Source organism: Methylobacterium sp. NPDC080182, from assembly GCF_050281105.1.
Taxonomy (GTDB): Bacteria; Pseudomonadota; Alphaproteobacteria; order Rhizobiales; family Beijerinckiaceae; genus Methylobacterium.
In genome coordinates, this window is the sequence record NZ_JBNNWO010000016.1 from 113,067 (window position 1) to 166,333 (window position 53,267).

At 71.5% G+C, this 53,267-nt stretch carries 58 protein-coding genes and 1 pseudogene (2 of these 59 cut by a window edge); 21 read left to right on the forward strand and 38 right to left on the reverse strand.

Annotated elements, in window-relative coordinates:
• A protein-coding gene (gene cysG, locus ACQKQD_RS25585) for a siroheme synthase CysG (RefSeq protein WP_427509919.1) crosses the window boundary here: on the forward strand, window positions 1-117 show its 3' portion. Its footprint begins 1,356 nt before the window's first position; only the last 117 of its 1,473 coding nucleotides appear in the window; the start codon falls outside the window, past its left edge; it ends in the stop codon at window positions 115-117.
• Between the two features lie 67 nt (window positions 118-184).
• Here cysG and nudC read toward each other — a convergent pair whose 3' ends face one another.
• From nudC to ACQKQD_RS25610, 5 genes are all read right to left on the reverse strand, one after another.
• Window positions 185-1,087, reverse strand: coding sequence for an NAD(+) diphosphatase (nudC, locus tag ACQKQD_RS25590; protein ID WP_100252422.1), 903 nt, complete (start codon window positions 1,085-1,087; stop codon window positions 185-187).
• Between the two features lie 7 nt (window positions 1,088-1,094).
• The gene (locus tag ACQKQD_RS25595; protein ID WP_020094188.1) at window positions 1,095-1,514 is read right to left on the reverse strand and encodes an HIT domain-containing protein; all 420 of its coding nucleotides are present in this window, start codon (window positions 1,512-1,514) and stop codon (window positions 1,095-1,097) included.
• Window positions 1,515-1,591: 77 nt separating this feature from the next.
• Window positions 1,592-2,197, reverse strand: coding sequence for a hypothetical protein (locus ACQKQD_RS25600; RefSeq protein ID WP_020094189.1), 606 nt, complete (start codon window positions 2,195-2,197; stop codon window positions 1,592-1,594).
• 133 nt (window positions 2,198-2,330) lie between these two features.
• Window positions 2,331-3,194, reverse strand: coding sequence for a universal stress protein (locus ACQKQD_RS25605; RefSeq protein ID WP_020094190.1), 864 nt, complete (start codon window positions 3,192-3,194; stop codon window positions 2,331-2,333).
• Between the two features lie 27 nt (window positions 3,195-3,221).
• Window positions 3,222-4,370, reverse strand: a complete 1,149-nt coding sequence (locus tag ACQKQD_RS25610) for an acyltransferase family protein (RefSeq protein WP_100252456.1) — start codon at window positions 4,368-4,370, stop codon at window positions 3,222-3,224.
• 322 nt (window positions 4,371-4,692) lie between these two features.
• Between ACQKQD_RS25610 and ACQKQD_RS25615 the strand changes: the two genes are divergently transcribed.
• Window positions 4,693-5,394 carry a DUF4142 domain-containing protein gene (locus ACQKQD_RS25615; protein WP_020094192.1) on the forward strand — a complete coding sequence of 234 codons (702 nt, stop codon included), beginning with the start codon at window positions 4,693-4,695 and terminating at the stop codon, window positions 5,392-5,394.
• 219 nt (window positions 5,395-5,613) lie between these two features.
• On the opposite strand, the gene ACQKQD_RS25620 is transcribed toward ACQKQD_RS25615, so the two are convergent.
• The 3 genes from ACQKQD_RS25620 to ACQKQD_RS25630 all read right to left on the reverse strand — a co-directional run bounded on the left by ACQKQD_RS25620 (window position 5,614) and on the right by ACQKQD_RS25630 (window position 7,695).
• Window positions 5,614-6,279 (reverse strand): carbonic anhydrase, encoded by a 666-nt coding sequence (locus tag ACQKQD_RS25620; RefSeq protein ID WP_020094193.1) that lies wholly within the window; start codon window positions 6,277-6,279, stop codon window positions 5,614-5,616.
• Window positions 6,280-6,323: 44 nt separating this feature from the next.
• Entirely contained in the window at window positions 6,324-6,839 is a 516-nt protein-coding gene (locus ACQKQD_RS25625; protein ID WP_427509920.1) for an NUDIX hydrolase, read from the reverse strand.
• Window positions 6,840-6,951: 112 nt separating this feature from the next.
• Window positions 6,952-7,695, reverse strand: coding sequence for a DUF429 domain-containing protein (locus ACQKQD_RS25630; protein WP_427509921.1), 744 nt, complete (start codon window positions 7,693-7,695; stop codon window positions 6,952-6,954).
• Between the two features lie 113 nt (window positions 7,696-7,808).
• Between ACQKQD_RS25630 and ACQKQD_RS25635 the strand changes: the two genes are divergently transcribed.
• Both ACQKQD_RS25635 and dut read left to right on the forward strand, forming a co-directional pair.
• Complete coding sequence (locus ACQKQD_RS25635) at window positions 7,809-8,690, forward strand: HpcH/HpaI aldolase/citrate lyase family protein (RefSeq protein WP_427509922.1); 882 nt, start codon at window positions 7,809-7,811, stop codon at window positions 8,688-8,690.
• Window positions 8,687-9,157 (forward strand): dUTP diphosphatase, encoded by a 471-nt coding sequence (gene dut / locus ACQKQD_RS25640; RefSeq protein ID WP_132367485.1) that lies wholly within the window; start codon window positions 8,687-8,689, stop codon window positions 9,155-9,157. The genes ACQKQD_RS25635 and dut overlap by 4 nt, the downstream gene beginning before the upstream one ends.
• 157 nt (window positions 9,158-9,314) lie before the next feature.
• On the opposite strand, the gene ACQKQD_RS25645 is transcribed toward dut, so the two are convergent.
• Window positions 9,315-10,190, reverse strand: coding sequence for an ATP-binding protein (locus tag ACQKQD_RS25645; RefSeq protein ID WP_020094198.1), 876 nt, complete (start codon window positions 10,188-10,190; stop codon window positions 9,315-9,317).
• Window positions 10,191-10,357: 167 nt separating this feature from the next.
• Here ACQKQD_RS25645 and ACQKQD_RS25650 point away from each other — a divergent pair, with 167 nt between their 5' ends.
• The 5 genes from ACQKQD_RS25650 (at window position 10,358) to ACQKQD_RS25670 (ending at window position 14,143) form a co-directional block, all read left to right on the forward strand.
• A complete protein-coding gene (locus ACQKQD_RS25650; RefSeq protein WP_427509923.1) occupies window positions 10,358-10,801 on the forward strand; it encodes an OsmC family protein in 444 nt (147 codons plus the stop codon).
• A 106-nt stretch (window positions 10,802-10,907) separates the two neighbouring features.
• Window positions 10,908-11,273: a YybH family protein gene (locus tag ACQKQD_RS25655; RefSeq protein WP_100252426.1), complete on the forward strand. Its 366-nt coding sequence runs from the start codon at window positions 10,908-10,910 to the stop codon at window positions 11,271-11,273.
• Between the two features lie 100 nt (window positions 11,274-11,373).
• Window positions 11,374-12,720 carry a serine--tRNA ligase gene (gene serS, locus ACQKQD_RS25660; protein ID WP_427509924.1) on the forward strand — a complete coding sequence of 449 codons (1,347 nt, stop codon included), beginning with the start codon at window positions 11,374-11,376 and terminating at the stop codon, window positions 12,718-12,720.
• Window positions 12,720-13,484, forward strand: coding sequence for a 5'/3'-nucleotidase SurE (gene surE / locus ACQKQD_RS25665; RefSeq protein WP_427509925.1), 765 nt, complete (start codon window positions 12,720-12,722; stop codon window positions 13,482-13,484). The genes serS and surE overlap by 1 nt, the downstream gene beginning before the upstream one ends.
• Before the next feature lie 62 nt (window positions 13,485-13,546).
• Window positions 13,547-14,143 carry a protein-L-isoaspartate O-methyltransferase family protein gene (locus ACQKQD_RS25670; protein WP_427509951.1) on the forward strand — a complete coding sequence of 199 codons (597 nt, stop codon included), beginning with the start codon at window positions 13,547-13,549 and terminating at the stop codon, window positions 14,141-14,143.
• Window positions 14,144-14,247: 104 nt separating this feature from the next.
• On the opposite strand, the gene ACQKQD_RS25675 is transcribed toward ACQKQD_RS25670, so the two are convergent.
• From ACQKQD_RS25675 to ACQKQD_RS25700, 6 genes are all read right to left on the reverse strand, one after another.
• Window positions 14,248-15,126, reverse strand: coding sequence for a phytoene/squalene synthase family protein (locus ACQKQD_RS25675; RefSeq protein ID WP_427509926.1), 879 nt, complete (start codon window positions 15,124-15,126; stop codon window positions 14,248-14,250).
• Window positions 15,126-15,524 (reverse strand): Mth938-like domain-containing protein, encoded by a 399-nt coding sequence (locus ACQKQD_RS25680; protein WP_427509927.1) that lies wholly within the window; start codon window positions 15,522-15,524, stop codon window positions 15,126-15,128. Before ACQKQD_RS25680 ends, ACQKQD_RS25675 begins: the two co-directional genes overlap by 1 nt.
• Window positions 15,525-15,537: 13 nt before the next feature.
• Complete coding sequence (gene secF / locus ACQKQD_RS25685) at window positions 15,538-16,479, reverse strand: protein translocase subunit SecF (protein WP_012319245.1); 942 nt, start codon at window positions 16,477-16,479, stop codon at window positions 15,538-15,540.
• A gap of 122 nt (window positions 16,480-16,601) precedes the next feature.
• Window positions 16,602-18,206 (reverse strand): protein translocase subunit SecD, encoded by a 1,605-nt coding sequence (secD, locus tag ACQKQD_RS25690; RefSeq protein ID WP_091927054.1) that lies wholly within the window; start codon window positions 18,204-18,206, stop codon window positions 16,602-16,604.
• A gap of 56 nt (window positions 18,207-18,262) precedes the next feature.
• The gene (gene yajC / locus ACQKQD_RS25695) at window positions 18,263-18,595 is read right to left on the reverse strand and encodes a preprotein translocase subunit YajC (RefSeq protein WP_020094208.1); all 333 of its coding nucleotides are present in this window, start codon (window positions 18,593-18,595) and stop codon (window positions 18,263-18,265) included.
• Between the two features lie 131 nt (window positions 18,596-18,726).
• A complete protein-coding gene (locus tag ACQKQD_RS25700; RefSeq protein ID WP_427509928.1) occupies window positions 18,727-19,608 on the reverse strand; it encodes an alpha/beta fold hydrolase in 882 nt (293 codons plus the stop codon).
• A 126-nt stretch (window positions 19,609-19,734) separates the two neighbouring features.
• On the opposite strand from ACQKQD_RS25700, the gene ACQKQD_RS25705 reads away from it, so the two are divergent.
• Entirely contained in the window at window positions 19,735-20,127 is a 393-nt protein-coding gene (locus ACQKQD_RS25705) for a YidB family protein (RefSeq protein ID WP_427509929.1), read from the forward strand.
• Window positions 20,128-20,136: 9 nt separating this feature from the next.
• Here the strand turns inward: ACQKQD_RS25705 and ACQKQD_RS25710 are convergent, their stop codons facing one another.
• Window positions 20,137-20,394 carry a hypothetical protein gene (locus ACQKQD_RS25710; RefSeq protein ID WP_427509930.1) on the reverse strand — a complete coding sequence of 86 codons (258 nt, stop codon included), beginning with the start codon at window positions 20,392-20,394 and terminating at the stop codon, window positions 20,137-20,139.
• Between the two features lie 151 nt (window positions 20,395-20,545).
• On the opposite strand from ACQKQD_RS25710, the pseudogene ACQKQD_RS25715 reads away from it, so the two are divergent.
• Window positions 20,546-20,899, forward strand: a pseudogene (locus ACQKQD_RS25715) (YidB family protein); the annotation flags it as partial.
• Between the two features lie 140 nt (window positions 20,900-21,039).
• Here ACQKQD_RS25715 and ACQKQD_RS25720 read toward each other — a convergent pair.
• Window positions 21,040-22,533 carry a peptidoglycan DD-metalloendopeptidase family protein gene (locus ACQKQD_RS25720; RefSeq protein ID WP_427509931.1) on the reverse strand — a complete coding sequence of 498 codons (1,494 nt, stop codon included), beginning with the start codon at window positions 22,531-22,533 and terminating at the stop codon, window positions 21,040-21,042.
• A 191-nt stretch (window positions 22,534-22,724) separates the two neighbouring features.
• Here ACQKQD_RS25720 and ACQKQD_RS25725 point away from each other — a divergent pair, with 191 nt between their 5' ends.
• On the forward strand, window positions 22,725-23,327 hold the full coding sequence (locus tag ACQKQD_RS25725; protein WP_427509932.1) for a GNAT family N-acetyltransferase: 603 nt from the start codon (window positions 22,725-22,727) through the stop codon (window positions 23,325-23,327).
• 51 nt (window positions 23,328-23,378) lie between these two features.
• Here ACQKQD_RS25725 and ACQKQD_RS25730 read toward each other — a convergent pair whose 3' ends face one another.
• The 5 genes from ACQKQD_RS25730 to ACQKQD_RS25750 form a co-directional block, all read right to left on the reverse strand.
• Window positions 23,379-24,656, reverse strand: a complete 1,278-nt coding sequence (locus ACQKQD_RS25730) for a porin (RefSeq protein WP_020094215.1) — start codon at window positions 24,654-24,656, stop codon at window positions 23,379-23,381.
• A gap of 223 nt (window positions 24,657-24,879) precedes the next feature.
• The gene (locus tag ACQKQD_RS25735; protein WP_427509933.1) at window positions 24,880-25,728 is read right to left on the reverse strand and encodes a 23S rRNA (adenine(2030)-N(6))-methyltransferase RlmJ; all 849 of its coding nucleotides are present in this window, start codon (window positions 25,726-25,728) and stop codon (window positions 24,880-24,882) included.
• 66 nt (window positions 25,729-25,794) lie between these two features.
• Window positions 25,795-26,469: a ribonuclease T2 family protein gene (locus tag ACQKQD_RS25740; protein WP_100252435.1), complete on the reverse strand. Its 675-nt coding sequence runs from the start codon at window positions 26,467-26,469 to the stop codon at window positions 25,795-25,797.
• Window positions 26,470-26,471: 2 nt separating this feature from the next.
• Entirely contained in the window at window positions 26,472-26,933 is a 462-nt protein-coding gene (locus ACQKQD_RS25745) for a hypothetical protein (RefSeq protein WP_020094218.1), read from the reverse strand.
• A 203-nt stretch (window positions 26,934-27,136) separates the two neighbouring features.
• Window positions 27,137-28,132, reverse strand: a complete 996-nt coding sequence (locus tag ACQKQD_RS25750) for an extensin family protein (RefSeq protein WP_427509934.1) — start codon at window positions 28,130-28,132, stop codon at window positions 27,137-27,139.
• Between the two features lie 111 nt (window positions 28,133-28,243).
• Between ACQKQD_RS25750 and ACQKQD_RS25755 the strand changes: the two genes are divergently transcribed.
• On the forward strand, window positions 28,244-29,476 hold the full coding sequence (locus ACQKQD_RS25755) for an amidase (RefSeq protein ID WP_091979102.1): 1,233 nt from the start codon (window positions 28,244-28,246) through the stop codon (window positions 29,474-29,476).
• Window positions 29,477-29,518: 42 nt separating this feature from the next.
• On the opposite strand, the gene ACQKQD_RS25760 is transcribed toward ACQKQD_RS25755, so the two are convergent.
• Both ACQKQD_RS25760 and ACQKQD_RS25765 read right to left on the reverse strand, forming a co-directional pair.
• Window positions 29,519-30,664, reverse strand: coding sequence for an AI-2E family transporter (locus tag ACQKQD_RS25760; protein WP_020094221.1), 1,146 nt, complete (start codon window positions 30,662-30,664; stop codon window positions 29,519-29,521).
• Window positions 30,665-31,000: 336 nt separating this feature from the next.
• A complete protein-coding gene (locus ACQKQD_RS25765; RefSeq protein ID WP_331298884.1) occupies window positions 31,001-31,468 on the reverse strand; it encodes a molybdenum cofactor biosynthesis protein MoaE in 468 nt (155 codons plus the stop codon).
• Window positions 31,469-31,635: 167 nt separating this feature from the next.
• Between ACQKQD_RS25765 and ACQKQD_RS25770 the strand changes: the two genes are divergently transcribed.
• Window positions 31,636-32,655, forward strand: a complete 1,020-nt coding sequence (locus ACQKQD_RS25770) for a DapH/DapD/GlmU-related protein (protein WP_020094224.1) — start codon at window positions 31,636-31,638, stop codon at window positions 32,653-32,655.
• Window positions 32,656-32,665: 10 nt separating this feature from the next.
• On the opposite strand, the gene ACQKQD_RS25775 is transcribed toward ACQKQD_RS25770, so the two are convergent.
• From ACQKQD_RS25775 to ACQKQD_RS25820, 10 genes are all read right to left on the reverse strand, one after another.
• Window positions 32,666-33,394, reverse strand: a complete 729-nt coding sequence (locus tag ACQKQD_RS25775) for an amino acid ABC transporter ATP-binding protein (RefSeq protein ID WP_056534124.1) — start codon at window positions 33,392-33,394, stop codon at window positions 32,666-32,668.
• 152 nt (window positions 33,395-33,546) lie between these two features.
• Window positions 33,547-34,239: an amino acid ABC transporter permease gene (locus ACQKQD_RS25780; RefSeq protein WP_091681187.1), complete on the reverse strand. Its 693-nt coding sequence runs from the start codon at window positions 34,237-34,239 to the stop codon at window positions 33,547-33,549.
• A gap of 56 nt (window positions 34,240-34,295) precedes the next feature.
• Entirely contained in the window at window positions 34,296-35,018 is a 723-nt protein-coding gene (locus ACQKQD_RS25785; protein ID WP_059409257.1) for an amino acid ABC transporter permease, read from the reverse strand.
• A gap of 89 nt (window positions 35,019-35,107) precedes the next feature.
• Entirely contained in the window at window positions 35,108-36,031 is a 924-nt protein-coding gene (locus ACQKQD_RS25790) for an amino acid ABC transporter substrate-binding protein (RefSeq protein WP_427509935.1), read from the reverse strand.
• Between the two features lie 391 nt (window positions 36,032-36,422).
• Entirely contained in the window at window positions 36,423-37,544 is a 1,122-nt protein-coding gene (locus ACQKQD_RS25795; RefSeq protein ID WP_020094229.1) for a branched-chain amino acid ABC transporter substrate-binding protein, read from the reverse strand.
• A gap of 49 nt (window positions 37,545-37,593) precedes the next feature.
• On the reverse strand, window positions 37,594-37,962 hold the full coding sequence (locus tag ACQKQD_RS25800) for a DUF6867 family protein (RefSeq protein WP_427509952.1): 369 nt from the start codon (window positions 37,960-37,962) through the stop codon (window positions 37,594-37,596).
• Window positions 37,963-38,134: 172 nt separating this feature from the next.
• Window positions 38,135-38,932 (reverse strand): ABC transporter ATP-binding protein, encoded by a 798-nt coding sequence (locus ACQKQD_RS25805; protein WP_020094231.1) that lies wholly within the window; start codon window positions 38,930-38,932, stop codon window positions 38,135-38,137.
• On the reverse strand, window positions 38,929-39,819 hold the full coding sequence (locus tag ACQKQD_RS25810) for an ABC transporter ATP-binding protein (RefSeq protein ID WP_427509936.1): 891 nt from the start codon (window positions 39,817-39,819) through the stop codon (window positions 38,929-38,931). The genes ACQKQD_RS25805 and ACQKQD_RS25810 overlap by 4 nt, the downstream gene beginning before the upstream one ends.
• Window positions 39,819-41,213, reverse strand: coding sequence for a high-affinity branched-chain amino acid ABC transporter permease LivM (gene livM, locus ACQKQD_RS25815; RefSeq protein WP_427509937.1), 1,395 nt, complete (start codon window positions 41,211-41,213; stop codon window positions 39,819-39,821). Before livM ends, ACQKQD_RS25810 begins: the two co-directional genes overlap by 1 nt.
• Entirely contained in the window at window positions 41,213-42,130 is a 918-nt protein-coding gene (locus ACQKQD_RS25820) for a branched-chain amino acid ABC transporter permease (RefSeq protein WP_020094234.1), read from the reverse strand. The genes livM and ACQKQD_RS25820 overlap by 1 nt, the downstream gene beginning before the upstream one ends.
• 242 nt (window positions 42,131-42,372) lie before the next feature.
• On the opposite strand from ACQKQD_RS25820, the gene ACQKQD_RS25825 reads away from it, so the two are divergent.
• From ACQKQD_RS25825 to ACQKQD_RS25845, 5 genes are all read left to right on the forward strand, one after another.
• Window positions 42,373-43,653, forward strand: coding sequence for a dicarboxylate/amino acid:cation symporter (locus tag ACQKQD_RS25825; RefSeq protein WP_427509938.1), 1,281 nt, complete (start codon window positions 42,373-42,375; stop codon window positions 43,651-43,653).
• A gap of 124 nt (window positions 43,654-43,777) precedes the next feature.
• Complete coding sequence (locus tag ACQKQD_RS25830; protein ID WP_020094236.1) at window positions 43,778-44,683, forward strand: amino acid ABC transporter substrate-binding protein; 906 nt, start codon at window positions 43,778-43,780, stop codon at window positions 44,681-44,683.
• Window positions 44,684-44,794: 111 nt separating this feature from the next.
• The gene (locus ACQKQD_RS25835) at window positions 44,795-45,469 is read left to right on the forward strand and encodes a DUF1007 family protein (protein ID WP_091927041.1); all 675 of its coding nucleotides are present in this window, start codon (window positions 44,795-44,797) and stop codon (window positions 45,467-45,469) included.
• Complete coding sequence (locus ACQKQD_RS25840) at window positions 45,460-46,452, forward strand: nickel/cobalt transporter (protein ID WP_100252447.1); 993 nt, start codon at window positions 45,460-45,462, stop codon at window positions 46,450-46,452. Before ACQKQD_RS25835 ends, ACQKQD_RS25840 begins: the two co-directional genes overlap by 10 nt.
• A 61-nt stretch (window positions 46,453-46,513) precedes the next feature.
• Window positions 46,514-47,230, forward strand: coding sequence for a hypothetical protein (locus ACQKQD_RS25845; protein ID WP_427509939.1), 717 nt, complete (start codon window positions 46,514-46,516; stop codon window positions 47,228-47,230).
• Here ACQKQD_RS25845 and ACQKQD_RS25850 read toward each other — a convergent pair whose 3' ends face one another.
• Both ACQKQD_RS25850 and ACQKQD_RS25855 read right to left on the reverse strand, forming a co-directional pair.
• Window positions 47,231-47,818 (reverse strand): histidine phosphatase family protein, encoded by a 588-nt coding sequence (locus ACQKQD_RS25850; protein WP_020094240.1) that lies wholly within the window; start codon window positions 47,816-47,818, stop codon window positions 47,231-47,233.
• Window positions 47,819-47,862: 44 nt separating this feature from the next.
• Window positions 47,863-48,258 carry a VOC family protein gene (locus ACQKQD_RS25855; RefSeq protein WP_020094241.1) on the reverse strand — a complete coding sequence of 132 codons (396 nt, stop codon included), beginning with the start codon at window positions 48,256-48,258 and terminating at the stop codon, window positions 47,863-47,865.
• Window positions 48,259-48,759: 501 nt separating this feature from the next.
• On the opposite strand from ACQKQD_RS25855, the gene ACQKQD_RS25860 reads away from it, so the two are divergent.
• Window positions 48,760-50,349 carry a methyl-accepting chemotaxis protein gene (locus ACQKQD_RS25860; protein ID WP_427509940.1) on the forward strand — a complete coding sequence of 530 codons (1,590 nt, stop codon included), beginning with the start codon at window positions 48,760-48,762 and terminating at the stop codon, window positions 50,347-50,349.
• Between the two features lie 6 nt (window positions 50,350-50,355).
• Here the strand turns inward: ACQKQD_RS25860 and recF are convergent, their stop codons facing one another.
• Both recF and dnaN read right to left on the reverse strand, forming a co-directional pair.
• The gene (recF, locus tag ACQKQD_RS25865) at window positions 50,356-51,510 is read right to left on the reverse strand and encodes a DNA replication/repair protein RecF (protein ID WP_091681201.1); all 1,155 of its coding nucleotides are present in this window, start codon (window positions 51,508-51,510) and stop codon (window positions 50,356-50,358) included.
• Window positions 51,511-51,730: 220 nt separating this feature from the next.
• Window positions 51,731-52,852 (reverse strand): DNA polymerase III subunit beta, encoded by a 1,122-nt coding sequence (dnaN, locus tag ACQKQD_RS25870; protein ID WP_012319207.1) that lies wholly within the window; start codon window positions 52,850-52,852, stop codon window positions 51,731-51,733.
• Window positions 52,853-53,070: 218 nt separating this feature from the next.
• On the opposite strand from dnaN, the gene ACQKQD_RS25875 reads away from it, so the two are divergent.
• Window positions 53,071-53,267 carry the start of an MFS transporter gene (locus ACQKQD_RS25875; protein WP_020094244.1) on the forward strand. It continues 1,132 nt past the right edge of the window, so 197 of the gene's 1,329 nt are visible here — the first part of the coding sequence; it begins with the start codon at window positions 53,071-53,073; the stop codon falls past the right edge of the window.

The following is a 53,267-nucleotide window of genomic DNA, read 5'->3' on the forward strand; positions in this document are numbered from 1 at the left end:
GACAGGGTCGAGGCGGCGGGCCTCGACGGGCCGGCGCTGCTGATGGTGGGCGAGGCCTTCTCCGAGATGCGTGGCGCGCTCCCGGCCCAGGCGGAGCAGGCCCGCGTGGCGGTCTGAGGCCGATGACGCGGGCGCGGCGGGGGAGCTGAAGATCAGCGGCTCCGGCGCGTCCGGCTGATCCGGATCAGGTCTCGCCGGCCACGAAGGCGCGCATCAGGTAGTTGGCGATCGCCATAGGCGGCGGCGCCAGGATCCCCTCGGGATGCGTTCCCGCCAGCATGGCCGCGACGTCGGCCCGGCTGAACCAGCGCGCATCCTCCAGCTCGCTGGGATCGGTCACGATAACCTCGTCGAGCGCCTCGGCGGCGCAGCCCATCATCAGCGACGACGGGAACGGCCAGGGCTGCGACGTCCGGTAGGTGACAGCGCCGACGCGGATCTGCGTCTCCTCGAACACCTCGCGGCGCACCGCGTCCTCGATCGTCTCGCCGGGCTCCAGGAAGCCCGCGAGGCAGGAATACATGTGCGGGCGGAAATGCGGACCCCGGCCGAGCAGGCAGGTGTCTCCCCGGCGCACCAGCATGATCACCACCGGATCGACCCGGGGGAAATGGTGGGCGCTGCAACTCGGGCATTCCCGGCGGAAGCCGCCGGCCTTCGAGACTGTGGCGGTGCCGCAATTGGCGCAGAAGCCGTGGCGGGCGTGCCAGTCGAGCATGGACTTGGCCACGGCGAGCAGGCCGAGCTCCTCGGCCTCCACGGCGGAGTCGGTGGCGATCGACCTCAGGTCGAGGGTACGGGTCGGCCCCTCGGAGAAGCGCTCCGCGGCCTCGGCCGGCGCGGCGGCGGCGAAGACGGGCTGCCCGTCCCGGTGCCCGAGGAAGATGCGCATCTCGCCGGCGAGGTCCGCCGCCTCCGCGACCGCGATCAGCGCGGTCTCCCCGCGCAGCACGATCCGGTCGCCGCAGATCAGCACGAGGCGGGCTTCGGGCGTGTCGAAGGCGGGCACCGCCTCCTCGGGCTGCTCGGCCGAGTGCCGGTCGAGGCGGTTTCGGACGAAGCCGAGGGTGTCGCGGGGATCGGTCATGCGAGGGTCAGGCCGCGGAGAAGAGGGCGCCGGCGCGCTCGAGGAGCTGGGCGCGGGCGTGGGGCGGGTAGGGCTTGCGGGTCTCGAACCCCCAGACCGGCCCCGGCCAGGCGGGATCCGACCGGAAGCGGCCGACCACGTGGACGTGGAGCTGCGACACCACGTTGCCCAGGGCGCCGACATTCACCTTGTCGGGCTTGGACAGGGCCTGCATCACCCCCGTGGTGAGGCGGATCTCCTTCCAGAGCGCCGCGGCATCGGTCTCGGAGAGGTCGGTGATCTCGGTGAGGTTCGGCCGGCGCGGCACTAGGATCAGCCACGGGAACCGGGCATCGTCCATCAGCAGCACGCGGCACAGGGCGAGGTCGCCCACTTCTGCGGTGTCAGCCGACAGGCGCGGGTCGAGGGTGAAGGCGGGCTCGGTCATCGCCGACCGGTGTAGCGCAGCTTCCGCGTCGGCGCGCGGGTTTGCTGCGCCGTTGGTGACGCAGCGGCCCGATCGGCTCAGAGACCCGGCACGACGCCCTGGCGGCCCACCGCGATCGTCCCCGCCATCAGCCCGCCGTCCTCGTCCGGGCGCGCGAAGATCGTCACGGCGGCGCCCCGCTGGAGCATCGCCTTCTCACCAGGCGAGAACTGCGTCACCGGCGTGTCGTCGGGGATCGCGAAGGACGATTGGCCGCCGTTATAGGCGAGGGTCAGACGCATTGGCGCGCCCCGCTGCACGTCGGCCACCCAGCCGGCGGTGAGGCGCGCGCCCTGCGCGGTGTCCCAGGTCTGGCTGCCGGCCTCGAACCCGCGCTCGGACGGAGAGTACAGGGTCACGGCGGTCGCCTGCCGCGGCTCGGAATCGGACGCACCGAGGACGCTGACGTAGCTCTCCGGCTTGATCGCCCGCAGGCTGGCGCCGTTCACCGCGTAGATGCGGGTCCGGGGGCCCATCCGCACGGCCAGGGTGCTGCCGCTGGTGCGGCGGATCTCCACGCGCTCCGAATCGGCCTGGACCACGGTGCCGCGGAACCGGACGGTCGCCGGCTCAGCGCGTGCGGCGGGGATGGTCGCGATCGCCAGAAGGCCGGCGAGGAAGAGACGTCTGACGGGGCTCTTCACGGGGCTCCTTTCCGAGCGTGTGGACAATGGGCGTGCCGTCCGGCCGCGGGACCCGAACGCCGGTCACCGGGCAGGGTTCCCGGCGCCGAAGGACATGCGGTGCCGCAATCCGTCGGCCGGGCTCGCGGAGCGCTCAATGCGCCATCAGCACCGGCATGTCGGCGTGGGCGAGAACGTGGCTGGTGACGCCGCCGAAGATCATCTGGCGCAGGCGGCTCTGGGTATATGCGCCCTTGATGAGAAGATCGCAGCCGAACGCCTTCGCCTCCGCCAGAAAGGTCTCGCCGGGCACGCGCCGGCCGGCCGGCAGGGCCCGGTGCGACGCGTCCACACCCTCGCAGGCCAGGGCCTGGGCGAGGTCCTGCGCGGTCGGGCCCGGCACCATGCCACCCTCGACGCTGAGCACGAGCACCCGCTCGGCCCGCCGCAGGAACGGCATCGCGAAAGCCACCGCCCGGGCGGTTTCGGTCGACCCGTTCCAGGCGATGACCACGGCGTCACCGAGGCTGGCCGGTGCCGTAGGCGGCGCCAGCAGGATCGGGCGGCCGCTCTCGAACAGGGCCGTCTCGAACGTGGTCATGCGCGGGGCGTTGTCGGTGGTGCCGGGACGCCCGACCACCGTTGCCGAGAACAGCCGCGCGTACTGCCCGAGGAACGCGTCGCCGGTGGGGACGTCCTGTCGCCAGCGGTAGCGCGGTCCGGCATCCGGCACCCGGTCCGGTATGCAGAGCCCGTCGCGGGCGTGCCGCGGGATGCCGGCGCCGTCCATGAAGGCCACGAAGCGGCCGCCCGCCTCCTCGGCCTCGGCCCGGTCGGCCTCCTCGTCGCGCAGCCACGTCATGCCGCCGACCATGTCGACCGGCACGTACTCGGCCAGCGCCGGGCGCAGGGACACGCCCTCGATCAGACTGCCGAAGCGCGTGGCCGCCAGCCGGGTCGTCTCGAAGACGGAGGGCAGGGCGTCGTGCATCGCGACGGGAACGAGCAGGGTCTTCATGCTGGCCTTCTCCTCGGGCAGGCGAGGCTAATCCTCCCGGCCGCGCGGTGGAACCGGGGCCGGCACGGCGCGCACACGGTTTTGCGGCGCGCCCGGATCGAGCCGCCTCCGGAGGGCCCGGGTCAGGGGCCGCTCGACGAGGCGGTGGACCACGAGCGCGGCCGCGGCGCTGCCCGCGAGCATCAGCGCCATGCTGGCCAAGGGATGCAGGGCGGGGGCAAGGCCGAGCCGGAGCAGCGCCTCGCGCACGAGGCGCAGCGCGAACGGGTGCACGAGGTAGAGGGCGTAGGATGCGTCGCCGAGCGCGACGAGCCCGCGCACGGGGGACGGCAGCCGCGCGACCGCGGCCGCGTCGCGGGGTGGCCCGAGGGCGGCCGCCACCAGCAGGACGGCCGGCCCGCCGACGAGGAGCGGGCGCAGGAACCCGTCGGCCTCGCCGAGACCCGCGAGCACCCGCGCGGCCAGGATCAGCCCCAGCACGCCCAGCACCGCGAGCCCGACCCGCAGGGGGAGGGCCGGCCGGAACCCCGCGCCCCAGGCGAAGGCGAGACCGGCGCCGGCGGCGAATTCGAGTACGATCGGATCCGACCAGAAGCGCAGCGGCACCGGCAGGCCCGGCACGAGGGCGCCGACCGCCACGAGGACGGCCAAGCTCCCGCACAGCCACGCGACGGCGCCGCGCCGCCCGAAGCCGAGACCCGCGGCGAAGAGTGCGTAGAAGGCCGCCTCGTAGTTCAGGGTCCAGCCGAGGCCGTAGAGCGGCTGGACGGTGCCGTCGGGGCGGGCCGCCGGCCAGAACAGGAAGCTCGCCGCGAGGGCGACCGGGTCGCGCACCAGCGCGGCGGCCTCGCCCAGAAGGTCCGGCCGCGCGAGCGCCAGGACGAGGTAGAGCAGGCTCACCAGCCAGTAGAGGGGCACCACCCGGGCGACCCGGTGGGCGAGGAAGCGGGCGCGGCCGCCCGACCGGCCCGCGAGCCGGCCGCCGGCATGGACGATGACGAAGCCGGAGATCACGAAGAACAGGTCGACCCCGCCCCACCAGGGCAGCAGCGTCGCGGGATCGAGCGCCGGGCCGGCGCCCCGGTCAGCGAGGAGGCCCGCCTCGTGCCGCGCGTGGTGCCATGCCACCATGAGGGCGGCGGCGGCGCGGAGGATCTGGACGGCGACGACGATCACGGGCTGCCCGCGCGCGTCGCGCTTCGAGCCCTGCCCGGAGGTGCGGCCGGAAGGACCCACCCGCCGAGGCCACCGTCCCGGACGAGCGCGATCGGCATCCTGCGGGGTTCACCGAGAGGGCACGCGCGCCGGATTAGATCCGCTCGGGAACCGTATTGTCCGATGCGAAAACGGCAGGAACCATAAGCCGATAGCCTCGTTGACGGACCAATTCGCGAACCCGCCGGCTCCGAGTTGCCTGCGACGTCGTCTGCCGAGGCGTCCGTGCTGCACATGCGGCGTCCTTCCGCGGTTCGCGTGCCCATCTCGAACAGAGGTCCCGATGCTGAAGAACTACGCTGCCGCGTCCGCGCTCGTCCTGGCGCTGTCGACCCCGGCCATGGCCCAGAGCGCCAACGACTTCCGCATGCAGTCGATGCAGGCGAACGCCTTCGAGATCCAGTCCTCGCAGATCGCCCTGTCCAAGTCGCGCAACCCGCGCATCCGCTCCTACGCCCAGGAGGTGCTCCGTGACCACCGCGCCGCCAACGTCGCCCTGGCCGGCGGCCAGATGAACGGCGTCGCCGGCGATCCGGGCCTCGGTGGCCTGGTCACCGCCCCGATCGCGGTGGCGGGCAGCGCCGTGGGCGCCGGCGTCGGCGCGGCGACCGGCGTGGTCGGCGGCACCCTGGCGGGCGGCCCGGTCGGCGGCCTCGAGGGCGCGGGTGCTGGCGCGGCGCGCGGCGCCGCCGCGGGTGGCCAGATCGGCCGCGGCGACGTGATGGCGACCGGCGCCTCGACGATCGTCCCGCCGAACCCGGAGCAGCAGGCGATGCTGGCCCAGCTCTCGGCCGCCCCGGCCGGCGCCCGCTTCGACCGCCTGTACGCGTCGCAGCAGATCCAGGCCCATCAGATGACCATCGCGATGACCCAGGCCTACGCTCAGGGCGGCCCGAACCCGGCCCTGCGCAACTACGCCCAGCAGGCCCTGCCGGCCCTGCAGATGCACCTGCAGCAGGCCGAGCGTCTCCCGGGCGCCATGTAAGCGGCACAGACTTCGGCGGCCCGGCCTCGGCCGGGCCGAACGAGAAGGCGGCGGGCGCGAGCCCGCCGCCTTTCTCATGTCGATGGCTGTTCGAGCCAGGATGATCGCCGGCCGACCGCGGCGAACGACCTTCGCGGACGCGCCGCGCCGGCGCGTCCCAGCATCATCGGATCCGGGACCGGCCGACCGGTCCCGAATCTCAGCGCCCGCGCCGTGCGCTCACTCGCACGCGATGGCGGCGACGGAACGGACCGACTGGCCGGTCGTGTCGATCGGCGGCTTGAACTCGCCGGACTGCGGATCGCGCACCAGCAGGGAGCCGCTGGCCACGCCGAAATGCGCGCCGTGGATCTCGAGGCGGCCGTCGTCGACCCGCTCCTTCACGAACGGGAAGGTCAGCAGGTTCTCCATGCTCTGGACGACCACGGCATGTTCCAGCTTGGTCAGGTAGTTCGGCGCGGCGGGATCGCCGGCCTTGTCCTCGGCCTGACCCACGAGCGAGACCCACTTGCCGATGAAGTCGCCGGGCGAGAGCGGCTTCGCCTTGTTGGCCCAGGCCTTGATGCCGCCGCAGGTGGCATGCCCGAGGACGACGATGTGCTTCACCTCCAGGGCTTGGACGGCGAATTCCAGGGCCGCCGAGGTGCCGTGATACTGGCCGTCCGGCTGGTAGACCGGCACGAGGTTGGCGACGTTGCGGATCGTGAACAGCTCGCCCGGGCCGGCATTGAAGATCGCGCTGGGCGAGACCCGGCTGTCGCAGCAGCTGATGACCAGGATCTCCGGATTCTGCGTCGAGGCGAGCTGCGCGAAGCGCCGACGCTCGGTCGGGAAGCGGTCGAGGAGGAAGGACCGGTAGCCTTCGGTCAGGTAGACGGGGAACATAAAGTCGTCTCCAGTTAGACAAATCCGCGACAGCGGGAGTGAAATCAAAGTCCTCGCCAAGCAAGAACGCGCGGCTGAGCCGGAATAGTCCCGCACGCGAGGTCCGACGCCAGATCCGCGAGACCGGCCGGCTCGACGTGCTCACCGCTAGCGCGCAACTCGTCGAGCGGCCACCAGCGCGTCCCGATCAGCGGGTTGTCCTCGGTCTCGGCGAGCCGGCTCGTGTCGACCCGGTCGTCGGGCAGGCGGACGAGGAAGTAGCGCTCCCGGGCGTCCCGTGCCTGACGGAACAGGTGGAACGGGCCGTCGCAGGCCGCGACCTGCGGGCCGATCGTGGCGTCGCCCCGGCCGATCTCCTCCTCGAGTTCCCGCCGGCAGGCGGTGACGTGGTCCTCGCCGGGCTCAAGGCCGCCGCCGGGCATGAACCAGAACCGGAGCGGCGCCCCGTCCGGCCCCCTCGCGTGGACCGACGTGTAGGCGATGAGCAGGATCCGGTCCCGCGGATCGAGGACGATCGCGCGGGCGATGTGTCGGACGGGCAGGGAGTTCGCGGCGCTCATGCAGCCAGAGCTAGAGCGCGCGCCGGGGACGGACACCGGCCGCGCGCGCGCCTGCGTGCAAAACAGCACGTTGCGGTCGCCGACGCGCCCGGCGGAGGTGCGGGGCGCCGGTTCAGGACGGCGGGCGGGGCGCCGGTGCCCAGATCACGACGGGGAGCCCGAAGGCGTCGCGCTCGGGCGGATCCGGCAGCGGCACGGCCTGTCCGAGGCTTATGTCGCGGGCCACCACGAGGGCGGCCAGCGCGTCGAGATGGTCGTCCTCCGGAACGCCCTTGACCCGGGACCCGATCAGCGCGTCCGGCAGGCCCGCGGCTGCGAGGAGCGCCCGCCGGAGGTCCAGCCCCTCGCGGGCGCGCCTGCCCTTCTTGGGCAGGCCGAGCGGCCGGCCGCCGTTGAGGGCGTGGAAGGCCACCTCGGGATGCACCTCGTGGACCCGCGCGCGCGCCTCCGGGCGCTCCCGCAGGAGCGTGTCGACCGCGCGGACGTAGCGGAAGATGTTGTAGCCCTGGATCGACGGCGCGAAGGGCGGGTCGCTCGCGGCCCGCGAGGCGGCCTTCGCGGCGGCGTAGTCGGGGGCGTAGACCGCGCTCCGCGGCGGCATCGGGAACACCGAGGCCCGCGCCGGCCCGAGCCGGGCGCGCGCGGCCCGGTCGGCGCCGCGGCCGCCGCCGGTGATCCGGTCGGGCAGCCCGATCGGCACGTCGATCCCGACGATGCCGGGCCGCTCCGGCGCGTCGAGGAGCGCGGCGACGTCGGGGAACAGGGCGCAGCGGTGCCGGTCGGGGTCGTCGAGGTCGAGGAGCGCGCCCGCCCAGGCGCCGCGGCAGCCGTCCAGTCCCGCGATCCAGCGCGCCATGCCATTCCCCCGCCGCGGTGCGTGCGGCCGCCGTTCCGGCCCGCGTTCTTGCCGGGATGCGCGCGGAAAGCTATCCGCGTCGCCGAGGGCGCCGCCGGCCCGGGAGAAGCGTGATGAGCGAGATCCGTCCCCGTCGCAGCGTGCTGGCGATGCCGGGCTCCAACGCCCGGGCGCTGGAGAAGGCGCGGTCGCTCCCCGCCGACGTGCTTCTGATCGACCTCGAGGACGGCACCGCCCCCGCCGCGAAGGCGGCGGCCCGCGCCCAGGTCGCCACCGCGGTCGCCGCGCGGGGCTTCGGCCCGCGCGAGGTCGTGGTCCGCATCAACCCGCCGGAGACCGAGGACGGCGAGGCCGACCTCGTGGCGCTCGCGCCGGCCGCCCCGGACGCGATCCTGGTGCCGAAGGTCCGGACCTCCGACGCGCTGATCGCCGTGGGCTCCCGCCTGCGCCGCCTCGGCGCGCCCCTGGCGACGCGGGTCTGGGCGATGATCGAGACGCCGATGGCGGTGGTGAACGCCGCCGAGATCGCCGGCGCGGCCCGGGACGTGGACGGCCGGCTCGGCGCCCTGGTGATCGGCCCGAACGACCTGCTGAAGGCGTCGCGGATCCGGCCGCCGGGGCGGGCCGCCCTGCTGCCCTGGCTGATGAACGTCCTGGCCGCCGCCCGGGCCTACGAGATCGAGGCGATCGACGGCGTGTTCACCGACCTCAAGGACGCGACCGGGTTCGAGGCCGAGTGCGCGCAGGGCCGCGACCTCGGCTTCGACGGCAAGATGCTGATCCACCCGAGCCAGATCGGCCCGGCCAACGCCGCCTTCGGGCCGGATGCCGAGGAGCTCGCGCAGGCCCGCCGGCTGATGGACGTGTTCGACGCGCCGGAGAACCGCGAGCGCGGGGTCATCGCGGTAGACGGCAAGATGGTCGAGCGCCTCCACGTCGAGGCCGCCCGGCGGACGCTCGCCATGGCCGAGGCGATCGCGCGGATGACCGCGTGAGCGACCTGCCGGAGGTCGGGCTGCGGCTGCTCGACCCGCGCCTGCCGGGCTGGGGCTTCCCGCGCTGGGGTTCGTCGGGCGCGGCCGGCCTCGACCTGCACGCCTGCCTCGACGCGCCCCTGGAGTTGCAGCCTCAGGGGAAGGCGGTCCTGATCCCGGCGGGGGTCAGCGTGCTGATCCGCGATCCCGCTTGGTGCGGGCTGATCTTCCCGCGCTCGGGCCGCGGACACCGGGACGGTCTGGTGCTCGGCAACGGCACCGGTGTGATCGACGCGGATTACGAGGGTCCGCTGCTGGTCTCCGCCTGGAATCGCGACGCATCCGAGCCCGTGCGAATCGAGCCGGGCGAGCGGATCGCGCAGCTCGTCTTCACGCGGATCACGCGGCCGGCGCTGACTGTGCTGGAGGGCGCGCCCGGCCCCGGCTCGGAGCGGGGCGCGGGCGGGTTCGGGTCGAGCGGGCGCTAGCGCGCCCTCCGTCATCACGAGCGGAGCGAAGTGACCCAGGGCAGCGCGACATTGCCAAGCGTGGCGCTGCCTGGATTGCTTCGCTCCGCTCGCAAAGACGGCGGGGCTGACGCCATCAGCCAGGGCGCGGATGACGACGAGAGCTCGGCGCCGCCCCTCAGTCCAGCGTCTTGCCGAGCCGCCCGGCCAGGTCCTGGATGAACTGGAACGCGGTCCGGCCCGAGCGCGAGCCGCGGGTGGTGGCCCATTCCAGGGATTCGGCGCGCAGCTGGTCCGGCGCCACGGCGAGGCCGTAGCGGTCGGCGTAGGCGCGGATCATCGCCAGGTACTCGTCCTGGCTGCACTTGTGGAAACCGAGCCAGAGGCCGAACCGGTCCGAGAGCGAGACCTTCTCCTCCACCGCCTCGCCGGGGTTGATGGCGGTCGAGCGCTCGTTCTCCACCATGTCGCGGGCGAGCAGGTGGCGGCGGTTCGATGTGGCGTAGAACAGCACGTTCCCCGGCCGCCCCTCGATGCCGCCGTCGAGCGCCGTCTTGAGCGACTTGTACGAGGTGTCGTCGGCGTCGAAGGAGAGGTCGTCGCAGTAGACGAGCCAGCGGTGCGGGTCCGGCCGCAGCAGGGCCATCAGGTCGGGCAGCGCCTCGATGTCCTCGCGGTGGATCTCGACGAGCTTCATCGGCAGGCTGCCGGCGGGCCGGCGGGCGTTGATCTCGGCGTGGGCCGCCTTGACCAGCGAGGACTTGCCCATGCCGCGGGCGCCCCACAGCAGGGCGTTGTTGGCCGGCAGGCCGCGGGCGAAGCGCTCGGTGTTCTCCACCAGGGTGTCGCGCGCCCGGTCGATGCCGGTGAGCAGCCCCATCTCCACCCGGGCCACCTGCGGCACCGGGGTCAGCCGGCGCTCGGGCCCCCACAGGAACGCGTCGGCGGCGCTCGGGTCGAAGGCTGGTGGGACGGCGGGCGCGGTCCGCTCCAGCGCGGTGGCGATGCGCTCCAGGAGCGGCATCAGGGTGTCAAGGGTGGCGGGGCTCGTCATCGGATCGGGGGGTTCGCGTGCGGGTCGGTCAGGCGGCCGGTTCTACGGGGAAGAACCAGGGAAATCATCCGTGTCCGGACGCATGGCGCGGTCCTCCCGAACGGGAACCGGGATCGAGCGTTGGTATACCCGGCAGGTCGCGCCGACACGTCCGCCGGGGAGCATCGATGGAAGCCGAACCGACGATCCGGATCACCCAGGTCGCGGATTACGTCTTCACGGTCGATTTCAGCGCGGCCCTGCCGGCGCTGCGCACCGACGAGGCGCCCCCGATCGGCGGCGGGACCGGGCCGTTCCCCGAGCAGCTCCTGATCTCCGGCGTCGCGAACTGCCTCTGCGCCAGCCTCGTCTTCGCACTGGGCAAGTTCCGCCAGGACGCGCACGGCGTCGCGGCCGAGGCATCCTGCCGGGTGGAGCGCAACGCCGAAGGGCGGCTGCGCGTCACCGGGATCGGCGTCCACATCCAGCTCGGCGCCGCCGCCGCCGACATGCCGCGGATCGACCGGGTGCTGGAGCAGTTCGAGCGGTTCTGCACCGTCTCGGAGAGCGTGAAGGCCGGGATTCCGGTCGCCGTGTCGGTGGCCGACCGCCACGGCACGCGCCTGAAATGACGCGCGACGCGGAAAGATCGGTCGCCCGGCGCATTGCCGCAGCACCGAACGGCCGCGATGGCCGCAATGGCCGCAATGGCCGCAATGCCTGGAGTGAGGAGACGCCATGACGGACCAGACGCGAGAGCCCGCCCGCGCCCCCGAGGCGCTCGCTGCCCTGTTCAATCAGCGCGCCAATGCCGGCGACGTCGAGGGCCTCGTCGCCCTCTACGAGCCCGACGCGGTGCTGGCGGCGGGTCGCATCGTCGCCACGGGCCACGCCGAGATCCGGACCTTCTACGCCGACCTGCTGGCGCGCAAATCCGACTTCCCGGCGCCGGAAACGCCGCCGCCGCTGCGCAACGGCGCGCTGGCCATGACCTTCGCGCGGCTGCCCAACGGCGCATTCTCGGTGGAGGTCGCCCGCGAGCAAGCGGACGGCACGTGGCTCTGGGCGATCGACCAGCTGAAGCTCGCGCCGCCGAAGGGCTGACGGCCGGCTCGGACGCTCCCGCGCGCTTGTCCCACCGGACGCGATGCGGCAAAGCGGGACCCGCGCGCTCGACGCCGCGCAGAAGACCCGAGCCGACTCGATGCACGACATCCGCGCCATCCGGGAGAACCCGGACGCCTTCGACCGCGACCTCCAGCGCCGGGGCCTCGCGCCGCTCTCGGCCGAGCTGATCGCCCTCGACGAGGCGCGGAAATCGTCGGTCTCGGCCGCGCAGGCCAACCAGGAGCGGCGCAACGCGCTGGCCAAGGAGATCGGCGGCGCCAAGAAGGCCAAGGACGAGGACCGCGCCGCCGCCCTGATGGCCGAGGTCGCGGCCCTGAAGGGGGCCGAGCCGGAGCTGAAAGCCGCGCAGGACGCGGCCGACAAGACCCTGGCCGACCGCCTCGCCGCGATCCCGAACCGGCCGAAGCCCGACGTGCCGGAGGGCGCGGACGAGCACGGCAACGTCCTCTACCGCAGCCACGCCGCGACCCGCGAGCGGCTGACCGAAGGCCGCGAGCATTTCGAGCTCGGCGAGGCCTCGGGCCTGATGGATTTCGAGGCGGCGGCCAAGCTGTCCGGCTCGCGCTTCGTGGTGCTGAAGGGCCAGCTCGCTCGGCTGGAGCGGGCGCTCGGTCAGTTCATGCTCGACCTGCACACGCAGGAGCACGGCTACCTGGAGGTGGCGCCGCCGGTGCTGGTGCGCGACGCCGCCATGTTCGGCACCGCGCAATTGCCGAAGTTCGAGGACGATCAGTTCTCGGTCTTCAAGGGCCTCGATTACATAAAGTCGCTGCAGGGCCAGGCGGGCACGGACTCGGCGCCGGTCAGCGACGAGCATTTCTGGCTCGTCCCCACCGCCGAGGTGCCGCTGACCAACCTCGTGCGCGAGGCGATCCTGCGCGAGGAGGAACTCCCCCTGCGCTTCACCGCGCTGACGCCCTGCTTCCGGGCCGAGGCCGGGGCGGCGGGGCGCGACACCCGCGGCATGCTGCGCCAGCACCAGTTCAGCAAGGTCGAGCTGGTCTCGATCACGACGCCGGAGGAATCCGCCAACGAGCACGAGCGGATGCTCACAAGCGCCGAGGCGGTCCTGAAGAAGCTGGATCTGCCCTACCGGGTGATGACGCTCTGCACCGGCGACATGGGCTTCGCCAGCCAGAAGACCTACGACATCGAGGTCTGGGTGCCGGGCCAGCGCACCCACCGCGAGATCTCGTCCTGCTCGGTCTGCGGCGATTTCCAGGCGCGGCGGATGAACGCCCGCTACCGGGGCAAGGACGGCAAGCCGGCCTATGTCCACACGCTCAACGGCTCGGGCGTCGCGGTCGGCCGCGCGCTCATCGCCGTGATGGAGAACTACCAGAACCCGGACGGGAGCATCACCATCCCGTCGGTGCTCCACCCCTACATGGGCGGGCTCAACCGGATCGAGGGCACCCGCTGATGCGCATCCTGGTCACCAACGACGACGGCATCCACGCGCCGGGGCTCGCAACCCTGGAGGAAATCGCCCGGGAGCTCTCGGACGACGTCTGGGTCGTGGCGCCGGAGAGCGACCAGTCCGGCGTGTCGCACTCCCTCTCGCTCAACGATCCGCTGCGGCTGCGGCAGGTCTCGGAGCAGCGCTTCGCCGTGAAGGGCACGCCGTCGGACTGCGTGATCCTGGGCGTGCGCCACATCCTGGGCGATCACGGTCCGGACCTCGTCCTGTCGGGAGTCAACCGCGGCCAGAACGTCGCCGAGGACGTGACCTATTCGGGCACGATCGCGGCCGCCATGGAGGGGACGATCCTCGGCATCCGCTCCATCGCCATGAGCCAGGCCTACGGCGCCGGCGGGCGCGGCGCGCTCAAGTGGGACTGCGCCCGGACGCACGGCGCGAAGGTCGTCCGCAAGATCCTGGAGACCGGGATCGAGCCCGGCATCCTGATCAACGTGAACTTCCCGGACTGCGAACCGGCCGACGTGCAGGGCGTCGCGGTGGCGGCGCAGGGCTTCCGCAACCAGGCGCTGCTGTCGATCGACGCGCGTGTCGACGGGCGCGGCAACCCGTATTTCTGGCTGGCCTTCGCCAAGGCCCGGTTCGAGCCGGGCCACGGCTCGGATCTCAAGGCCATCGCCGAGAAGCGGATCTCGGTGACGCCCCTGCGCCTCGACCTCACCGACGAGCCGACGCTGACGCGCTTCGCGCAGGCCTTCGCCGAGTGATCGAAAGGACGTCGATCGATCTGGGAAGCCTGGAGGAGGCTGCCGGCAATGCGGCCTTCGTGATGGCGCTCCGGGGTCGCGGCCTGCGGGACACCGCGGTGCTGCGGGCCATGGAGCAGGTCCCGCGGGACACCTTCGCGCCGCCGCCGCATCGGGAGCACGCGCGGCGCGACATCGCGCTGCCGCTGTCGTGCGGCGCCTCGATGACGGCGCCGTCGACGGTGGCGCTGATGCTGGCGCAGCTGCGGCTCGAGCCCGGCCAGCGCGTCCTGGAGATCGGCACCGGCTCGGGCTACGTGACCGCGCTGCTCGCCCAGCTGGGCGCCGGGGCGGTGCTCAGCCTGGAGCGCTACACATCGCTGGCCGGGGCGGCGACGCGGCGGCTCGCGGCCCTGTCCGAGGTGCATGTCGTCCGGGCGGACGGGCTGGCCCCGGACCTGCCGGACGGCGGCTTCGACCGGATCCTCGTCCACGGCAGCGTCCCGACGATCCCATCGCACTGGCGCGCGGCCCTGGAACCGGGCGGACGGCTGGTGACGGGCCTGCGCGACGACGGCGGCTGCCGGGTGGCGGCACTGGCGACGCCGGAGGCCGAGCCGGAGCTCGGCGCGCTGGTGCGTCTGGCGCCCCTGGTGCCGGGACTGGCGCAGGTACTCTGATACCCCTCCGTCATCGCGAGCGCAGCGAAGCGACCCGTGGCCGCGCGCCCTCCGCAAGCGTGGCGCCGCTGGATTGCTTCGCCCCGCTCGCAAAGACGCCGCCGCTATCCGACGCGCCGCGCCGCCCACCACAGGCGCCACAGCCGGCGCCAGCGCGGCAGCTCGACGTGCGTGTTGAGCGGGTCGTAGGAGGCCCGCTCCATGGCGCCGAGGTAGGGCTCCATCAGGGCCGTGGGCAGGAAGGCGGCGCCCGCCGAGGGCGCGATGGTCGGGCGGGCCGCCTCGAAGGCCTTCAGGTGCTGCCGGGCGAGGGCGCGCAGGTCGGCGCAGGCCCGGCGCAGGCCCGGACCGCCGCGGCCCGTGACGATGTCCTCGCGGGTGACGCCGTAGCGGCCGAGGATGTCGGCTGGCAGGTAGACCTGCCCCGCGCGGGCGTGCCAGGGCAGGGCGCGCAGGAGCCCGGTGATGCCGTACGCCACGCCGGCATGGCCGGCCGCGCCCGCGCCGCCCGGTTCGGTGCCGTTGCCGATCACGAGGCTCGCCAGCCGGAACAGCGCCGAGGCGGTCTCGCCGCAATAGCCCTCGAGGTCGTTCACCCGGGGCATCGGGTCCTCGTAGAGGTCGAAGACGCGGGCGTCGATCAGGTCGACGAAGGGCTGGCGGCCGAGGCGGTTCACCCGGATCGCCTCCTCCAGGGCCGCCGCCACCGGATTGGCGCGCACGTCGCCGCGCGCCTCGCCCTGCAGGGCGTCACGCCACCATTGCAGGCGGATCTCGCCGGCCATCGGGTTCGAGACGGCCTCGCGCACCCGCGCGATGGTCAACGAGAAGGCGTAGAGGGCGAAGAGGTGCGGGCGGGCGGCGGCCGGGGCGAACAGGGTCGCGTAGTAGCGGTCCGGGTCGCCGGCCCGCACGAGGCCCTCGCAGTGGGACTGCGCGAAGGCGAGCCCGGTCTCGGCGGTCTGGCCGTCGACCTCCGGCATCAGGCCACCGCGATCAGCGCGGCGGCGACCTTGCGGTTCTCGGCCACCAGGATGTTGTAGGTCCGGGCGGCGGCGCCGGTCTGCATCACGTCGAGGCCGACGCCGAGATCCTTCAGCCAGCCCCGGAGCGCGGGATCGATCGCCGCGATGTCGAGGCCGGTCCCGACGAGCAGCAGCTCGATGCCGCCGGCCTCGACCTGAACCGGGCGCAGGGCCGTGCGGTCGATGGCCCGCGGCTCCGTCACGTCCCAGGCGCGGACTCCCGAGGGCAGCAGCAGGATCGAGCCGCGATGCGACATCCCGGCGAAGCGGAAGCCGCCGTTGCCGTAGGTGTCGATGATGTGCCGCCCCGGCACGAAGCCGGAGTCGAAGTTCTTCGGGCTTGGCTGATCGGCCATCTCGGGAAAGGGACTACTCCGCCGGTTGCGGGACGCCGGAACGCTCCGAGGCCGCGCGGGCGCCCGAGAGCATCAGGCCCAGATAGATCAACACCGGCGTCGAGACGAAGATCGCCGAGTAGGTGCAGATCAGGACGCCGCAGAGCATCACGACGGCGAAGCCCTTGATCGCCTCGCCGCCGAACAGCACCAGCGCCAGCAGCGACAGCGCCGACGAGATCGACGTCATCACCGTGCGCGACATGGTCGAGTTGATCGACAGGTTGAGCAGGTCGACGGTCGGAATGGTCTTGTAGCGGCGCATGAGCTCGCGGGTCCGGTCGAACACCACCACGGTCTCGTTCAGCGAGTAACCGACGATCGTCAGGATCGCGGCGATCGAGGTCATGTTGAACTCGATGCGGCTGATGATGAAGACGCCGACGGTCAGCACGATGTCGTGGAGGGTGCCCACGATGGCGCCGAGCGCCAGCTCCCGCTCGAACCGGAACCAGAGGTAGAGCAGCACTGCCACGACGGAGAGCACGACGCCGAGCGTGCCGGACTGGACGAGCTCGCCGGAGACGCGCGGACCGACGGTCTCGGTGCGGCGGAAATCGTAATCCTTGTCGAAGGCGGCGTGCGCCTTGTTCATCACCGCGGTCTGGCCCTGCTCGCCGGGCTGGAGCGGCAGGCGGACCAGCACGGTGCCCTGGTTGCCGAGTTCCTGCACCTCCGGCTCGCCGAAGCCGAAGCCCGCGGCCGTGTGCCGGATCGACGCCACGTCCGCGGTGCCGGACTTCGCCTGCAGCTCCACCAGGGTGCCGCCCTTGAAATCGATGCCGAAATTCAGCCCGATCGTCAGGAACAGCGCCACGGTCGCGAGCGACAGCACCGCCGAGAGCGGGAAGGTGAAGCGCCGGAATCGCATGAAGTCGAAATGCGATTCATCGGGCCAGAGGCGGAGCAGGCGCATGGTCGGTACTCTATTCGCGGACATCGCGATGGAGGACGGTCGAGGCGCGGGTCCCCTCTCCCGTGCGGGACAGGGGGGTCACGTCGCGCCGCCCGCGCTCCTTCGATGGCCTCCCAGACTAATCAGAACGGCAGGGTCTTCGGCCGGAACGTGTTGTACCACACCGCGATCATCATCCGGGTCAGCGTCACCGCGGTGATGACCGTGGTGAGGATGCCGAGGATGAAGACCACGGCGAAGCCCTTCACCGGGCCCGAGCCGAGGAAGAACAGGATCAGGGCGGCGATCGCCATGGTCGAGTTCGAGTCGATGATGGTGGCGAAGGCCCGGTCGAAGCCCGCCTGCAGCGCCGAGATCAGCGAGCGGCCGGCCCGCTGCTCCTCGCGCATGCGCTCGTAGATCAGCACGTTCGAATCCACCGCGGTGCCGATGGTGAGCACGATGCCGGCGATGCCCGGGAGCGTCATGGTCGCCTCCAGCACCGACATCAGGCCGAGGATCAGCCCGACGTGGACGATGAGGGCGATGTTGGCGATGAAGCCGAAGGTCCCGTAGGTCGCGAACATGAAGGTCACGACGAGGGCCGCCGCCACCAGGGTCGCGAGCTTGCCGGCCTCGATGGAGTCGCGGCCGAGGCCCGGGCCGACGACGCGGCGCTCGACCACGGTGAACTTCGCGGGCAGCGCGCCGGCGCGCAGCAGGACCGCCAGATCGTTGGCCTGCTGCACGGTGAAGTTGCCGGTGATCTGACCCGAGCCGCCGGTGATCGCCGAGCGGATCACCGGGGCCGACACGACCTCGTTGTCGAGCACGATCGCCATGCGCCGGCCGATATTCTCCGAGGTCGCCTGTCCGAAGCGCTGCGCGCCGCGCAGGTTGAACTTGAAGCTCACCATCGGCTCGTGGGACTGCTGGTCGAAGGACGGCTGCGCGTCGGTCAGCTCGCCGCCGTCGGCCATGACCCGGCGCTCCACCGGGACCTTGGCGCCCTTCTCGTCCTTGGAGGGCAGCATGTCGACGTCGCCCGAGGGGCTGTCGGCGAGCATGCGGAACTCGAGCTTGGCGGTGGAGCCGAGCAGCTTCTCGAGCCGCTCCGGGTTCTGCTCGCCGGGCACCTGGATCAGGATCCGGTCCGCGCCCTGCTGCTGGATCGACGGCTCGGTGGTTCCGGTCGAGTCGAGGCGGCGCCGGATGACCTCGATGCCCTGGCTCACGGCCCGGCGGGTGCGGTCGGTGATGCCGGCATCGGTGAGGGTCAGGCGGATCACCCCGCCCGGCTGCTCGGCGATGTCGAGGGTGCGGGCCGCCGTCTGGCCGATCGAGGTGGTGATCGGCTGCGACAGCTCCTGGAGCTTCGGCAGGACCTTGGCCCGGGCGGCGGAGTCGTCGATCTTCACCTGCACGCCGCGCGGCAGCAGGCCGATGCCGCCGTCGGCGCGGACGTTCTCCTGCTGGAGCACGCGGCGCACGTCGTCGCGCAGGGCCTTCGCCTGCGAGGCGATCAGTTCGTTCTGGTCCACCTCGAGCAGCAGCTGCGAGCCGCCCTGCAGGTCGAGGCCGAGCACGATCGCGCGCGTCGGCACCACCCAGCTGGGGAACCAGGGGGGCAGGCTGGCGACGAAGCTCTTGCGCTGCTCGGGCGAGAAGAAGCTCGGCACGGCGAGCATCAGCCCCACCAGGATCAGGCCCAGTGTCGCGATGATCTTCGCACGGGAGAAGCGCAGCATCGGCCGTCTTTTTCTCTTTTGGGCCGGCGCGCGGCGCCGGCCGGTTCAACCGGGAATCAGGCGGCCTTCACCGTGCCCTTGGCGCGGACCTCGGAGATCATCGACCGGACCACCCGCACGCGCACGTTCGGGGCGATCTCGACCTCGATCTCGGCCTGGTCGTCCGAAGCCTTGGTCACGCGGCCGACGAGGCCGCCGTTGGTGACGACTGTGTCGTCCCGGCGCACGGACTTGAGCAGCGCCTGGTGGTCCTTGACCCGCTTCTGCTGCGGTCGCAGGATCAGGAAGTACATGATCACGAAGATCAGGACGAACGGGACCACCTGAAAGGCGATCTCCGCTCCGCCAGCGGCCGCACCGGCCCCTTGCGCGAAGGCGGGGGTGATCAACGAGCGTCTCCTGCGAATGGCGCGCAGGCCTGCCGCCGGATGTGGCGCCCGCAGACCTGTCGAAAAGCGCGCGGACTATAGCCAGGGGCTTCCCGAAAGCAACGCCGAACCGCCGGGCATCGGCGGCGCGCTCATAGCAGGGCGCGGATCGCCGCCGCGAAGGCGTCCGGCGCCTCCTGGGGAAAGTTGTGGCCGACCCCCGCGACGATCTCACGCCGGTACGGGCCGGTGAAATGGCGGGCGTCGGTATCCGTGGCGGTCGGCGGCCCGACGCCGTCATCGCCGCCGAGCAGGACGATCGACGGCACGGCGATCGCCGGCTGGGCCGCCAGCCGCGCCTCGATCGCCACCAGCGCCGGATCGCTCGGAACGAGGCCGAAGCGGTGGCGGTAGGAATGCACCACCACGTCGACGAAGTCGGGATTGTCGAAGGCGCGGGCGGTCCGCGCGAAAGTCTCCGCGTCGAAGGCCCAGGTCGGCGACCACAGCTGCCACAGCAGGCGGCAGAAGGCGTCCCGGTTCTCCGCGAGGCCGGCGCGGCCCCGCTCGCCGTGGAGATAGTACTGGTACCAGAGGCGGTGCTCGGTCTCCGGCGCGGCCGGCCGCCCGGCGGCCGGGATGTTCTGGATGTTGTAGCCGACGCCGCAGCTGACGAGGCCCCGGGCCCGGTCCGGCCAGAGCGCCGCCACCACGCAGGCGGCCCGGCCGCCCCAATCGTAGCCGGCGAGCACGGCGCTCCCGACGCCGAGGGCGTCGAGGAAGGCGAGCAGGTCGGCCCCGAGCGCCGCCTGCTCGCCGGAGCGCGGCGTGGCGGCATCCAGGAAGCGCGTCGGCCCGTAGCCGCGCAGGTACGGCACGAGACAGCGCACGCCGTCGGCGGCGAGCTGCGCGGCCGCGGCCGCGCAGGCGTGGACGTCGTAGGGGAAGCCGTGGAGCAGCACCGCCGTCGGCCCGCCGGCCGGACAGGACTCGAGATAGGCGACCTCCAGGACGCCGGCCCGCACGCGCTTCATCGATGGCTCCCGGGTTCGAGATGCCGGGATCCTAGCCGGTTCGCCGCGCAATTGCCGCACGCGCTTGCCGTCGCCGGTTCGCGCCCGACTTCACCCTGCGACGAAGAAGCGCGACGGTGGAGAACCATGGGCCTGCTCGACGGTGCGAAGACCCTGATCGGCGATGTGGTTGCGGCGGCCGACCGGGCCCTCGAGGAGACCGGCAGCGGCAAGCTCGCCCTGTCGCTGGCGAAGTTCTATCCCGGCGGCCTCTCGGCCTTCCTCGACCGCCTGCGGGAGACCGGGCACGGGGAGGCGGTGGGGTCCTGGCTCGGCTCGGGCGCGCGGCAGTCGGTGCCGGAGAGCGCCATCGCGGCCTGCCTGCCGCAGGGCGTGACCGAGCGCCTCGCGTACGATCTCGGCGTTCCGGAGGCGCGGGTCCCCACGGTGCTGGCGGAGTTCCTGCCCGCGGCGATCGCCGACCAGAGCGAGAACGGCACGCTGAAGCCGCAGCCGAATTTCAGCACTCAGGTCCGCTGACCGCCCACCTCATGGGGCGGCGCACTTCATCTGCGGCGGCGCGGTCGCGCAGCTCAAGTGGCAGCTCTGCCTGGCGAAGCAGAACCACGACAGTTCGCCGCTCTTCAGGCAGGAGCCGCCACAATGGCGGTACGTGCCATAGAGCGGCCGAACGAAGACGGCATCCGCCAGAAAGCGCTCCTGCGCCGGACGCGTCGATTCCGCGTCCGGCAGGGCCGCGGAGACGGACGCGACCGCGAGCACGCATGACAGCGCCAGGGATCTCATGAGAGCCGACCGCGGACCGATGTCCCGGCCGGCATTCCGGACCAAAGGCCGATCGCTGTCGACTAAATTGCGGTTCACACCGGCGCGTCGCGGACCACCGGCCTCTCCCGCTTCGCGGAGATTGCTCTAGACTCCCGCCACTGACCATTCGACGGGGGTCCACATGAGTCTGCTCAACACTCTCGGCGGCTCGCTGGGGCAGATCGCGCTGAAGGCATTGCCGGGCGTGATCCAGCAGGTGCTGCCCGGCGGACTGAACGCGCTGCTCGATCAGCTCCGGCGCTCCGGCTACGAGAGCCAAGTCAATTCCTGGCTCGGCCGCGGCCCGAACGAGCCGATCACGGCCGAGGACCTGCGCAAGGTGCTCGACAACGAGCAGGTGCGCCAGATGGCGGAGAAGCTCGGCGTTCCGATGGACCAGCTGTTCCCGACCCTGGCGCAGGCTCTGCCCGAGACCGTCGACCGTCACAGCCCCGAGGGGACGCTGCAGGCGCCGAAGGCTTAGGACAGCCGGCGCGGGTCGCGAGCCGGGGCGGCCTGACGGCGGACGACGACGCGAAACGGCGGCCCCGCCCGGGACCGCCGCCGCGTCCTGCCGACTCGTTCGGTCCCGCGCGGGCCGGCCTCGGCCCCGCGCGGTCCGTCTCAGTTGCTGGCGAGCTGGGACATCGGATCCACGGGCGCGCCGCCCTTGCGGATCTCGAAGTGCAGCTGCGGCGAGGTCACGTTTCCGGAGGCGCCGGACTTCGCGATGGTCTGTCCGCGCTTGACCTTCTCGCCGGGCTTCACGTCGATCTCACCGTTATGGGCGTAGGCCGAGACGTAGCCGTTGGCGTGGCGCACGAGGACCAGCTTGCCGTAGCCCTTCACGTCGGAGCCGGCATAGGCGACCGTGCCCTCCTCGGCGGCCTTGACCGGAGTACCCTCCGGCACGGCGATGTTGATGCCCTCGTTGCCCGAGGTGCCGTAGCCGGAGATCACCCGGCCCTTGGCGGGCCAGCGGAAGTTCTCCGTCGCTTCGGCCACCGAGCCGGTGGCGGCGGGCTCGGGCTTGGCCGGCGCGGCAGCGACCGGGGCCGCCTTCGGCGCCTCCTTGGCGGCGACCTTCTCGACCTTCTCGGCGGCGGCGGCCTCCTTGGCGGCCTTCTGGGCAGCTTCCTTGGCGGCCTTCGCCTCGGCGAGCTTCTGGGCGGCCTCCGCCTTCGCGGCGGCCTTCGCCTCGGCCTTGGCCTCCTGAGCCTTCGCCTCGGCCTTCGCCTTGGCCTCGGCCTTCGGATCCGCCTTCTTCTCGTCGGCCTTCTTCTCGTCCGCCTTGGCGACCTGTCCCGGGCGCACGTGCTTCGGCTTCTCGCCCTCCTTCAGGGCGACGTCCTTGCGGGTCTTGGCGTCGGCGACCTTGCGGGCGGCGGCGTCGCGGGCGAGTGCCTCCTTGCGCTCCGCCTCCTTCTCGGCGGCGGCGGCCTTCTGCGCGGCCTCCTTGGCGGCCTTCGCCTCGGCCAGCTTCTGGGCGGCCTCCTTGGCGGCTTCCTTGGCCTCCTCGCGCTTGGTCGCGATCTTGTTCTCGACCTGCTTGGCGTCCTCGCGCTTCTCCTCGGCGGCCCGGGCCGGCCGGGCGGTCATCGGGGACGCGGCGGGGTTCAGCCCAGAGGCGTTGTAGACCGGGATCACGATCTGGCGGCCGGGCGTGATCTGGTTCGCGTTGCTCAGGCCGTTGGCGGCCAGGATCGCCGAAGCGGGCACGCCGAAGCGGGTCGACATCTGGTTTAGGCTGTCGTTGCGCGACACGGTGATCTGGGTGCCGCCCTCGGCGCTCCAGCCGACCTTGCCGGTCGATGCGACGCGGGTCGCGGGGGCGGCGACGTTGGTCTGGACCGGCGTCGCGGCGGCGGCCGGCCGCGCGGCGGCGGGCGCGCCCAGCGCCTCCGACTGGATGCGGCCGGTCCGGACCGGCGGGACGGATTTGAGGCTCCCGTCCGGCAGGCTGCCGGTCGCGGAGGGTTCCGAGTCGAACGGGTTCGAGAACGGGTTCGTCAGACGCGACGCGTCCGACGAACAGGCGGCAGCCGCACCGCCGATGATGCCGATGAGCGCGACGCGCGACAGCGTCCGCAACATCTGACCCGTACCGCGCACCCGCATCGACGCACCCGTTTGCCTGACGCAACCTGATGCGCCAATGAAGACGGATTCAGGTTAAGCAACCGTTCCCGTTCCGGCGGTCTGCGACCCTGGAGCGAAGGTAGGTGCAAGGTTTTCGCGCGGCCCCGAGGATGATTCCCGCTCGCGGGATCGTCCCTTTTCGTAACCGGCCGGCACCCCACATCGCATCCATGTTTACCATCCGCGGCGCGCGCGACACCCTGGCCGACCTGCCGGCGCTCGAGACGGCGCGCCTCGCGATCGCCGCCCTCCGGCCTGCCGACGCGCCGGCCGTCCGCGCGCTCACCGACGATCCAGCCATCACCGCGGCGGTGGATTTCCTGCCGACGCCGTTCACCCTGCAGGATGCCGAGGACCTGATTCGCAGCTGCGCGCGGGGCCGGGACTGCTTCCTCGGCGCCTGGACGCGGGACGGCACGCCCGATCCGGCCGGGCGCGCGCTCGTCGGCGTCTTCGGCACCCATCTGCGCGGCGCCGGCACGATCGAGATCGGGTACTGGGTCGGCGGCGCCGCCCGCGGGCGCGGCTACGCCTACGAGGCCGTCTCGGCGATCCTCGATCTCCTCGGGGGGCGCTTCCCGGCGCGCATCGTCGTGGCGGAGTGCCGCCCCGCCAACGTCGCCTCCTGGGGCCTGCTGGAGAAGCTCGGCTTCCGCGACACCGGCGAGGAGGGCCACCGGCCGGGCCGGCGCCTGCTCAGGCGGGCCTGCTCCCCCGGGGTCGAGCCGGACCGGGACCGATGGCGCGCGGCCACGAAAAAGCCCCCGGCCTGAGGCCGGGGGCTCGCTGACGGGCGGCGTCCTGAGCCGGACCGGGCGGTCCGATCAGAAGGTGATGCCGGTCTCGACCATGTAGCGGTCCTGCGAGGTGCGGTTGCCGGTGCGGCCGAAGCCGGTGCCGAGCGTGCCCTCCGCGAGGTTGCCGCGGGTGATCCCGCCGAGCTCGACGTGGGCGTACTCCACCCGGAAGAAGTAGCGGTCGAAGGTGAAGGTCGGCGTGACGGTCACCGAGAAGGCGTTGCTGCCGGCGCCGAAGCCCAGCAGGTTGGTGCCGCCCGACCCGCGGACGCCCGTCTGCTCGGTGTACTCGACGCGGCCGGCCAGGGCGAAGTTGTCGGTGAAGGAGTAGGCCGCCAGCAGCGCCCCGCCGTAGGTCGAGGCCGAGTTGGCGATCCCGACGCGCAGGTCACGCTCGACGTTGGTGAACTGGAAGTACGGCGAGATGATCCACGGGCCGTTCGCGTAGGTGTAGTTGATGTTGAAGATGCCGCTGTTCTGCTGGAGGTTCGGCGTCGCGAACTGGTAGCGCGGGCTGCGGTCGAGGGCGTTGGTCCGGCCGAGGTTCAGACCGCCGTTGACGCCGATCGTGTTGTAGTCGTCGAGCTTGTAGGCGACGTTGCCGGTGAACCACGAGATCTCGTTGGAGAAGAACCCGTCCGTGCCGGCGACCGACACCGAGAGCGGCCCGCTGCTGTAGTTGACCTGCACGCCCTGGTTGATGAAGTTCTCCTGCACGAACAGGAGGCCGCGGTTGATATTCAGGTTCTGGTAGGTGAACAGCAGCTCGGTGCCGATCATGGTGAACATCCGGCCGCCCTGGACCGACCATTCATCGTTGATCTGGATCTTGCCGTAGGCGACCGGGACCGGGCCGAACAGGAGGTCGGTCTGGGTGAAGGTGCTGAGGGTGGGGAAGCCGAGCTGCGGGATCGAGTAGCCGCCGGCCTGGATGTAGAACTGGAACGCGCCCTCGGGCTTCTGGATGATGCCCTGCACGTTCGAGAAGTCGAACCGGGCCGCGCGGTCGCGGTCGTTGGGCGCCGCCGGGGTCGAGAACGACGCGAACGGGTTCGACTGGGTGTAGCCGTAGCCGGTGATGGCGCCGCCCACGTAGAGGTCGCCGAGCGGTCCGGCCGAGAAGCAGCTCGGATTCGGGTTGGCCTTGATCACGCCGCCGTAGGCCGGGCCGAGGAGCGTGGCCTTGCAGGGCTCGGCGGGGGGCGCGACCGGAACCGGCGCCGGGGCCGACAGGTCGGCCGCGAGGATGCTGGTCGAGGACAGCAGCACGGTGGCCAAGCCGGCCAGGGTGGATCGCTTCAGCATGGTGTCGCAGCTCGTTCGGGTTCGTCTACGGCCAAGCTGACATCGCGGGGCGATTGACACAAAATCAAACATAGAGCAGTTGCATATTTTTTGGGCAGTTCCGTATCGCTGATCACGTTCGATGCGGAAATGTGACTTTGCCGCCACAATTGTATCGGAACCCCGGCCTTTTCCTTCCGCGCAGGCCCGGAGGTCTTCCGCGCGGCGCCCCAATTCTACCGAGTCAGGCGGCCGGGCCGATCGGATCGCAGCGAAACCCTCCGAAGTCCTGCCGGGCCAGACGTTCTGCGAGCGCCGGCAGGAACAGCATCGCCTCATCGGCGAGGCGCCAGGGCGGGTTGACGACGATCAGGCCGCTTCCGGTCAGCCGCATCGGGTCGTCCGGCCGGTCGATCAGCAGGTCGAGGCGCAGGGCGGGGCGGGGCAGGGCGGCCCCGAGATCGCGGACCATCCGGTCGAGGGCCGCGACGTCCTTGATCGGGTACCAAGCCAGGAACAGGCCGGTCGGCCATTTCGCCACCGCGCGGGCGAGATGGGCGCCGAGGCGCTCGATCTCGCCGGGCACCTCGTAGGGCGGGTCGATCAGCACGAGGCCGCGCCGCTCCGGCGGCGGGATCTGCGCGTTGATCGCGGTCCAGCCGTCGAGGTTCATCACCTTGGTGCGGGGATCGCGGGCGTAGCGGTCCTGCAGGGTCGCGGCGTCCGCCGGGTGCAGCTCGACGAACACGCCCTTGTCGCCGGGGCGGAGCGCCTCGCGGATCACGGCCGGCGAGCCCGGATAGGCGGTGGTGCCGTGTCGAGCGCGCACCGCCGCCACCGCGGCCCGGTAGGGCTCCAGCAGCGCTTCCACCTCCGGCGCGAAGGGCGCCGCCATCCGGCCCCAGCCGTCCCGCCACTCTCCGGTCCGGGCCGCCTCGTCGGCCTCGAGATCGTAGACGCCGAGGCCCGCGAAGGCGTCCAGCGCCCGGAACGGCTTGTCCTTGAGGCGCAGGTGGTCGAGCACCCGCGCCAGGACGAGGTGCTTGAGGACGTCGGCGTGGTTGCCGGCGTGGAAGGCGTGCCGATAGTTCATGGCAGCGCGCTGAAGCCGATCCCGGGCGCCGGGTCCAGGGGCCGGCGTGCGAAAGGCGGAAAAAACTCAGCGCGCGGCGTCGAGGCTCACCTCGGGCGCCCGGCAATTGCCGCGGGCGACCTCGGGGCAGGGGGTGAAGCCGCGCAGGTCCTTGCCGAAGCAGATCCGGACCTCCTGCAGCTGCCCGCGGGTGCAGGTGACCGCCATCATGTCGGGGCGCAGGCCGCGATTGGCCGCCACGAACTGCCGGGCGATCTCGATCGGCGCGAGGGTCTGCGGCGGGGAGCCGCCCTTGAGCCCGTCGGGGATCGTCACCGCGAGCCGCGCCGCGCGGGCGGCCGCGAAATAGGCGGCGGGATCGAGGCCCGAGCAGGTGCCGTGCTTGCGCCACTCGTACCGCGCGAGGCCCTCGCTCGGGTAGACCTGCCCGGCGACCTCCATGGCCTGCCGGGTCGGCGCGCGGTTCACCGCCGAGCAGTTCTGCGGATAGCCGCTCGCGTATTGCGGCCACAGGCCGTGGACGACGAAGCCCAGGCCGCGCCCGGGGGCGCACTGGACGTCGTCCCGGCGGGCGCCCGGCCCCGCGCAGTAGGTCGGCGACCACGACAGGGCGAGGACGTAGAAGTCGAAGTCGCCGGGCGCGCCGCGCCGGGCGAAGCCGCCGTAATCCTGGGCGGCGGCCGGGGCGGCGGCCGACCCGGCGAGGAGCAGGCCCACGAGGCCGGCGGCGCGCCCGCGCATGGTCAGGGACGCGCCATCCGGCAGGCGGTGGCGTAGGCGTAGGAGAGGTCCCGGTCGAGACCGTGGATGCAGAACTCGACGCCCCAGGTCGCGCCGATGATCCCGAGGCTCTCGCGCACCGAGTAGTCGACCTTGCGGCGGACCCCGTCGGAGGTGGTCACGGTCGCGGTGCAGAACCGGCGCGGATAGGTGTCGAGGCCCCAGGGCCGCCACGCGGTGCGCTCGATCGTGTCGAAGGACAGGATCGTCATCGACGAGTTCCAGAACTTCGCCTCCTTCTCGGCGAAGTTGGTCGAGACCCGCTCCAGCACCGACGGGTCCTGGCAGCCCGGGATCTGCGCGTCGAACGGGAAGATCCGCTCCTCGGCGGGCTCGATGTCCTCCCGGGCCGACCGGGCGAGCGCCGGCTGGGCCAGGGCGAGAAGGGCCAGCCCGAGGGCGAAGCCGTGAAGAACCGGGCGCATGGCGCGTGCCTCGACGGATGTGCGATCCTGCATCCGCGAACGATGGCTTCGCCGCGCCGCCAGTCAAGCTCCGGCAGTCCCGCGCCGGCGCTTTGCCGGCCTGTGCGGCGCGGCCGCTACAGTCACCGGTCGGGGCGCGGCGCGGGATCGGCGCCCGGCCGGATCCGGCGCCCGGCGCGAGCCCCGCGGGTCGCGCCCGCCTCTCAGTAGATCGGCTCTGCGCTCGGCGGCGCGCCGAGCTGCAGCGGCTCGTCGTACTCCTGCGCGGGCTCGTCGTGGGCGGCGGCGACCCGCGGTGCCGGCCGCACGGGCGCCGTCGCGGTGTAGGCCGAGGCCGCGGCCGGACGGTCGAGGGGCCGGGCGGCCGCACGGGCGACCTGGGTCGCGCTCCCGGCCTTCGACATCGGCGACACGCCGTAGGGATCGTCCTCCTCGACGTCCACCGGCGCCTGAGGGCCGGCGGGCTGGCGCTGCGGCGGGATCGGACGGCTCAGCGGCCGCTCGGCCCCGGTGCCGAGCTGCGGCGTGAACTTGATCAGCGGCTTGCAGATCCGGCGCAGACCGCGCGGGTCGTGCCGTGCGAGATCGACGTGGATGTGATCGTAGTGGAACACGTTCGAGCCGGGCGCCAGCACGGTGGTGAAGCGCTGGCAGGCGCCCAGGAAGATCTCGCGCAGGAAGCCCTGCTCGGCCTCCGTGCCGCGCCAGCCGCCCTTGACGGTGATCACGTGGCCGTCGGCGAGCTTGATCGACATGACGTCGATCGCGTTCCCGAAACCGTGCTCGGAGAGCTTGGCGCCGGGCTGGTTGTTGCGGCCGCGGCAGGAATAGGAGCCGGCGTTGATCTCGGCCACCGGCACGCCGAAGTAGAGGTTGGCGGCCGGCTGGATCGTGTCGGCGAGCCACGCCTCGGCCTCGGCCAGCGCCGGGCAGCCCAGCGTCATCCGCTGCTTCAGCAGGACGGAGCCGCCGCCGAGCCGCGTCACCCGGAAGGGCTGCTGCATGCCGCACGGCCCCGGGCCATCCATCGCCGCGATGGGCGTGATGTACTCCGAGGGCTCGACGAGCTTCTTGGCCAGGCAGACCTGCTCCGCCTGATCGCGCCACGGTTCACGTCGCTCGAAATGATTGATCGAGCACGCGGTGAGGCCCGCACCGAACAGCGCAAGGGCCGAGAACAGGGATACGCCACGCCACATGACCCGGACGATGCGCACGGTCGCGTAAAGCGTTCGTCAACGGCGTTTCGGGAATGCCGTCGGCTGTGGCGTCTCGGTTGACAGCGCCACGGACCGCGGACTGAATGCATTATGCTCTCGCTTCTCGACCTCCGCGCCCGCATCGAAGCCGGCACCCTGACGCCCGCGGGCGCGATCGACCTGTGCCGCGCCGCGATCGCCGCGCGGGAGCCGGACCTCCGCGCGCTGGTCACCCTCGACGCGGCGCCCGCGATCCCCGAGGCCGGGCCGCTCGCCGGCATCGCGGTCGGCGTGAAGGACATCATCGACAGCGCGGGCCTGCCGACCCAGATGGGCTCGCCGATCTACGCGGGCTGGAAGCCCCGGGGCGACGCCGCGGTCGTGAGCCGGCTGAAGCAGCTCGGCGCCGTCGCCCTCGCCAAGACCACCACCACGGCCTTCGCCAGCAGCGATCCGACCGAGACGGTCAACCCGCACGATCCCGGCCACACGCCGGGGGGCTCCTCGGCGGGCTCGGCCGCCGCCGTCGGCGCCGGGATGCTGCCGCTGGCCCTGGGCACGCAGACGGCGGGCTCGGTGATCCGGCCCGCGAGCTTCTGCGGCTGCGCGGCGGTGAAGCCGTCGTTCCGGCTGATCCCCACGGTCGGCGTGAAGACCTACTCGTGGGCCCTCGACACGGTCGGGCTGTTCGCCGCCGGGGTCGCGGACGTCGCCCACGCCCTCGCGCTCGTCACCGGGCGGCTGGAGATCGAGCGGGCGGAGGGGGGCTCGGCGCCGCGCATCGCCGTGGTGCGGCAGGATTTCGCCGGCACCCCCGAGCCGGAGGCCGAGGCGGCGCTCACCCGCGCCCGGCAGGCGGCCGAGCGGTCCGGGGCGCGGGTGAGCGACCTCGCCCTGCCGACCGAGCTGGCGCAGGCCTGGGAACGCCACCGCCTCATCCAGAACTACGAGGGTCGGCTGGCGCTGGCCTGGGAGTACGACACGCAGGCCGACGCGCTGCCGCCGCGCACCCGCGCCCATCTCGATGACGGGGCGACGATCAGCCCGGCCCAGTACGATGACGGGCGCCGCCACGGCCATCACGCCCGCCGGGTGCTGAAGGGCCTCTTCGCCGATTACGACGCGATCCTGACCTTCTCGGCGCCGGGTCCGGCGCCCGCGACCCTGGCCTCGACGGGCGACCCGCGCTTCAACCAGCTGTGGACGCTGATGGGCGTGCCCTGCGTGAACGTGCCGGTGCCCGGCCACCGCCTGCCGGTGGGCGTCCAGGTGATCGGCCGTTTCGGCGACGACGGCCGGGCCCTGGCGGTCGCCCGGATGATCGAGGCCGCGCTGCGCGGCTGACCGGCCGCCCGCGCCCGTCGACGGCGCGGGCGCCCGGGGCGCTCAGCTGCTCGGCTGCTCGTGGAGCGTGTCCTCCACGTAGAGCTGCTCCAGCAGGACCTTGATCACCGCCATCAGCGGCAGGGCGAGGGCGATGCCCCAGAGCCCGAAGATCACGCCCAGGATCAGCTGGCCGGCGAAGATCGTGGCCGGCGGGATGTCGAGCGCCCGCTTCTGGATGAACGGCGTCAGGCCGTAGCTCTCCAGGCACTGGACCGCGAGATAGACGCCGATCGCGCCGATCACCGCCTTCGTGCCCGAGGCCAGGGCGGCCAGGACGATGACGAGGCCCGCCACCAGCGGCCCGACCGTGGGCACGAAGGCGAGCAGGCCCGCCTGCAGGCCGAGGATCAGCGCGCCGCCGATACCCAGGAAGGCGAGGCCGGCCCAGGTGCACAGGAAGATCACCGCCATGATGATCAGCTGGCCGAACAGCCAGTGGCGGAGGGTCTCGCCGGCCCCGTCGAGGACCTGGCTGGCCCGCCAGCGCTTCGCCGGCGGCACGAACCGGACGACCCCGTCCCGGTAGGCCTTCGGGTCGGCCGCGAAGGCGAGCCCCAGGAAGGCGATCACCAGCACGTTGCCGAGGGCGTCGAACAGGCCCAGGATCACCGCCGCGGCCGGCCCCAGGACGCTGCCGGCATCCGACACCATCGAGCTGCCGCCCTTCAGCAGGCCGTTGGCGAGGCCGCCGAGCCCCCCCTCTCTCTGGCCCGCATCCGTCGAGCCGTCCTTGCCACCGCCCTGCGGCGCGAGGCTCGGCACGTCGATGCCCCGCTCCGACAGCCAGCCCGTGACGGTTCCGGCCTGATCCTTGATCGTCGTCCCGAGGTCGCGGCCCTGCTGGACGATGGTGGCGCCGCCGTAGCTCCCGAAGCCGATCACCGCGGCGGCGACCGCGAGGCTGGCGATGGACAGCCGCAATCCTCGCCGGAGGGGCAGGACGCGGCCGAGCCCACGGGTCAGGCCGTCGAGGAACACGCCGAGGAGCACCCCGGCGAAGATCAAGAGGAGCGTGCCGGCCGACATCCAGGCCAGGGCCAGCGCCACCACGAAGCACACCACAGCGATCCCCGAGGCCGCCAGCGGTGCGGCCCCGCGCCAGGGCCCGACGGGGCCGTCCAGTTCCTGAAGGCTGCTGTCCGACATCGTCGCTCCTAAACCGCGGGCTCACGAACGCCGCGGGCTCTCAAGGGTCAAGTCCGGCGGCCGGCTTCTGTGCAATCCGGAGTGGGGATGCGCGTCCGCGCGTCGTCCGCGCAAGTCGCCGGTCCGCAGGCTCGGCCGCCGGGAGCCGCACCGTCGGCACGGACGGCGACCGACAGGGTCCGCCCCTCGGCCCGGGCCGGCCCGTCGACACCGGCCATCGGCCCGGCGGCGTGGTCCGTCCCGGACTCGCGCGTCGGCGCCGCGGGCGCGGCCCCGATCATCGCGCCGATCGTCGAGCGCCCTGGGGCAGCCTGAGCGCGCCCCTGGGCACGGCCATCAGGCCCAGCGGCCGGCCGCGGCCTCGTCGTGGGCCGCCGCCTCGACCCAGCCGCCGGTCGTGCCGTCGGCGAGATGCTCCCGCTTCCAGAACGGGGCGCGGGTCTTGAGGTAGTCCATCAGGAAGTCCGCGGCCTCGAACGCCGCGACCCGGTGGCTGGCGGCGGTGACTACCAGCACGATGCCGTCGCCCGGACGGACCAGGCCGTGCCGGTGGATCACCCGCAGAGCCTGGAGCGGCCAGCGCGCCATCGCCTCGTCGGCGACGCGCCGGATCTCGGCCTCGGCCATGCCGGGGTAGTGCTCCAGCTCGAGGGCGGTCAGCCGCCCGCCCTCGTCGCGGCACAGGCCGGTGAAGGTCACGACGGCACCGGCTCGACCGCCCAGCGCGGCGCTCAGGCCGGCGATCTCGGCCGCGGTGTCGAAGGGCTCGGCCTGGATGCCGACGCACGGGACGGGGGCGCTCATGGCCCGATCCATAGGAGTCCCCGGCTTCGCGGACCAGCCCCGTCCCTGTCACACCCGGTCCCGCCTCTATATGACACGGTCCGTCGCGCCCTGCCGGCCCGGCGCGCGGCCCGCCATCGTCCGGATGTCCCCGCGCGCTCCGGACGGCGCTGGAGAAGGATACCCGCGTGACCCCCGACCTGATCCTGCCCTACGACGGCGAGCAGCCGGACTTCGCCAGTCGCCCCGTCTGGTGCGGCCGCGGCAGCACGGTGATCGGCGCCGCCCGGATCGGCGCGCAGGCCTGGATCGGCGACGAGGCGGTGATTCGCGCGGACGGCCAGACCGTCACCCTCGGCGACCGCTTCTGGCTCGGCCACCGCTCGACGGTGCACATCGCCACCGCGACGCACGGCACCCGGTGCGGCGACCGGGTCACGGTCGGGCGCAACAGCGTGGTCCACGCCTGCACGCTCGGCTCCGACGTCGTCGTCGAGGACGACGTGGTGATCCTCGACGGCGCCGAGGTCGGCGACGGCGCGGTCCTCGAGGCCGGCGCGACGGTCTTCCCCCGGGCGACGCTGCCCGGCGGCTTCGCCTACGCGGGCAGCCCGGCCCGCCCCAGCCGCGCGATCGGATCGGACGAGGTCGCCGAGCGGGCCGAGCGGTTGCGCGAGCGGATGGGCGACGGGCCCGCGCTCCCGGCCGGGGAGGCGCTGGAGGTCGAGGACAGCGTCTTCGTGGCGCGCACCGCCCGCCTGCGCGGGCGGGTGAGCCTCGGCGCCGGCGCGAGCGTGCTGTTCTGCTGCGACCTCAACGCGGAAGTCGGACCGATCGTGGTCGGCGCGGACACCAACATCCAGGACAACACGGTGATCCGCACCCGGGCGGACGGGGTGGTGATCGGGCGGGACACGACCATCGCCCACAATGTCCGGATCGCCGATTGCCGGATCGGGGCGCGGGCGCTGATCGGCATCGGCGCGACGATCGCGGCCGGCACCCTCATCGCCGACGACGTCATGCTGGCGGCCGGGGCCACCACCGATCCCGGGCAGATCCTGGAGGCCGGCTACCTCTGGGGCGGCCGCCCCGCCCGCATCCTGGGGCCCCTCGACGCCGAGAAGCGGGCCATGATGATCCGCATCGTCGAGGGCTACTGCCGGCACGGCCGGGAATACCGGGCCGCGCAGGAGGCGCTGGCCTGACGGCCCGCCGTCAGTGCTGCAGGATCTTCGACAGGAAGGTCTGCGCGCGCTCGGAGCGGGGGCTGCCGAAGAACTCGTCCTTCCGGGCGTCCTCGACGATCTCGCCGCGATCCATGAAGATCACCCGGTCGGCGACCTTGCGGGCGAAGCCCATCTCGTGAGTCACGACCATCATGGTCATGCCCTCCTTGGCGAGCTCCACCATCACGTCGAGCACCTCGCCGACCATCTCGGGGTCCAGCGCCGAGGTCGGCTCGTCGAACAGCATCACCACCGGGTTCATGGCGAGGGCCCGGGCGATGGCCACGCGCTGCTGCTGACCGCCCGAGAGCTGCCCCGGGAACTTGTTCGCGTGGGCGCCCAGGCCGACGCGGGCGAGCAGGTCGAGGCCGCGCTTCTTCGCGTCCTCGCCGCTGCGGCCCAGCACCTTGCGCTGGGCGATGGTGAGGTTCTCGGTGATCGACAGGTGCGGGAACAGCTCGAAGTGCTGGAACACCATGCCGACCCGCGAGCGGAGCTTCGGCAGGTTGGTGGCCTTGTCGGCGACCTTCGTGCCGGCCACCGTGATCTGGCCCTTCTGGAAGGGCTCCAGGGCGTTGACGCACTTGATCAGGGTCGACTTGCCCGAGCCCGAGGGACCGCAGACGACCACGACCTCGCCCTTGGCGACCTGGGTGCTGCAGTTCGTCAGCACCTGGAAGTCGCCGTACCATTTGCTGATGTTGTCGATGGCGATCATCGTCTCGCCGGGGGCCACCGCCTGGGCGCCGGAGATCAGGCTGCCCGGCTGCAGGCCGGCATCCTTCGGCGCGTGGCTGGCATCGGCGACGGGTTCGGCGGCGGTGGGGGCCGGCATCGGGGACGAGGTCATGACACGGTCTCCAGTGTCGGTCAGCGGATGATGGCCACGCGGCGCTGCAGGCGGCGCACGAGGTACGAGGCCGAGAAGCAGATCGCAAAATAGACCACGGCGGCGAAGACATACATCTCGACGAGACGGCCGTCGCGCTGGGCGACCTTCGAGGCGGCGCCCATGAAGTCGGTGAGCGAGAGCACGTAGACCAGCGACGTGTCTTGGAACAGGATGATGGTCTGGGTCAGCAGCAGCGGCAGCATGTTGCGGAAGGCCTGGGGCAGGATCACGTTGCCCATGGTCTGCCAGTAGTTCATCCCGAGGGCCTGGGCGGCGGCCGTCTGACCCTTCGGGATCGACTGGATGCCGGCGCGCATGATCTCCGAGAAGTAGGCCGCCTCGAAGGCCATGAAGGTGATCAGGGCCGACGGGAAGGCGCCGACCTGGATCGGCGTCGAGGATCCGGTCAGGTAGGCGCCGATATACGGCACCAGGAAGTAGAACCAGAAGATCACCAGAACCAGCGGCAGCGAGCGGCAGAGCTCGACGTAGGCCTTGGCGACGTGCCACAGGCCGGGAATGCCCGACAGGCGCGCCATCGCCAGCAGCGTGCCGATGATGACGCCGCCCACGGCGGCCATGGCGGTGAGCGTCACGGTGAAGACCATGCCCTGACCGAACAGGTAGGGCAGGGACGAGACGATGACGGAGAAGTCGAAATTCGAGAGCATCGGGGCCTGTTACCGGTGGCCGTCGGGCGGGGTGGCGGAGCGGAAGCGGGCGGCCCTCAGCGCTGGCCGGGGATGGCGACCGCCTTCTCCAGGAAGGTCGCCGCCGTGACGACCACGAGGTTGATGATCACGTAGAGGATCGTCGCGGCCGTGAAGGCCTCGAACACCTGGAACGAGAATTCCTGCATCGAGCGGGCCCGGGCGGTCAGCTCCAGCAGACCTATGGTCAGCGCCACCGACGTGTTCTTGAGATTGTTGAGGAATTCCGAGGTCATCGGCGGCAGGATGATCCGGTAGGCGTTGGGCAGCAGCACGTAGCGGTAGGTCTGATAGGTGGTGAAGCCCATGGCGGTGCCGGCCATGCGCTGGCCCCGCGGCAGCGACTGGATGCCGGCGCGGACCTGCTCGGCCACGCGCGACGCGGTGAAGAAGCCGAGGCAGACCACCGCCGTGTAGAACGGCGCGTCCGGCAATTGCTTGATCGCGTCGCCGATCCGGGTCGGCACCACTTCGGGCAGCACGAAGTACCAGAGGAACATCTGGACCAGCAGCGGGACGTTGCGGAACAGCTCGACATAGGCCGTGCCGATCGCATTCGCGGGCTTCGACGGCAGGGTGCGCAGCACGCCGACCAGGGAGCCCAGGAAGAAGGCGATCACCCAGGAGCAGAGCGCGGTCGTGATCGTCCACATGAGCCCCGAGAGCAGCATGTCGAGATACGTGCCGTTGCCCTCCGGCGAGGCGTCGAAGAAGATCCGCCAGTTCCAGTTGTAGTTCATCGCGCCGCTTCTACTGTGAGCTTATAGAGACGCACCGCGGGCCGGAGCCCGCGGTGCGCATCTTGGCATGAAACCGGACCGAACGGATCTCAGTAGGCCGCCGGATCGGGGCTCGAGATCGGGGTCGTGAACTGCTTCTTCATCTCCGCGCTCATCGGCAGGTTGAGGTTGATGTTGCGCGGCGGGATCGGCTGGGTGAACCACTTGTCGTAGAGGGCCTTGCCCTCGGGGCTCGTGTAGAGCTTGGCGGTGGCGTCGTCCGCGACCTTCTTGAACTCGGTGTCGTCCTTGCGGAGCATGATGCCGTAGGGCTCGGGCTTCGACAGGGCCTCGGTGGAGATCTCGTAGGCGGAGGGGTCCTTCGACGAGGCGGCGAGCGAGGCGAGCAGCACGTCATCCATCACGAAGGCGGCGGCGCGGCCGGTCTCGACCATCAGGAACGCCTCGGCGTGGTCCTTGGCCGGCAGGATCGTCAGGCCGAGCTTGCGCTCCGTGTTGGCCTCGTTGATCTGCTTGATGTTCGTGGTGCCCGAGGTCGACACGACGGTCTTGCCCTTCAGGTCCTCGATCGTGTGCAGGTTGGCCGACTTCTTCGAGACGTAGCGGGTCGCGGTCAGGAAGTGCGAGTTGGTGAACCACACCTGCTTCTCGCGCTCGGCGTTGTTGGTGGTCGAGCCGCACTCGAGATCGATCGTGCCGTTCGCCATCAGCGGGATGCGGGTGGCGGAGGTGACCGGGTTGAGCTTCACCTCGAGGTTCGGGAGGTTGAGCTTGGCCTTCACGGCGTCGGCGATCTTGTAGCAGATGTCCATCGCGTAACCGATCGGCTTCTGATCGGCGCCGAGATACGAGAACGGCACGGAGGCGTCGCGGTAGCCGATGACGATGGCGTTGGCGTCCTTCACCTTCTTGAGGGTGCCGGTCAGCTCCTGCGCCCCGACGCTCATCGGAGCGAAGGCGAGGGTCAGGCCCAGCGCCGCGGCGGCGCCGCGGCGAGCGATATCAGACTGCATCGGTACGGAACTCCTGGATCGGGCCGAACGACATCGGCCGGCGGCGGGGTACGCGGGCCCGCCCGCTCGGGCGACGCCTTTGCAATGATGGTGCCGGGAGAAAGCGCGATGCGCCGCGCGAGCCTGCGGCTGAGTACGGACAAGTTGCGGCCAAGCCTCTGCGCACGTCCGCAGATGCGGTCCCTGCCGTCCTCATGGCCTCCTCCCAAGCGCTGAGCCGGCCTCACGCTCGCGCCGGCGGCATCATGCACACTTCTTAGGCGTACGCACGCGGTGCGGAGGACGGATCCGCCCGGAAAGCTGACGAATCCACGGTATAGAAAACGACGACGCCGCCCCCCGCGGTATCGGGAGGCGGCGTCGGACTGAAAACCCGGCTCGTGGCCGCGGCTTACTTCGTCAGCTCATTGCCGCTGTAGTCGATCTTGCCGTCGGGTCCCTTCTTCCACTCGTACATGACGTAGTCGGGCCGGGTGATGTCGCCCTTCTTGTCGTAGGCGATCGGCCCGACCACCGTGTCCACCGGCTTGCCCTGGTGCAGCCATTCGGCGAGCTTCTTGCCATCGCTGGAGCCGGTCTCGGCCATCGCCTTCGCGAGGACCTGCACGGCCGCGTAGGAGTAGAGCGTGTAGCCCTCGGGATCGATGTTCTTGGCCTTGAAGGCGGCGAGCGCCGCCTTGGCGTTCGGGTTCTTTCGGGCGTCCGGCGGGAAGGTGGTCAGCGTGCCCTCGGCCGCGGGACCGGCGATCGCCACCAGCTCGCGGTCGACCATGCCGTCGCCGCCCATCATCGGCGCCTTCAGGCCCTGATCGCGCATCTGACGCAGGATCAGCCCGGCCTCGGTGTAGTAGCCACCGAAATAGACGACGTCGACGTTGGCGGACTTCAGCTTGGAGACGAGCGCCGAGTAGTCCTTCTCGCCCGGGTTGATGCCCTCGGACATGACCTCCTTGCCGCCCTTGGCCTTGAAGGCCTTCAGCGTCTCGTCGGCCAGCCCCTTGCCGTAGGGGGTCTTGTCGTGGACGAAGGCGACCTTCTTGCCCTTGAAGTGATCGGCCAGGTAGTTGCCGGCGACGGCACCCTGCTGGTCGTCGCGGCCGCAGGTGCGGAACGTGTTCCACATGCCGCGCTCGGTGAACTTCACGTTCGTGGAGGCCGGCGTGACCTGGATGATGCCGGCGTCCAGGTAGACGTCGGAGGCCGGGATCGACACGCCGGAATTGTAGTCGCCGACGACCATCTTCACGCCGTCGCTGGCGAACTTGTTGGCCACCGAGACGCCCTGCTTCGGGTCGGAGGCGTCGTCGCCGACCGTGACGGTCAGCGTCGTGCCCTTCAGCGTGCCGGCCTTGTTGAGGTCCTCAACCGCCTGGCTCGCGCCGTTCTTGAGCTGCGCGCCGATGGCGGCGCTGTTGCCGGTGATCGGCGCGGCGACGCCGAGCTTCACCTCGGCGGCCTGGGCGGCCGCCGCCATCGCGCCGAGGGCGAGCCCGGCCAGCAGAATCGATCTCATCGCGTACTTCCCCTAAGTGTCAGGACCGCACGTGCGGATCCGGCCGCACTCATCGGACCTCGCCGGCCGCGTGCGCCCGTGCGCGCCATGTCAGCGGTGAGGTCTTCTCGTAGAGCCAGCGGTACTGGCTCGTCATCTGGCGCGTCCGCGTGTAGCGGAAGCCCGCAGCGCCGATGATCATGACGATGACCGCGTCGACCGCATAGTAGTGCAGCGACAGCAGGGTGCCCGAAAACAGGGCGTAGTGAATGAAGCGCACGGCGGCTGCCACCAGAAGCAGCGCCAGGGCGCATTGCCAGAACGGCCGCCAGCCCCGGGCGATGCCGCGGGCGGCCATCCATCCAGCCCACCCGCCCATCACGACGGTCACCAGCAGGAACAGCCAGGCCGACGGCTCCTCGTACAGGATCCCCTGCAGCATGCTCATGTGATGTCCGGTCGATTGCTTCGGTTAACGCGCCCCTCGCCATCATCGCGAGCGCAGCGAGGTGACCCAGGGGAGCGCAGCCTCGAAAGGTGTGGCGCCGCCGTAGGTTGCTTCGCTCCGCTCGCAAAGACGGGGATGCCAATGGCATCAACCGAAAACGGCATCATGCCCCGACCGGGCCGGAATGGCCCCCCTCCAGGTAGGCGGCCTGGACGTTCGGATCGTCGAGCAGCGCCCGACCCGTCCCGCTCATCGTGACCCGCCCGTTGACCAGCACGTAGCCGCGATGGGCGAGCTTGAGGGCGTGGTAGGCGTTCTGCTCGACGAGGAAGATCGTCATGCCATCGGTCCGGTTGAGCTCCCGGATCGCGTCGAAGATGCCCTTCACCACGAGCGGCGCGAGGCCGAGCGACGGCTCGTCGAGCAGCAGCAGCCGCGGGCGGCTCATCAGCGCCCGGGCGATGGCCAGCATCTGCTGCTCGCCGCCCGACATGGTGCCGGCGCGCTGGTTGAGGCGCTCCTTCACCCGCGGGAACAGGGTGCAGACCTTCTCCAGATCCTCGGCGAAGAAGCGCCCGTCATGGAGCGCAGCGCCCATCTGGAGGTTCTCGTAGACGGTCATGCGCGGGAAGACCCGGCGCCCCTCCGGCGACTGGGCGATGCCGAGCCGGGCGATCGCGTGGGTCGGCAGCCGGGTGATGTCGCGGCCGTCGTAGGTGATCGTCCCCGAGCGCGCCTGGGGGCTGCCGAAGATCGTCATCATCAGGGTCGACTTGCCGGCGCCGTTGGCGCCGATCAGCGTGACGATCTCGCCCTCGGCCACGTCGAGGTCGACCCCGCGCAGGGCCGCGACGCTGCCGTAATAGGTCGAGACGTCGCGCACCGCGAGGAGCGGCGGCTTCCGTCCCGCCTGGATCGCCCGCGTCTCCTCGACGAGGACGTTGATGCCGGCGACGCTCATGCCGACGCTCCCGTGTGCGCCGCGTCCCCGTGCGGCACGGTGATCCCGACCTCGGCCTCCACGGCCTCGACCTCCTCGTCCTCGACGCCGAGATAGGCGGCGATCACCTTCGGGTCGGCCCGCACATCGGCGGGGGAGCCGTCGGCGATCTTCACGCCGTAATCGAGCACGACCACGTGGTCGGAGATCTCCATCACCACCGACATGTCGTGCTCGATCAGCAGCACCGAGGTGTCGTGCGCGTCGCGGATGTGGCGCAGGAGGCCGTTCAGCTCGGCCGATTCCCGCGGGTTGAGGCCGGCCGCCGGCTCGTCGAGGCAGAGCAGGACCGGGTCGGTGCACATCGCCCGGGCGATCTCCAGGCGCCGCTGCGCGCCGTAGGGCAGGGCGCCCGCCGGATCATCCGCCCGCTTCATCAGGTCGATGCGCTCGAGCCAGGCCTTGGCCCGCTCGATCGCCGCGGCCTGCGCGTCCCGGTAGGTCTTGAGGCCGAGCAGCCCGAGGATCGTGTAGCCCGAGGCCCGCATCAGCGGCGCGTGCTGGGCGACGAGCAGGTTCTCCAGGACGGTCATGCCCTGGAACAGGCGGATGTTCTGGAAGGTGCGGGCGACCCGCGCGGTGCGGTTCACCTTGTGGTTCGGAAGCCGCTCCAGCAGGTGCGCCGTGCCGTCGGCGTGCGCCAGCGTCAGCATGCCCTCGGTGGGCTTGTAGAAGCCGGTGATGCAGTTGAACACCGTGGTCTTGCCGGCCCCGTTCGGGCCGATCAGCGCCGTGATGTCGCCGCGGCGCGCCTCGAAGGACAGGTCGGAGACGGCGGTGAGCCCGCCGAACCGCATGGTCAGGTGCTCGACCGTGAGCACCGGCAGGGGGAGGGGGGACGTCGCCATCAGCCGTGCCCCTCGCTGACATGGGCGCCCGAGACCGCGCGCCGCTGGCCGAGCGACACGGACGGCATCCGCTCCGAGATCAGCCCGCGCGGCCGCCAGACCATCATGGCGACCATGGCGAGCCCGAACAGCAGCAGCCGGTACTCGCTGGGGTCGAAGCCCTCGCCGAACACGGCCTTCAGGAACCCGAGGTTGCGCAGCATCTCTGGCCCGCCGACCATCGCCACCGCGGCGATCGCGACGCCGACCTGGCTGCCCATGCCGCCGAGGACGACGATCGCCAGGATGATGGCGCTCTCCAGGAAGTTGAAGCTCTCCGGGCTGATGAAGCCCTGGCGCACGGCGAAGAACGAGCCGGCGAAGCCCCCGAAGGCCGCGCCCAGCGCGAAGGCCGTGAGCTTCGTGGCGGTGGTGTCGATGCCGAGCGAGCGGCAGGCGATCTCATCCTCGCGCAGGGCCTCCCAGGCCCGCCCGATCGGCAGGCGGCGCAGGCGCAGGGTGACGAAGTTGGTGATCAGGGCCAGCCCGAGGATCAGGTAGTACAGGAAGATCAGCCGGTGCATCGAATCGTACGGGATGCCGAAGGTGGCGGCGAACCCGCCCTCGCCCGCCGTGAACGGGATGCCGAAGAAGGTCGCCCGCGGGATCGACGAGATGCCGGCCCCGCCGCCGGTGACGTCGGTCCAGTTGATCAGGACCAGGCGGATGATCTCGCCGAAGGCCAGGGTGACGATGGCGAGGTAGTCGCCGCGCAGGCGCAGCACCGGGAAGCCGAGGATCATGCCCCACAGGCCGGCGAACAGGCCCGCCAGCGGCAGGCAGACCCAGAACGACAGGCCGAAGGTCGTCGACAGCAGCGCGTAGGAATAGGCCCCGACCGCGTAGAAGGCGACGTAGCCGAGGTCGAGCAGGCCCGCGAGGCCGACCACGATGTTCAGGCCCCAGCCGAGCATGACGTAGGTCAGGATCAGGATGCCGAGGTCGATCCAGTAGCGGGCCGAGGACAGGCCGCCGGTCGCCAGCGCGGAGATCATCGGCAGGGTCAGCGCGACGAAGATGAACAGCCAGAGACCGACCTTCGAGGTCTTCTGCCCGGCATCGGGCTCGCCGTGCAACGCCTCGGTGGCCTGGGCCGGGGAGGGGGTCAGCGCCCGCCGCGCGTCGCGGCGCAGCAGCACGAGGCGCTGGACGAGGCGCAGCACGAAGATCGCCGCGCAGAGCGCCGCCACCAGCCCCCAGCGCGGCACGAGCACCAGCTCGCTCCCGGGCCCGGGATCGGTCCGGTAGGCGATGAGCGGGACGCAGAGGCCGAAGGTGACGAGGGCGTAGAGGGCGGCGTCGCGCAGGATGCCGGCCATCGCGGAGCCGGGGAGAGCGTTCTGCGAGGCGGCCATCAGACTTTCTCGACCTCGGGCCGGCCCAGGATGCCCGACGGCATGAAGATCAGCACGATCGCCAGGATCGAGAAGGCGGCGACGTCCTTGTACTCGATGGAGAAATAGGCCGACCAGAAGGTCTCGATCAGGCCGATGATCAGGCCGCCGAGCACGGCGCCGGGCAGCGAGCCGATGCCGCCGAGCACCGCCGCCGTGAACGCCTTCACGCCGGGCACGAACCCGTCCGAGAAGGACACGACGCCGTAGTACATGAGGTAGAGGACGCCCGCGACGGCCGCGAGCGCGGCGCCGAGCACGAAGGTCAGCGAGATCGTGCGGTCCACGTCGATGCCGAGCAGCGCCGCCATCTTGCGGTCCTGCTCGCAGGCGCGCTGCGCCCGGCCGAAGGGCGTGCGCTGCACGAGGTACCAGAAGCCGGTGAGCAGCACGGCGGTCACCGCCATGATCAGCACCTGCTTCCAGGCCAGGAACACCGCGTAGCCGTCGCGCTCGAACAGCGTGATGCCGCCCGACAGCATCGGCGGGGTCGGCTTGTTGCGCGCGCCCTGCACGACCTGCACGAAGTTCGACAGGAAGATCGAGACGCCGATCGCCGAGATCAGCGGCGCGAGGCGGAACGAGCCGCGCAGCGGCCGGTAGGCCACCCGCTCGATCGCCCAGCCCCACAGGGCGGTCAGCACCATGGCGACCACCAACACCACCAGGAAGGCCAGCGCGATGGAGCTGACCCCGAGCCAGACCGTCAGCAGCAGGAAGGTGATGAGCGCGATGAAGCAGGAGACCATGAAGACGTCGCCGTGGGCGAAGTTCACCATGCCGATGATGCCGAACACCATCGTGTAGCCGATCGCGATCAGGCCGTAGATCGAGCCGAGCGTCAGCCCGTTGATGAGCTGCTGTACGAAGACGTCCATGAACTCTCGCGCGCAGGTTGCTTGGGCCGCCTACGGAGAGCGCAGGCAGCTTGGCGGGGCAAGTCTCGTACCGCAGCCGTAGCACACCGGCCACCGGTTTCATCGCCGCCCGAGCGTCGCGTGAAAACAGTCGACCACGCCAGTAACGCCCCCTGGCCGGGCTTGCGTGTGGCGCAGTTCCTGCGACACGTTAACGAATTGCAATGCTCGATCATCCCGGGCCCAGGCGAGGAGCAGTTCCGATGGCAGGGTCGCGACTCACGACGATGATCTTCATCGGCATGCTCCTCGGCATCGCCGTCGGCTACGCCTGCAGCATCACCTGGCCCGATCCGCAGACCGCCAAGGAGATCGCCGGCTACATCGCGCTGGTCTCCGACGTGTTCCTCCGCCTGATCAAGATGATCATCGCGCCGCTGGTCTTCTCCACGCTGGTCGTCGGCATCGCCCATCTCGGGGATACCGCCTCGGTCGGCCGGGTCGGCGGCAAGGCGCTGCTCTGGTTCGTCGGCGCCTCGTTCTGCTCTCTGATGCTCGGCCTCATCATGGTCAACCTGATGCAGCCCGGCCACAACCTGAACCTGCCGCTGCCCGATGCCGGGGCCGGCACCGGGCTCAAGGCGGCCTCGCTCTCGCTCAAGGAGTTCGTCACGCACCTCGTGCCGAAGAGCGCCGTCGAGGCCATGGCCAACAACGAGATCCTGCAGATCGTGGTCTTCTCGATCTTCTTCGGCGTGGGCCTCGCCGCCCTCGGCGAGAAGGGCCGCCTGCTCGCGCAGGGCATCGAGGGCATCGCCGACGTCATGCTCAAGGTGACGGGCTACGTGATGATGTTCGCCCCCGTTGCGGTGTTCGCCGCCATCGCGGCGACGATCACCACGCAGGGCATCGGCGTGCTCGTGACCTACGGCAAGTTCCTCGTGGAGTTCTACATCAGCCTCGGCGTGCTCTGGACGCTGCTGATGGGCGTCGGCTTCCTGCTGCTCGGGGGCGGCGGCATCATGCGCCTGTTCAACCTGATCAAGGAGCCCTTCGTGCTGGCCTTCTCGACGGCGTCGAGCGAGGCCGCCTACCCCAAGATGCTCTCGAACCTGGAGAAGTTCGGGGTGCCGAACCGGATCACCTCGTTCGTGCTGCCGATGGGCTACTCGTTCAATCTCGACGGCTCGATGATGTACTGCACCTTCGCGGTGATGTTCATCGCGCAGGCCTACAACATCCCGCTGAGCTGGGGCCAGCAGCTCACGATGCTTCTCCTGCTGATGGTGACCTCGAAGGGCATGGCCGGCGTGCCGCGCGCCTCGCTGGTGGTGATCTCGGCGACGCTGTCGCACTTCAACATCCCGGAGGCCGGGTTGCTGCTGATCATCGGGATCGACCAGTTCCTCGACATGGGCCGGTCGGCCACCAACGTGCTCGGCAACAGCGTCGCCACCGTGGCGGTCGCCAAGTGGGAGGGCCAGCTCAGCACCATCGACCAGCGCCTCGACCATGTCGGCACGGTGGCCTCGCCCGCGGAATAGGGGCCGGTCCGGCGAAATCTGCGCGCGCCGCGATGGCGGGCGCAGGACGGCCGCTCTCATGAGCGCTCTCACGGGTGCCCTGAATCGCGGCGTGGCTTGTTCGGTGCCCTTCGGAGGCGGAGTGATGACGATGCGGCTCGTCGCGGTTCTGGCGCTGGCGCTGGCGGCGACGCCCGCCTCCGCCGTCGAGGTGCTCACCGGGACGCTCAGGAGCGTCGCCGAGCGCGGGGAGATCGTCCTCGGCTACCGGGAGAGCTCGGTGCCGTTCTCCTTCGTGGAGGGCAAGCAGTCGGACGGGAGCCCCCGACCGATCGGCTACGCCATCGACCTCTGCGGCGAGATCGCGGACGACATCCAGGCGGCGATCGGCCGGCCGGTGAAGATCCGCTACGCACCGGTCACGGCCGAGAGCCGCATCGAGGCGGTGACCTCCGGCAAGATCGACCTCGAATGCGGCTCGACCACCGCCAATGCCGAGCGCCGCAAGCAGGTCGCCTTCTCGCCGGTGGACTACATCAGCGCGACGCAGCTGCTGGTTAAGCGCGGATCGGGCATCGCCTCCTACCGGGATCTCGGCGGGAAGACCGTGGTGGTCACGGCCGGCACCACCAACGAGAAGGCCGTGCGCGACCAGTTCGCCCGCCTGAAGATCGACGCGCAGGTGGTGACGGCGCCCGACCACGCCGCCTCCTACGCGATGGTCAAGGCCGGCAAGGCCGACGCCTTCGCCACCGACGACGTGCTGCTCTACGGGCTGATCGCCACGGACGCGAAGGACGGGGCGAACTACACGGTGCTGCCCGACAAGCTCTCCTACGAGCCCTACGGCATCATGTTCCGCAAGGACGATCCGGAACTCGCCGGCCTCGTGCAGCAGACCTTCACGCGGCTCGCCGAGTCGCGGGCGCTGCGCTGGACCTACGAGCGCTGGTTCCTCAAGCGCCTGCCCAACGGCGAACGCCTCGACATCCCGATGTCGAACGACCTGCGGGTCAGCTTCCAGCTGATGGGCCTCGACGGGGGCGAGTGACCGGCGCGGGGACAGGCGCGACGACCGGACGGCGCCTCGCTTTCGCCCAACCGGCACGCGAGGAAGACGCGGACTGATCGCTTCCCTCCCGCCGCGAGCGTGCCACCGTCCATGCTGATCGCCGCGCCCTGCCCGAAACCGCTCGCCCTGGCGCTGGCCGCCGCCCTCGGCTGCGCCGCCTCGGCGGCCTCCGCCCACCCGCACGTCTGGGTGACCGCCAAGGCGCAGCTCGTCTACGCGGACGGCAAGCTCGTCGGCGTCCGCGACACGTGGAGCTTCGATCCCGAGTACACGGCCTTCGTCACGCAGGGCCTCGACACCAACAAGGACGGCAAGCTCAGCCCGGAGGAACTCGCCGGGCTCGCCGCCGAGAACACCGCCAACCTCGCCGAGTTCGGCTACTTCACGAAGCTGAAGGTCGGCGGCAAGGAGCAGGCCTTCGGCGATCCGAAGGAGCCGGCGGCGCACATGGACGACCGGGCGCTGGTCATGACCTTCCTGCTGCCCCTGAAGACCCCGGTCCAGCAGGGGCGGGGGGTCGCCGCGCTGGAGGTCTACGACCCGACCTACTTCGTCGCCTTCTCGTTCGCCGAGGGCGCGGACGCCGCCACCCTCGCGGGTGCGCCCCAGGGCTGCGCCGCCACGGTCACCCGGCCGAAGACCGAGCAGCCGAAGACGGCCGATGCCGGGTCGCCGGGCATGACCGAGGCCTTCTTCGAGGCGCTCACCGCCGCCTCGACCTACGGGGTGCAGTTCGCCAGCCGGGTTCTCGTGGCATGTCCGTAGGCATCGGGATCGTCGCCCCCGCCGGGGCGGGACGGCTGGGGCTGAGGCTCGGCCTCATGGCCGCGGCCATCGCGCTGGCCGCGCTGCTCGCGGCCGCGATCGCGTGGCTGGTCGCGCCTGGCCTCGCCGCGCCGCCGCCGCGCTCGCCCTTCGGGATCGGCTTCCGCGAGGCCGCGCCGGCCGCCACGGGTCTCGGCGGCGTCATCCTGGCGCTGCAGGCGAGCTTCTCCCGCAGCCTCAACGCCGCGGTGAGCGCGCTGCGGGGCGGCGGCAGCTGGACCCCGCTGATCGGCCTCGCCTTCGCGTACGGCGTGTTCCACGCCGCCGGCCCGGGCCACGGCAAGGCGGTGATCGCCGGCTACATCCTGGCTGGGGAGCGGGCGCTCCGGCGCGGCGCCGCGCTGAGCGTCTGCGCCGCGCTGCTCCAGGCCTGCGTGGCCGGGGCGATCGTCGGCCTCGGCACGCTGGTCCTCAACGCCACGGCGGCGAGCATCACCCGGGCCGGCACCCTGATCGAGACCGTGAGCTTCGCCCTCGTGGCCCTGATCGGGCTGGTCCTGACGTGGCGCAAGGCCGGTCGCCTCGCCAATCTCGGCGCGGGTTGCGGCCCGGGCTGCAGCCACCTGCCGGAACCGCAGGCCCTCGACACCCTCGACACGTGGCGCGAGCGGGCCGGCGTGGTGCTGGCGGCCGGGACACGCCCCTGCGCCGGCGCCGTGCTGGTCCTCGTCTTCGCGGTGTCGCAGGGCGTGCCCGGCGCGGGCGTGCTGGCGGTCCTGGCGATGGCGCTCGGCACCGCGCTGACGACGACCGCGCTGGCCTGCCTCGCGGTCTTCGCCAAGCGGATGGCGCTGCGCCTCGCGGGCGGACGGGGACAGGCCGGACTCCTGGCGCTCGGTGGCCTCGAACTCGTCGCCGCCGCCTTCGTGCTGGTCCTGGGCGCCGCGATGCTCTCGGGCCTCGCCCCGGGCCTCGGCGGCTGAAGGGCCTCGCCTTCCGGGGCGCGGCGTGCCACGCTGCGCGACCGAGACGGAGCGCGCGCCGATGCATCCCGACTTCGCGACGATCCTGAACTGGCGTCTGCTCGCCGGATCGCATCCCTTCCCCGGGCCAGACGGCGGGACCTGCATCAACGAGGCCGCGATGGTGGCCGCGGGCCTGCCCTACCGGGCGATCCGCTCCAGCGCGGACTGCCCACCCTGCTTCTCGCGGCCGGCCGCCGCCTACGCCCTCGGGCTCAACGACGCCATGCCGGACGAGGTGCGGCCGCAGCTGATGGCCTTCGTCCTGCGCCTGTCGGGCAGCGCCGACACGGCGGAGATCGAGGCCGCCCGCACCCGGCAGCTGGCGCTGGAGAGCGTCCGCCGCATCCTGGCGCCGCTCTGCGCGGTCGCCGGGATGGTCGAGGACGCGGAAGCCTGCTCCGGCGCGCCGGACTGGCCCGCGGCCCTGGCGGCGGCCCGCGCGGCCGCGTGGCGGGGCGGGGCGCGCGCGCAGGCGGCGGCCCAGGCGCGGCGCTGGCGGGAAGGCGCGCTGACCGCGGCGGTGTCCCGCACCGCGACGGCGGCGGAACGCGCCGGCGAGGACGCGCGCTGCGCCGCCGAGGTGGCCGAGGGGGCGGCGCCGTTCCTGACCGGAACCTGGGCCGAGGCCTGCGCGATCCTCGCGGAGGCCCTCGCCATCGGCCGGCAGGCGCCGGAGATCGCCGTCGCCGGCGCCCGACAGCGCATGGACGCGGCGCGCGCCCGGGTGCCGGCCTGATCAGGCCGCCGCGGGCGCGGCGTCGAGATCGAAGTCGATGGTGCCGCAATTCTCCAGGAACGTGCCGGTGAGGTGGTAGAAGAACGTCCCGTGGCCGACCACCGCGATGGTGGTCTCCGGCCGGGCCCGCAGCCAGTCGCGGAACGCCGCGACCCGGGCGTCGAATAGGGGGCGGGGCTCCACCGGGTAGCCGCCGACCTCGCAGCCCGGCTCCGCGTGCCACCAGACCTCGGGCAGGTGCCCGACATCGAGGTGGGGGAAGTCCGCGGCGATCTCCGAGGCGGCCCGGCCGACATCGCAGCTGCTCTCCTGGCACTCGCGGTGCAGCACCTCGACCAGCACCCGCGGCCGGCTCGGATGCTCGCCGAACAGGATCGCCGCGGTCTCGATGGCGCGGGTCAGGGGCGAGACCACCACGAGATCGAAGGGGATCGGCCGGAGCCGCTCCCGCGCCGCCCGGGCCTGGGCTTGGCCCAGCTCGGTCAGGCGGGCGTCGGGCAGGCCGGGATCGCCGCCCCCGTGCCGGTGGGCGGCGTTGAAGGTCGACTGCCCGTGGCGGATGCAGACGATGCGGGTCTTGTCCTGCATGGATCTCGAAGACGTTCCGGAGAGGGAATGGCGGACCGGACCGGTCACGCGAAGCGGCCGCCGCGCTGGATGACCTCGATCTTGTAGCCGTCCGGGTCGGTGGCGAAGAAGAACCGCGCGAGCACGTCGTCCCCGTGCTTGAGGGTCTTGACGTCGGTGGCCGTGAAGCCCTCGCGCCGGTGCCGGGCGTGCTCAGCCTCCACGTCGTCGACCACGAAGGCGATGTGCCCGTAGCCGTCGCCGAGATCGTAGGGCTTGTCGCGGCCCTTGTTCACCGTGAGCTCCAGCTCGAACGGCGAGTCCGGATCCCGCATGTAGACGAGGGTGAAGTCCGGGAAGTCGAACCGGCCGGACACCGCGAGACCGAAGGCACGGGCATAGTAGTCGCGCGCGCGCTCTTCCTCGAGGACGCGGATCATGGCGTGGACGGGCTTGGACATGCGCGCGGAGTTCCGTGGGCACGCCGGCGGCGTGCAGCGCCCACTATGTGGCGCGATCCGCAGCCGCGAAAAGGCCGGTGGCGCGGCGCCGGGGTCGCGCCCCGGGACGTCGGCCACGAGCTGTCGAAGAACCCGGCCCGTATAGACCGATCCCATATTGCATATCCTAGATCAATATCTGTTCTTTAAATCGTTCCAATGAGTATATTGGAGTCAATATATGAGGAGCCATGCTGATATAAGATATCGCAAAAGGCTCGGAGACACAAAATCAAACCGCAAAATGATATTTCTCATTGACACAATCGCGCCTCCAACGCTTTATCGCCCTCGACGACCAAAGTGAATCCCATGAGATCATGAGGCCGATCATCGATCGAGTGAAGGGATTTCAAGACAGTGATACGCTTATCCAATATCAATATACTTCCAAAAATTGCTGCCGTCATCGCGCTGATATGCGCGATTGTCGGCGGATGTATCTGGTACGCTCAGGCGCGGATGACGGTCATCGACGACCGCTACAGCGAGTTCCTCGCCCGCGAGGCGACGGCGGTGGCGGAGGCACGCAGGCTGAACCGCCTGGTGATCGAGTTGAATTACTGGGTCTACCGGATCATCGCGGAGACCGATCAGGGCCAGATGCAGGCCGCCAACAGCGGCTTCGAGGCCGCGCTGCCCGCGGTGAGGGCGCTCCTTCCGAGCCTCCGATCGCACGCGCCGACCTTCGCCGCGCGCATCGATGAGCAGGCCGCGCGGATCGAGCGCTATCTCAGGGACGTGAGCGAGGTCCGCCGGCTGGGCACTGCCAATCAGAACGAGCAAGCCATCGCGCTGATCCACACGGCGATCGACCCGACGTTCTCCGGCTTGCTGACCGACGGCAACCGGATGGCCGAGGACATCGATACGTACATGCAGAAGGGCTCGGGCGACCTGACCGATCAGACCAACGAGACCCGCCGGACGCTGATGATCGTCAGCGGTCTCGGCATGCTGGCGGGGCTGCTGGCGGCGGTGTTCATCGCCACGGTCGGGATCACGCGGCCGCTCGACCGGCTGGTCAAGGTCCTGCAGCGGATGGCGCAGGGCGAGGTCGAGGCCGAGATCACCGAGGCCGCCCGAAGGGACGAGGTGGGCGCCGTCGGCAAGGCCGTCGAGGGCATCAAGGTCATGGTCGCCCGAAAGGCCGCCGAGGAAGCCGAGATGAAGCGCCGCGCCGACGAGGCGGCAGTGGCCGCGCGCAGGCGGACCATGGTGGAACTCGCGGACGGGTTCGAGCGGGCCGTGGGGAGCATCGTCGGGATGGTCTCGTCCTCGGCCACCGAGTTGCAGGCCACGGCGCAGACCATGACGTCGAGCGCGACCGAGACGGCCAGCCAGTCCACCACGGTGGCGGCCGCCGCCGAGCAGGCCTCCGCCAACGTCCAGACCGTGGCGGCCGCCGCCGAGGAGCTGGGCACCTCCGTGCAGGAGATCGGCCGGCAGGTCCTCGGCTCGGCCAACCTCGCGCAGGCGGCGGTCGGCGAGGCGGACGAGACCCAGCACCTCGTTCAGGCGCTCAGCCAGGCGGCGACGCGCATCGGCGACATGGTCGGGCTCATCGCGAACATCGCCGGGCAGACCAACCTGCTGGCGCTGAACGCCACGATCGAGGCGGCCCGGGCCGGCGAGGCCGGCCGCGGATTCGCGGTCGTCGCCGCCGAGGTCAAGGAGCTCGCCGGCCAGACCGCCCGGGCCACCGAGGAGATCAGCCAGCAGATCGGCCAGATCCAGGGTGTGACCGGCCAGGCGGTCTCGGCCATCGACACGATCGCCGCCCGGATCCGCGAGATCGACGCGGTCGCCGCCACCATCGCGGCGGCGGTCGAGGAGCAGGGCGCGGCCACGCAGGAGATCGTCCGCAACGTCTCGCAGGCGGCGGCCGGCACCGACGAGGTGACGAGCAACATCGCCGGCGTGGCGCGGGCCTCGGAAGAGACCGGCGCCGCGGCAGCCCAGGTTCTGGGGGCGGCCGGCGAGCTGTCGCGCCAGTCCGAGCATCTGGGCGCCGAGGTCTCCCGCTTCCTCGGGTCGGTCCGGGCGGCCTGAGGCCGATCAGCCGCCGACCCGCAGGACCTGCGTCCGGGTGCCGGCCTGCGCGAAGGCGTCCGGGTCGGCGCCGGTCATCCAGACCTGCCCCGGCAGGGCCTCGAGGGCCTCGAACAGGCCGGCCCGGCGGCGTGGATCGAGGTGGGCCGCCACCTCGTCCAGGAGGATCAGCGGGGCGATGCCGCTCATGGCCCGCACCAGCCGCGCGTGGGCGAGGACGAGGCCGATGAGCAGCGCCTTCTGCTCGCCCGTGGACGCCGTCCCGGCCGGCACGTCCTTCGGGCCGTGGCGGACCACGAGGTCGCTGCTCTGCGGCCCGATCAGCGTGCGGCCGGCGGCCCGGTCCCGGTTGCGGCCGTTGCGGAGCGCCATGCGGTAGCGGTCCTCGGCCTCGAGGGCCGGCCAGACCGCGACCAGATCGTCGAGGTCGCCCTCGAGGCGGATGGCCGCCCAGGGGAAGGGCTGCGCGTCGTCCCGGGTCTCGGCGATCAGCCGGTCGAGGCGCTCGGCGGTCTCGCGCCGGGCGAGCGCCACGGCGACGCCGAGCTCCGCGACCTCCCGCTCCACCGCGTCGAGCCAGCGGTCGTCGTCGGGCCGCTCCTCCAGCAGGCGGTTGCGCGAGCGCAGGGCCCGCTCCAGCGCGGAGACCCGGGCGCCGTGGGCGGCGTCGACCGCCAGCACGAGACGGTCGAGGAACCGTCGCCGGTCTCCGGCCGCCCCGCGGAACAGGCCGTCGAGGTCGGGGGTCAGCCAGACGACCCGCAGGAACTCGCTGAACGCCACCGGCGAGGCCGCGGTGGCGCCGTCGATCCGGCACAGCCGGCTCGCGCGCCCGTCGGGACCCGGCGGCTCGAGCCCGGTGCCGAGCCGGTGCTCGGCGCCGTCGCGGTCGAGGGTGAGCGAGACCGCGAATCCCCCCGGGCCGCCGCTGCGCGCCATGGCGGCGAACTCCGCCCGGCGCAGGCCCCGGCCCGGTACGAACAGCGAGAGCGCCTCGAGCAGGTTGGTCTTGCCCGCGCCGTTCTCCCCGACCAGCGCGACGAAGCGGGCCTCGGGCGTCAGTTCGAGGTCCGCGTGGTTGCGGAAATCGCGGGCGATCAGGCGGGTGACGCGCAGGCTCGACCCGTCGAGCTCGTCCCGCGGATCGCGGATGTCGCTCATCGGTGAACCGAGGGGTGAATCGAGGGGCCGAGACGCGCCGCGCTCAACCGTCCCTTGCTGTCTGACATCCCATCCAACCACCTCGCCCCGAGGCGCCCGCGTCAGCGGGCCGCGCGGGCGGGCTCCAGAAACCACATCGCCGTCCGGGGACCTCCCGCGCGGCCCCCGCTGCGCTCCGGCACCTCGGGACGAGGGCGGGACCGGGATCCGCGCGGCCGCCTCACACCCGCATCGGCATCAGCACGTACAGCGCCGGCGCGCCCTCGCGGTCCTGGATCAGGGTCGGCGAGCCGGGATCCGCGAGCTTGAACAGGGCGGTGTCGCCCTCGAGCTGCGCGGTGATGTCGAGGAGGTAGCGGGCGTTGAAGCCGATATCGAGGCCGGCCGCCTCGTAGTCGACGTCGAGTTCCTCGGTGGCACTACCGGAATCCGGGTTGTTCACCGAGAGCGCGAGGCGCCCTTCGGCGAGCCCGAGCTTCACCGCGCGCCCGCGCTCCGACGAGATCGTCGAGACCCGGTCCACGGCCTTCGCGAAGGCGTCGCGCTCGACGGTCAGCCGCTTGTCGTTGTTGGCCGGGATCACCCGCTGGTAATCCGGGAAGGTGCCGTCGATCAGCTTGGAGATCAGCGTCAGGCCGCCGGCGAAGCGCAGGCGGATCTTCGCGGGCGACAGGTCGACCGCGACGGTCTCGCCGCCGTCGTCGAGGAGCTTCTGAATCTCGGCGACCGCCTTGCGCGGCACGATCACGCCCGGCATGCCGACGCTGCCCTGCGGGGCCGGGATCTCGACGCGGGCGAGCCGGTGGCCGTCCGTTGCCACCGCCCGCATCGCCGGGCCGTTCTCGGTCTCCAGCGTGTGCAGGTAGATGCCGTTCAGGTAGTAGCGGGTCTCCTCGGTGGAGATCGCGAACTGGGTCTTCTCGATCAGCCGCTTCAGGTCGGCGGCGGCGATCTCGAAGCCGTGCGGCATCTCGCCGGCGGCGAGGTCCGGGAAGTCGCCCTCCGGCAGGGCGCCCAGGGCGAAGCGCGAGCGTCCGGACCGGATCGTCATCTGGCCGGACTCGCCGCCGGTCTCCAGGGAGACCTGCGCGCCGTCGGGGAGCTTGCGCACGATGTCGTAGATCACGTGCGCCGGCACGGTCGTGGCGCCCGCATCCGCCACGTCCGCCGGCACGCTCTCGGTCACCTCGATGTCGAGATCCGTCGCCCGGAGCTGGAGACCCGACCCTTCCGCGCGCAGGAGCACGTTCGACAGGATCGGGATCGTGTTGCGGCGCTCGACGACCCGGTGCACGTGGCCGAGCGACCTGAGCAGGGCCGCGCGCTCGACAGTGACTCTCATCGCAATACTCAAGTGATAGGGACGGCGCCGCGGCCGGCGACCGTCGCGGAATATGGCCGTTCAGCTTGGCGAAGGGGACAGGGGAACGCAAGGCCGCCGTCGGTGCACCGCACAGCGACCTCCGCGTCCAGGGCGGATGCCCATGTCCGGAGCGGGGTATCGGCCCCCGGCGGCCCGTGCGAAAGCGCCGCGACCGACCCGGACCCCCCATCCCGATCATGCTGCAGACCATCGACCCCGCGGGCAACACCGCAGACCCCTCGCAGGCCACCCCGAGCGCCCCCCCGAGTGCTCGGCGGATCCTCGCCGCGAGCTTCGTCGGGACGGCGATCGAGTTCTTCGACTTCTACATCTACGCCACCGCCACCGCCCTGGTGATCGGCCCGGTCTTCTTCCCCGCCGGCGCGCCCGGCGT

Bases quoted from the DNA above. Each gene is read 5' to 3' on its own strand.
- nudC (WP_100252422.1), bottom strand. From the start codon at position 1,087: ATGACCGATCCCCGCGACACCCTCGGCTTCGTCCGAAACCGCCTCGAC.
- ACQKQD_RS25595 (WP_020094188.1), bottom strand. From the start codon at position 1,514: ATGACCGAGCCCGCCTTCACCCTCGACCCGCGCCTGTCGGCTGACACC.
- ACQKQD_RS25605 (WP_020094190.1), bottom strand. From the start codon at position 3,194: ATGAAGACCCTGCTCGTTCCCGTCGCGATGCACGACGCCCTGCCCTCC.
- ACQKQD_RS25615 (WP_020094192.1), top strand. From the start codon at position 4,693: ATGCTGAAGAACTACGCTGCCGCGTCCGCGCTCGTCCTGGCGCTGTCG.
- ACQKQD_RS25620 (WP_020094193.1), bottom strand. From the start codon at position 6,279: ATGTTCCCCGTCTACCTGACCGAAGGCTACCGGTCCTTCCTCCTCGAC.
- ACQKQD_RS25625 (WP_427509920.1), bottom strand. From the start codon at position 6,839: ATGAGCGCCGCGAACTCCCTGCCCGTCCGACACATCGCCCGCGCGATC.
- ACQKQD_RS25630 (WP_427509921.1), bottom strand. From the start codon at position 7,695: ATGGCGCGCTGGATCGCGGGACTGGACGGCTGCCGCGGCGCCTGGGCG.
- ACQKQD_RS25635 (WP_427509922.1), top strand. From the start codon at position 7,809: ATGAGCGAGATCCGTCCCCGTCGCAGCGTGCTGGCGATGCCGGGCTCC.
- ACQKQD_RS25645 (WP_020094198.1), bottom strand. From the start codon at position 10,190: ATGACGAGCCCCGCCACCCTTGACACCCTGATGCCGCTCCTGGAGCGC.
- ACQKQD_RS25650 (WP_427509923.1), top strand. From the start codon at position 10,358: ATGGAAGCCGAACCGACGATCCGGATCACCCAGGTCGCGGATTACGTC.
- ACQKQD_RS25655 (WP_100252426.1), top strand. From the start codon at position 10,908: ATGACGGACCAGACGCGAGAGCCCGCCCGCGCCCCCGAGGCGCTCGCT.
- serS (WP_427509924.1), top strand. From the start codon at position 11,374: ATGCACGACATCCGCGCCATCCGGGAGAACCCGGACGCCTTCGACCGC.
- surE (WP_427509925.1), top strand. From the start codon at position 12,720: ATGCGCATCCTGGTCACCAACGACGACGGCATCCACGCGCCGGGGCTC.
- ACQKQD_RS25670 (WP_427509951.1), top strand. From the start codon at position 13,547: ATGGCGCTCCGGGGTCGCGGCCTGCGGGACACCGCGGTGCTGCGGGCC.
- ACQKQD_RS25675 (WP_427509926.1), bottom strand. From the start codon at position 15,126: ATGCCGGAGGTCGACGGCCAGACCGCCGAGACCGGGCTCGCCTTCGCG.
- ACQKQD_RS25680 (WP_427509927.1), bottom strand. From the start codon at position 15,524: ATGGCCGATCAGCCAAGCCCGAAGAACTTCGACTCCGGCTTCGTGCCG.
- secF (WP_012319245.1), bottom strand. From the start codon at position 16,479: ATGCGCCTGCTCCGCCTCTGGCCCGATGAATCGCATTTCGACTTCATG.
- secD (WP_091927054.1), bottom strand. From the start codon at position 18,206: ATGCTGCGCTTCTCCCGTGCGAAGATCATCGCGACACTGGGCCTGATC.
- ACQKQD_RS25700 (WP_427509928.1), bottom strand. From the start codon at position 19,608: ATGAAGCGCGTGCGGGCCGGCGTCCTGGAGGTCGCCTATCTCGAGTCC.
- ACQKQD_RS25705 (WP_427509929.1), top strand. From the start codon at position 19,735: ATGGGCCTGCTCGACGGTGCGAAGACCCTGATCGGCGATGTGGTTGCG.
- ACQKQD_RS25710 (WP_427509930.1), bottom strand. From the start codon at position 20,394: ATGAGATCCCTGGCGCTGTCATGCGTGCTCGCGGTCGCGTCCGTCTCC.
- ACQKQD_RS25720 (WP_427509931.1), bottom strand. From the start codon at position 22,533: ATGCGGGTGCGCGGTACGGGTCAGATGTTGCGGACGCTGTCGCGCGTC.
- ACQKQD_RS25725 (WP_427509932.1), top strand. From the start codon at position 22,725: ATGTTTACCATCCGCGGCGCGCGCGACACCCTGGCCGACCTGCCGGCG.
- ACQKQD_RS25730 (WP_020094215.1), bottom strand. From the start codon at position 24,656: ATGCTGAAGCGATCCACCCTGGCCGGCTTGGCCACCGTGCTGCTGTCC.
- ACQKQD_RS25735 (WP_427509933.1), bottom strand. From the start codon at position 25,728: ATGAACTATCGGCACGCCTTCCACGCCGGCAACCACGCCGACGTCCTC.
- ACQKQD_RS25740 (WP_100252435.1), bottom strand. From the start codon at position 26,469: ATGCGCGGGCGCGCCGCCGGCCTCGTGGGCCTGCTCCTCGCCGGGTCG.
- ACQKQD_RS25745 (WP_020094218.1), bottom strand. From the start codon at position 26,933: ATGCGCCCGGTTCTTCACGGCTTCGCCCTCGGGCTGGCCCTTCTCGCC.
- ACQKQD_RS25750 (WP_427509934.1), bottom strand. From the start codon at position 28,132: ATGTGGCGTGGCGTATCCCTGTTCTCGGCCCTTGCGCTGTTCGGTGCG.
- ACQKQD_RS25755 (WP_091979102.1), top strand. From the start codon at position 28,244: ATGCTCTCGCTTCTCGACCTCCGCGCCCGCATCGAAGCCGGCACCCTG.
- ACQKQD_RS25760 (WP_020094221.1), bottom strand. From the start codon at position 30,664: ATGTCGGACAGCAGCCTTCAGGAACTGGACGGCCCCGTCGGGCCCTGG.
- ACQKQD_RS25765 (WP_331298884.1), bottom strand. From the start codon at position 31,468: ATGAGCGCCCCCGTCCCGTGCGTCGGCATCCAGGCCGAGCCCTTCGAC.
- ACQKQD_RS25775 (WP_056534124.1), bottom strand. From the start codon at position 33,394: ATGATCGCCATCGACAACATCAGCAAATGGTACGGCGACTTCCAGGTG.
- ACQKQD_RS25780 (WP_091681187.1), bottom strand. From the start codon at position 34,239: ATGCTCTCGAATTTCGACTTCTCCGTCATCGTCTCGTCCCTGCCCTAC.
- ACQKQD_RS25785 (WP_059409257.1), bottom strand. From the start codon at position 35,018: ATGAACTACAACTGGAACTGGCGGATCTTCTTCGACGCCTCGCCGGAG.
- ACQKQD_RS25790 (WP_427509935.1), bottom strand. From the start codon at position 36,031: ATGCAGTCTGATATCGCTCGCCGCGGCGCCGCCGCGGCGCTGGGCCTG.
- ACQKQD_RS25795 (WP_020094229.1), bottom strand. From the start codon at position 37,544: ATGAGATCGATTCTGCTGGCCGGGCTCGCCCTCGGCGCGATGGCGGCG.
- ACQKQD_RS25805 (WP_020094231.1), bottom strand. From the start codon at position 38,932: ATGAGCGTCGCCGGCATCAACGTCCTCGTCGAGGAGACGCGGGCGATC.
- ACQKQD_RS25810 (WP_427509936.1), bottom strand. From the start codon at position 39,819: ATGGCGACGTCCCCCCTCCCCCTGCCGGTGCTCACGGTCGAGCACCTG.
- livM (WP_427509937.1), bottom strand. From the start codon at position 41,213: ATGGCCGCCTCGCAGAACGCTCTCCCCGGCTCCGCGATGGCCGGCATC.
- ACQKQD_RS25820 (WP_020094234.1), bottom strand. From the start codon at position 42,130: ATGGACGTCTTCGTACAGCAGCTCATCAACGGGCTGACGCTCGGCTCG.
- ACQKQD_RS25825 (WP_427509938.1), top strand. From the start codon at position 42,373: ATGGCAGGGTCGCGACTCACGACGATGATCTTCATCGGCATGCTCCTC.
- ACQKQD_RS25830 (WP_020094236.1), top strand. From the start codon at position 43,778: ATGACGATGCGGCTCGTCGCGGTTCTGGCGCTGGCGCTGGCGGCGACG.
- ACQKQD_RS25835 (WP_091927041.1), top strand. From the start codon at position 44,795: ATGCTGATCGCCGCGCCCTGCCCGAAACCGCTCGCCCTGGCGCTGGCC.
- ACQKQD_RS25840 (WP_100252447.1), top strand. From the start codon at position 45,460: ATGTCCGTAGGCATCGGGATCGTCGCCCCCGCCGGGGCGGGACGGCTG.
- ACQKQD_RS25845 (WP_427509939.1), top strand. From the start codon at position 46,514: ATGCATCCCGACTTCGCGACGATCCTGAACTGGCGTCTGCTCGCCGGA.
- ACQKQD_RS25850 (WP_020094240.1), bottom strand. From the start codon at position 47,818: ATGCAGGACAAGACCCGCATCGTCTGCATCCGCCACGGGCAGTCGACC.
- ACQKQD_RS25855 (WP_020094241.1), bottom strand. From the start codon at position 48,258: ATGTCCAAGCCCGTCCACGCCATGATCCGCGTCCTCGAGGAAGAGCGC.
- ACQKQD_RS25860 (WP_427509940.1), top strand. From the start codon at position 48,760: ATGACGGTCATCGACGACCGCTACAGCGAGTTCCTCGCCCGCGAGGCG.
- recF (WP_091681201.1), bottom strand. From the start codon at position 51,510: ATGAGCGACATCCGCGATCCGCGGGACGAGCTCGACGGGTCGAGCCTG.
- dnaN (WP_012319207.1), bottom strand. From the start codon at position 52,852: ATGAGAGTCACTGTCGAGCGCGCGGCCCTGCTCAGGTCGCTCGGCCAC.